This is a genomic window from Actinoplanes sp. NPDC051861 (assembly GCF_040681145.1).
In the GTDB taxonomy this organism is placed as follows: domain Bacteria; phylum Actinomycetota; class Actinomycetes; order Mycobacteriales; family Micromonosporaceae; genus Actinoplanes.
The window spans coordinates 1-57,671 of sequence record NZ_JBFAYE010000026.1 but is presented as its reverse complement, the minus strand read 5'-3'; the positions used below and the strand labels follow the sequence as shown (position 1 = coordinate 57,671).

Sequence of the window (57,671 nt, the reverse complement as noted above, 5' to 3'; positions counted from 1 at the left end):
CGCCGGTTCTGGTCGGGTCCTCGGCCTGGCGTCACGTCCCTCCCCCGATTCAGTGACGCCAGGCGTTGCCCAACTCTCAGCGCGCCTTCTTGGTGGCCCGCTTCCGAGGCGGAGTCAGCAAGTCGGCGATGGTGGCGATAGCCGTCGGCACCAGCCGGTAGTACGCCCACACTCCCCGCTTCTCCCGCTCGAGCAGCCCCGCCTCGGTCAGGATCCGCAGGTGGTGACTAACAGTCGGCTGCGAGAGGCCCAGAGGAGCCGTCAGGTCGCAGACACAAGCCTCACCGTCCGTAGCGGACTGAATAAGGCTCAGCAGCCGCAGCCGGGCCGGGTCGGCGAGCGCCTTCAGCACTCCCGCCAGGCGCTCGGCGTCAGCGCGTTCAATCGGCTCGCCGGCAAGCGGCGAGATCTGAGGCATCGTCATTTCCGCCAACGCAGTTCCCACGATCTCCATCCTTCCACCAACTGCATCGATTCTCCTGCATGTACGCAGGAACGAACCGGTTAACTTTCAGGCCGTAAGGCCGACATCGATCGCCGGGTCGGCCGATCGGGGCGGTGGGTCGGCAGCTGCCTCACCCTCGTCCGACCAACCTTTACCGCGACACCGACTTCGGTCTCTGCCTCCTGCAACGCCTCAGCCGCCATCTGGTCGCTACCCATCCGTGTCGAGCTCTCGATCCCCGTCTCCGGGGTGAGGCGGGCCACATTGTCAATTCGTCGATTGTTTCGGCTCACCGATCTCGGACGATGACCCGCCACAGAACGCATCGACTCCATCACGCCACACTGCGCGATCATTTGGACGCCCCACTCCGGCCCAACAGCTCACGACCCGATGAAAGCACGACGCCACGCTGCGCGACGGGCAATTCAGTGATGAATTTACGCAGGTCGTCTCGTGCTTCCATGACATCGAGCGTACTGGCTGGAAGGAAACCGGAATCTTTCGCCCCGCCGGGGCGGAACGGAACTATTGACCCACAGCTTTGCCCGCTTCTGTAAAGAAGGTTTACCGGATCTCGTCCTTTCGTCGGACCATAGATGCAGCTCAAAGCGGTTACCGCCGGTACGGTACCCGCGCAGCCTCCAGGATCACCTGGTGGTTGGGCTGTGAAGGTGCTGTGAACGCCAACAAACACGTTTGTCCGTTGAGGCGAAAACACCCACCGTCTGGCCGATCTAGATCTATCCGGACAGCCGATCGGGTGACGGCAACAGAAACGGACCGTACCCGTTCGAGTGACCCACAGTCGTCGATACGGGACCGACTTAGCGGGTTCTCAGTCGGACGGTCGCGACCAGAACTCGTCTTCTGATCCCGGCGCGGGCTTGCCGGAAGGCCGCAGAGATGAACTCTGATCGGGTTCGGCAGCTTCGGCCGCTTCGCCCGTCGATTGTTCTGGGCGAGTTCCAGAAGACTCGGATGAAGTCACCCTCTCGGTGACACCCGGTCCGGAACCGATCGCCGACCCCGCCGTGGAAAGAGCCGTTGTGATGCTCGACTCATTGGTGGCCGCGGACTCGGGGCGCCCGGAGTCGGTGGTGGCGGGCTCCACATTCGCCGGCGCGGTGGTGTCACTCGCCCCGGTGGCGTCGCCCGGCCGCACCGTGGGCGCTCCGAGCTGGGCGGATGCGTCATCCGGACGCGTTGCGGGCGCTGCTGGCCGGGCGGATGCGTCGTCCGGCCGGGGCGGCGCCTCGGGACCCGGTGTGAACGCCACCGGGGTCGTGGGGGGTGTCTGAGCGGCGGGCGGCGCATACGCAGAGTGATCCTGCTGTGCGTATGGAAGGTAGACCGGCGCGGGCGGAGCGTAGGGCGAGCCGGGCGGCGGAGGCCCCCACCCGGCGTCAGGTCCACCGGCGGGAGGTCCGTAGGACGGCGGGGCCGACTGGGGCGGAGGTCCGTAGGACGGCGGGGCCGACTGGGGCGGAGGTCCGTAGGACGGTGGGGCCGACTGGGGCGGGGGTCCGTAGGACGGGGGAGCCGGCTGAGCCGGAGGCCCGTAGAACGGCTGGCCCGGCTGAGGCGGAGGCCCGTCAAACGGCTGGCCGGGCTGAGGCGGAGGTCCGTAGGAGGGCGGTACCGGCGGGGCAGGCGATCCGGGCGGCGGGTAGGCGCCGGGACCGAGATAGGGCGGCGCTCCAGCTCCGGAGGAGGGGACGGGACCGGGCGGCGGCCCCCACCCGGGCGCTCCGGCGCCGGAAGACGGGAGTGAGCCGTGCTGGGGCCCCCAACCCGGGGCTCCGGCGGGCGGCGGGTAGCTGTGGGCGCCAGCGGCAGCCCCCGACCCGGGAGGAGCGAACTCCGGCCCGTAGCCCGGAATCGGTCCCGAACCGTAAACCGGCGGCGGGCCGCCGTGGCCGTAGTCCGGGGATCCCGCAACGGGGTACCCGGGAAAGCCCGCACCCGACGGGACCGGGCCCGGATAGCCCGCACCCGACGGCACCGGGCCCGGATAGCCCGCACCCGACGACGGCACGCCCGGCTGACCCGGGAAGCCCGCACCCGACGACGGCGCGGGGCCGGCGTAACCCGGCAGCGGCGGGAAGCCGGTGAACGGCTGCTGGGGGTAGGCCTCCGGTTCGAGGCCGAAGAACCGCTTCGGAGCCATCAGCAGCAGCGCGCCCACGAGCAGGTAGGCCAGCACCTGCGCACCCGCCACAGCGGCGTTGAGGCTGATCCAGCCGCTCGGGTACGCCGTGCCGAGCGCCGCGCCCATCGAACCCGCGAGTGCCTCGCCGGAGCGCTGGCCGGCGAGCGCGCCGAGGGAGCCGAGACCGCCCAGGATGCCGAGGGCGCAGACGGCGAAGGTGACGCCACGCGCCAGGCGACTGCCGCGGCGCAGGCCGAGACCGAGGACGACGAAGAGCGCGACGACGAGGATCGCCAGCACCGCGGCCACGGCGGCGTCGAGCCAGATCACCGCGATGAGCGACTCGGCCTCGTCGGAGCCGCCGGTCGCGTCACGGAACCGGCCGACGGTGGAGGGCGCGATCGACACCATGCCTATCGCGTAGATCAGACCGGCCGCCGCCATGGCCCAGAGCAGAGCGACGGCGGTTGTCACAGCGGCCGGCCGGGAGCCGGGCGGCGACGCGGTGACGGGTGGCTGAGCGGCGTAGGACATCGATGGCTCCCGCAGGTTCGGCTGGCCAAAACCTACCGCCTGCGCGGCCAAGACGTGGCCGGACCGGACCACCCGGGGGCGGTCCGGTCCGCGGAACGTCGATCAGGCCGGGTCAGTCGGCGGCCGCTGCTGCTGGTCACCGCCCGGAGCGGGCTGCTCGGGAGCCGCCCACGGGTCGCTCGCCGGCGAAGCGGTCGGATCCGACGGCACCGCCCCACCGCCGGGCGGAGGGGACACCCCCGGACCTCCCGGCGCCGGAGCGCCATAGGGGGCAGGGCTGCCCGGCGCGTGCGTGCCGGCCTGACCCGGGTAGGGCGGAAGGCCCGGAGCCGGCTGTCCAGGCTGCCCATACTGCTCGGGCGAGCCGAGATGACCACTCGCCGGCGACCCCGGAGGACCCGAGGGCGGGCTGTAGGGATCCTGCCCACCGGGATACGGCGGAACCGTCCCCGGATAGGAAGCCGGCGCTCCCGGGTAAGGCGGCACCGTGCCCGGATAGGGCGGCGGCACAGACCCCGGCGCTCCCGGATAGGGCGGCACAGATCCAGGCGCTCCCGGATAGGGCGGCACCGACCCCGGCGCAGGCGCACCCGAACTCGGCTGAGCAGAAGGACCACCGGGATAGGCACCCGGATAGGCACCCGGCTGCCCCGGGTACGGCTGCCCATAAGCGGCCGGATAACCCGCCGGCGGATACCCACCCTGCGGATACCCCTGCGGCGGATACCCCGGATACACCCCCGGGTTCCACACCGCCGGCTTCCGGAAGAAGGCGTTCGACTTCGGCAGCGCCAGCATGATGATCACCGCGATCAGCCCACCCGCCGTCAGCAGGCTCAACGCGCCGACCATCGGCTCGAACCACCCCGGCAGCGACGCCGCCAGGTCCGCCTCGAGCTGCTGGTCCGACGGCCCGCCCTCACCGGCGCTCGTCGACACCGCGCTCGGCACCGAGTCGACCACCGCGAGCAGGTTGCAGCACAACCCGATACCGGCGAAGACGAACGTCACGATCCGCGACGCGTTCTTGCCCAGGCCGTTGAAGACTGACAGCACGACGAGACCACCCGCGACCAGCAGGTAGACCACCGCGAAGATCGCCAGGGTCGCGGTGACCACACTGAGCAGTTGGTCGTCGAGCTGGCTGCCGGCGTAGGAGAGGCGATACCCATCCCGCACCGGGCCGATGATTGCGAAGATCGAGACGGCGACGAGCAACTGCGCGCCGGCGATCGCGTACAGCAGGATCGATGAGGCCGTCACGGTGACCGGTCGCGGCGGGGGCGCCGGATTTGGCGTGGAATATGTGGGAACGGTCACACTGCCCTCCTCTAGATCCATTTACGGTATCGGTAGGGCGCCATATCCCGCGACCGACCCTCACCGTCGGCGACCACGTGGCAACATCAGGCGACGAGAGTCCCAAATACCACAAAAGGTCGCTCGTTCGGGGGGCGACACGGCCGGTTTTCGCCACCTAAACTTCGAATCCGTGGCATCCGGCTGGCAGCAGAGACCTCCAGCGGACCACCCTGCTCGCAGCACGAGTCGCCCGCCCCGCGCACACCGATCCGGGGCCGAGGCAGACCGGCTGCTGGCACCTTTCCCAATAGGCAGGCCGCGTGACCACACCGCGGCCGCCCCAGACTCAAGGACCGGTGACACTCATGCCCCACGCCGACTCGCTGACCGTCGTTCACCATGACGACACACGGACACGGTTCAAAGACGTGAGATACCAACTGCACCGCGACGGGATCAGGATCTGGTCGGCGGACGGTGAGCACGCCATCACCGACATCCTCATGACTCACGCCTACCGGCACGAGAAAAAGCAGTGAGCGTACGGGCCCCGGAGAGCAACTCCGGGGCCCGTACGCATGAAGGGGTCAGCCTCGACGCACCGCAAGGCCGTCCTTGGCGGCACCCAGCTCGACCACCACGGTGTCGCCGTCCCTGATCTCACCGGACAGCAGCGCCTTGGCGAGCAGATCCCCGATGCTCGACTGCACCAGCCGCCGCAGGGGCCGAGCGCCGTAAATCGGGTCATAACCGTGCTCGCCCAGCCACTCCACGGCCTCCGGCGCCACCGCCAGCGCCAGCCGCCGCTCGGCCAGCCGGCCCCGCAGCCGGGCCAGCTGGATGTCGACGATGGCGGTCAGGTCGTCCTTGGTGAGGGCGTGGAAGACCACGATGTCGTCGAGCCGGTTCAGGAACTCGGGCTTGAAGTGCGCCCGGACCGCGGCCAGCACCTCGTCGTGCCGCTCCTCGTCGCTCATGGTGAAGTCGGCGGTCGACGAGCCCAGGTTCGACGTCAGCACCAGGATGGCGTTGCGGAAGTCGACAGTGCGGCCCTGGCCGTCGGTGAGCCGCCCGTCGTCGAGCACCTGCAGCAACAGGTCGAACACGTCGGGGTGAGCCTTCTCCACCTCGTCCAGGAGCACCACGCTGTACGGCCGGCGCCGCACCGCCTCGGTGAGCTGCCCGCCCTCCTCGTATCCCACGTAACCGGGGGGCGCACCGACGAGGCGGGCCACCGAGTGCTTCTCCCCGTACTCGCTCATGTCGATGCGGACCATCGCGCGCTCGTCGTCGAAGAGGAACCCGGCGAGCGCCTTGACCAGCTCGGTCTTGCCGACGCCGGTCGGGCCGAGGAACAGGAAGCTGCCGGTCGGCCGGTCCGGGTCCGCGATGCCCGCCCGGGCCCGGCGAACCGCGCCCGCGACCGCGGCGACCGCCTCGCGCTGCCCGATCACCTTGGCGGAGAGCGACTCCTCCATGCGCAGCAGCTTGGCGGTCTCGCCCTCCAGCATCCGGCCCGCCGGGATGCCGGTCCACGAGGAGACGACCTCGGCGATGTCGTCGGCGCCGACCTCCTCCTTGACCATGGGCGGCTCGGCGTTCTCCTCCTCGGACTCCGACGCCGCCTGGATCTCCTTCTCCAGGGCGGGGATCACCTCGTAGAGCAGGCGGGACGCCTCCAGCAGCTCGCCGTCGCGCTGTGCCCGCTCCTGGGCCGCCTTCGCCTCGTCGAGGCGCATCTTGAGCTCACCCACTCGGTTCAGCCCGCCGCGCTCGCGCTCCCAGCGGTCGTTGAGCGCGGTCAGCTCCTCCTCGCGGTCGGCGAGGTCGGCGACCAGGCGCTCCAGCCGGGCGGCCGAGGCCGGGTCGGTCTCCTTCTCCAGCGCGAGCCGCTCCACCCGCATCCGGTCGACGTGCCGCTGCAGCTGGTCCAGCTCGACCGGCCGGGAGTCGATCTCCATGCGGAGCCGCGAGGCGGCCTCGTCGATCAGGTCGATCGCCTTGTCCGGCAGGAACCGGTCGCTGATGTAGCGGTCGGAGAGGCTGGCCGCGGCGACCAGCGCGGCGTCGGTGATCTGCACCCGGTGATGCGCCTCGTAACGGCCCTTGAGCCCGCGCAGGATGCCGATGGTGTCCTCGACGGTGGGCTCGCCGACCACGACCGGCTGGAACCGCCGCTCCAGGGCCGGGTCCTTCTCGATGTGTTCCCGATACTCGTCCAGGGTGGTGGCGCCGACCATGCGCAGCTCACCGCGGGCGAGCATCGGCTTGAGCATGTTGCCGGCGTCCATCGAGCCCTCGCCCTTGCCTGCGCCGACAACCGTGTGCAGCTCGTCGAGGAACGTGACGACCTGGCCGTTGGAGTTGCGGATCTCCTCGAGGACGCTCTTGAGCCGCTCCTCGAACTGCCCTCGATACTGCGCGCCGGCGACCATCGCGCCGAGGTCGAGCGAGACCAGCTTCTTGTCGCGCAGCGTCTCGGGCACGTCGCCGGCCACGATCCGCTGGGCGAGCCCCTCGACGATCGCGGTCTTGCCGACGCCGGGCTCACCGATCAGGACGGGGTTGTTCTTGGTACGCCGGGAGAGCACCTGCACCACCCGGCGGATCTCGGCGTCCCGCCCGATGACCGGGTCGATCTTGCCGTCCCGAGCCAGCGCGGTCAGGTCGACGCTGTACTTCTCCAGCGCCTTGTAGGTCTGCTCGGGATCGGCGGTGGTGACCCGCCGATCGCCGCCGCGCACCTGCGGGAACGCCGCGACCAGGGCGTCCTCGGTGGCGCCGGCGTCCTTGAGCGCCTGGCTGACCGCGCCGCCGACCCGGGACAGGCCGGCGAGCAGGTGCTCGGTCGACACGTACTCATCGCCGAGCGGCTTGGCGATCAGATCGGCCGATCCGATGGCGTTGACGAATTCGCGAGAGAGACTGGGCTCGACGGTGCTCGCGCCGCGCGCGGAGGGCAACTGCTCGATCGCGCGGGCCGCGGCGCGGCGGATGTCCGCCGGGTTGGCTCCGACTGCCCGCAGCAGCGCCGTCGCGGTGGAACCTCCGGTATCCAGCAACGACAGCAGCATGTGCCACGGCTCGACCGTGGCATGCCCGCGACGGCCCGCGTCGGCGACCGCAGCGGTGATCACTTCGCGGCTCTTGGTGGTCAGACGTTCGGTGTTCATGAACTCCCCTGGATTTCTCCTGCCGGAGGAAAACTGGACGGAAGCAGACTTGAGCGGATGCCACTCAACTTTAGCGCGCCCGAGCCAGCGGTGACGGTCACCACCGAACAGGGGCGTCAATAGGAAAGAAGCCGTAACGTCCATGGTCGTGTCACTGTCCCGCCGGTTGCTCCCGCTCGGCCTCGTCTTCCTCAACACCGGCATCGCGACCGCTGTGGTCGGACCCTTTCTCGGCCTGTTTCTCAGCACCGCCGTCGAGGCCAGTCCGATTCAGGTCACCTTCTTCCTGGTGACCGCTTCCCTCTCGGGCGTGGCGGTGTCCTGGGCCATCGGCCGGATCTCGGACCGCCGACCGATGCGGCGCTTGCTGCTGATCATCGCCGCCCTCGCCGGCTGCGCCGGCAGCGGTCTGACCGCGGTGATCCGCGATTACTGGGTGCTCCTTGCGCTCACTGCTACGGCAACGGCCATCGCCGGGTCACTCTTCCCCCAATCTTTCGCGTACGCACGACAGGTGCTCCAACAGGACGATCCGAACCGGGCCGCCCTGGGCATCAGCGCGCTGCGCACCGTCTTCTCGATCGCCTGGGTCGGCGGCCCGTCGCTGGCCGCCTTCCTGCTCGAAGTCGGCGACTTCCAGTACGTCTACGGCACGGCCGCTCTGATGTACCTGATCGCGGCCCTGGTGGTGGTCCGCTGGCTGCCGGAGGTGGAGGCACCGGCCGCACCCCGGGAGGGCGAGGATGCGCCCCCGCGCACGCCGTGGGTCATCTACCCACTCCTGGCCGGCTTCGCCCTGCTGCAGACGTCGATGGTGCTCAGCGTCCAGGCCATGCCGTTGTTCGTCACCACCGAGCTCGGCGGGACCGTCGGCGCCACCGGCCTGATCCTGGGTCTCTGCGCCGCGCTGGAGATCCCGCTGATGCTCGGCTTCGGCCTGCTCTCCACCCGGATGCCGCTGCGTCGGATCATCCTGGCCGGAGCCGTTTGCGGTGTCGTGTACCAGGCTGTCGTCGCCTCGGCCGACTCGGTGTGGATGCTGGCGGTCGCACAGGTACCGAACGCCATCATGATCGCCGCCGTGTCCGGCCTCGGCATCTCGTTCTTCCAGGACATGATGCCCCGCTATCCGGGGCGGGCGACGACCATGTTCACCAACATGTTCCCGATCGGGCAGATCCTGGCCGCGCCGCTCTTCGGCCTGGCACAGGAGTTCGGCTTCCGCCTGGCGTACGGGCTCAACCTGGGACTGAGCGTGCTCGGTCTGGCCCTGCTCCTGATCTTCCGGCCGCCGCGCCCCTCACCGGAGATGACCGAAGTGGATCAGAAATCCACTGCTGAACAGGCGTAATACGACCTCGCGGCACGAAACGGGTGCACTGCGGGCTAACGTTGAGATCGTGCGCGTACGGGTGGAACAGACTCCGCTGCCGGGAATCGGCGTCCGCCATGACCTGGTGACGTCCTCGGGCCGGACGGTCGGGGTGGTCTCGCACCGCAACGGCCGCCGGGACCTCGTGCTCTACGACGTCGACGATCCCGACTCGAGTCTCGCCTCGATCCCGCTCACCGACGACGAGGCGGAGGCCCTGGCCGACGTCCTCGGCGCCTCCCTGATGCTCGGGCAGCTCGCCGGGTTGCGCCAGCAGGCCGCCGGCCTGCTCACCGAGCAGATCGCCCTGCCCGCCGGCTCGCCGTTCGTGGGCCGCAAGCTCGGCGACACCCGGGCCCGCAGCCGCACCAGCGCCTCCATCGTGGCCGTGCTGCGCGACCGGGAGGTGATCGCCTCGCCCGATCCCACGTTCAAGTTCGAGGCGAACGACGTGGTGGTGGCGGTCGGCACCCGCAAGGGCCTGGACGGCGTCACCGCCATCCTGGCCGGCGACGACGACGGCTGAGCGCTGTGGAACACCACACGACGATCCTGCTCATCGAGATCGGCGCACTGCTGTTCGGCCTCGGCATGCTCGGTCGCCTGGGACGGCGCTTCGGCCTCTCCCCGATTCCGCTCTATCTGCTGGCCGGTCTCGCGTTCGGCAGCGGCGGCATCGTCCCGCTCTCGGCCAGTCAGGAGTTCATCGGGATCGGCGCCCAGATCGGCGTCATCCTGCTGCTGGTCATGCTCGGCCTGGAATACTCCGCCGACGAACTCGTCGACAACCTGCGCTCGGCGGCCCCGGCCGGGCTGATCGACATGGTGCTCAACGCGCTGCCCGGCGCGGCGTTCGCGTTCCTGCTCGGCTGGGGCTGGCAGGCCGCCCTGGTGCTGGCCGGCATCACCTGGGTCTCCTCGTCCGGTGTCATCGCCAAGGTGCTCAGCGACCTGGGCCGGGTCGGTAACCGCGAGACGCCGGTGATCCTCTCGGTCCTGGTGATCGAGGACCTCGCGATGGCCTTCTACCTACCGATCGCCACCGCGGTGCTGGCCGGCGCCGGCGTGGTCAACGGGCTGAGCACGCTCGGCGTCGCTGTGGTCACGGTCATCGCGGTGCTCGTCGTCGCGATCCGGTACGGCCGGGAGATCAGCCGTTTCATGTCGGTGAAGGACCCGGAGGCGCTGCTGCTCAGCGTCCTCGGCCTGACTCTCTTCGTCGCCGGTGTGGCCGGCGAGCTGAAGGTCTCCGAGGCGGTCGGCGCGTTCCTTGTCGGCATCGCGCTCTCCGGGCCGGTCGCGCACCACGCCACCCAGATCCTGTCGCCGCTGCGTGACCTGTTCGCCGCGGTCTTCTTCGTCTTCTTCGGGCTCTCCACGGACCCGGCCGACATGCCGGCGGTGCTCCTGCCCGCGCTGGGCCTCGCCGTGCTGACCATGCTGACCAAGGTGCTGACCGGATACCTGGCGGCCCGGCGCGCGGGCATCGCGCTCCCCGGCCGGCTGCGCGCCGGTCTGGCACTGATGCCCCGGGGCGAGTTCTCGGTCGTCATCGCCGGGCTCGCGGTCGTCTACGGCGTCGATCCGCGGCTCGCCCCGCTCGCGACGGCCTATGTTCTGATCACCGTGGTGTCCGGTCCGATGCTTGCGCGGCTGCCCGATTACCGCTGGTTCAAGAACCTGGTGAGGCGGCGGATGTCGGCCATGCAACAGGCCGCCAAACCCCTGCCGTCCCCGGAGTGACCTGCGTCTCCATTGAGAAAGCCCAAAGTTACTGTCCAGTATCTGAATGTGAGCCCTTGACACTTCCGTAGACACACTCAGCGCGCTACCGTTGCGCGGCGACGACTCTGAGTATTGGGACGTTCGACACTGCCACCGACTCTTCCCGGCGGTGGCGCGCTGTGAACGGTTGAGTGAGGCGGCGGCGTGAGCGTGCGAGAAGCGACATTCCTCGGATTCGGCAACCCCGTGGATCCCCGCCCAGACGAACTTCAGTCCTGGGCCTACAACCCCGATTCGGTCCCCCTGCACTCCATGCCGAAGGACTGGGACCTTCTGATCGCGGGCGACGTGCTCGGCCCCACGCTGTTCGAACTGGCCATGGACCGGCAGTGCCCGGCCCGCCGGTTCGCACAGCACTGCATGTACATCTACGCCGCCGACGGCGTGCGGCAGAACGCCAGCGGGCAGCGCAAGCGCCGGCTGAAGAAGTTCGTGGAGCGCGCCGAGGAGGTCGGCGACGAGCCCATGCAGATCTGGGCCCACAACTGCCGGGTCCTGATGACCCGGCCGGAGCTGTATGACCACCACGACTGGATGGAGGGCGGCCTGGTCCGCCACCCGCGGCGGCTCGGTCTCTTCAACCGGCGCTGACACGCGGAGTATTCAGACGATAACTACGAGTAGTAACGGCGGCCCCCACCGGGGCCGCCGTTCTTCTATCTGTCCGGAGACCGGCGCGGGCGCCAGACCACGAGCGCCGTCGAGTGCCGCTCCTGACGCACCAGGTCGCGGCTCGCGTACGGGCTGGTCATCGCGTCCATCTGGGCGATCCGCGCGTGGGCCTCGTCCAGCTGATCCTCGAGCTCGGCCACTCGCTGCTGCAGATCACCGACCAGCTGCTCGAGGCCGATGATGCGCTTGATGCCGGCCAGGTTGACGCCGTCCTCCTGGCTGAGTCGCTGCACCTCGCGGAGCAGCGCGACATCGCGTTCGCTGTACCTCCGGCCGCCGCCGCCCGCCCGGCCGGGCTGCACAAGCCCCAGCCGGTCGTACTGCCGCAGCGTCTGCGGGTGCATCCCGGCCAGCCGTGCGGCCACCGAGATGATCAGAACCTTCGCGTCGGAGGCCTGTTCCACAGAGATGCTGATCTCTTCATACATGTGCCACCTCCCGGGAGGGCCCTAACCAGTGGCTCGTCGCAGGCGTGCGTCGAGCCGTTCCCGCGCCGGCGGCGGGGTGAGTTTCGCGAACTTCTCCAGCGCGTCCCGTGCCTCGCCGGTCACGCCGGCCGGGATCTGTACCTCGACGGTGACGATCAGGTCGCCCGACTGGCCCTCCTTGCGGACCACGCCCTTGCCGCGGGCCCGCAGTTTCCGGCCGCTGGGGGTGCCCGGCGGCACCCGCAGGGTGACCGGGCCGTCCAGCGTGGGCACCTTCAGGTCGGTGCCGAGCACGGCCTCGGCGACGGTGATCGGGACGGTCAGCGTCAGGTCGTCGCCGCTGCGCCCGAACAGGTCGTCCGGTCGCACCTTGACCTGCACGTACAGGTCGCCGGCCGCACCGCCGCGATCGCCCGGTTCGCCCCGGCCGCTGAGCCGGATCCGCTGGCCGTCGGCCACGCCGGCCGGGAACCGCACGTTGATCGTCCGGGTCTTGGTGACCCCGCCCGAACCCCGGCACTCCGGGCACTTCTCGTCCACGATGCTGCCCGAGCCCTGGCAGTCACGACACGGCTCGGAGAAGCTGAACGAACCCTGGTTGCTGGAGATCAGGCCGCTGCCGTGGCACTTCGGACACGACCTCGGCGTGGTGCCCGGTTTCGCCCCGGAGCCCCGGCACGTGTCACAGGCGCCGGGTGTCCGCAGGCTGAGCGGCAGCGTGGTTCCGCGAACCGCCTGGCCGAAGTCCAGCGTCACCTCGGTCTCGACGTCCCGGCCGCGCTGCGGGCCACGCCGCGCCGCCGGACCACCCGGACCGGCGCCACCGGAGAAGATCGAGCTGAAGATGTCCGAGAACCCGCTGCCGCCGAACCGGCGGTCGGCACCGGCACCGGCCCCGGAGAACCCGCCGAACAGGTCGGACGGGTCGAACTGGGCACCGCCCGCGCCGGAGCGCGCGCCGCGACGGAACGCGCCCGAGCCGAACAGCGAGCGCATCTCGTCGTACTCTTTGCGCTTCTTGTCGTCGGCCAGCACGTCGTACGCCTCGGACGCCGCCTTGAACTTCTCCTCCGCCTCCTTGTTGCCAGGGTTGCGGTCGGGGTGAAGGTCCCGGGCGAGCTTCCGGTACGCCTTCTTGATCTCGTCGGGTGAGGCGGACTTGGTTACGCCGAGGACAGCGTAGAAGTCCTTCTCGAGCCAGTCCTTCGAGCTCATTCAGTCCACCTCCTCGACGGTGCGGTTACGGCCCGCCCGCCGGCGGACCGGCGGGCGGGACACGATGTATTTCACTCCGGGTCGGCCACCGCGACCATAGCCGGGCGAAGCAGCCGCTCCCCCAGCGTGTAGCCGCGGCGCATCACCTCGACGCAGGTCGGCTCCCCGACGTCCGCGGACGTCTGGTGCGCGACGGCCTCGTGGCGATTCGGGTCGAACGGGTCGCCCTTCTCCCCGAACGCGACCAGCCCGAGCTTGCCGGTCACCGCGGTGAGTTGCTCCGCCACCGCGGCGAACGGCCCGACCAGGTCGCCGTGCTCCCGGGCCCGGTCGATGTCGTCCAGCACCGGGAGCAGGTCGGTGAGGACCTTGCCGGTCGTCTGCTCGGCGGCGGCACCCCGGTCGCGATCCACCCGCTTGCGGTAGTTCGCATACTCCGCGGTCACCCGCTGCAGGTCGTGCGTCCGCTCGTCGAGCTCGTTGCGCAGCGACGCCAGCTCGGCGCCGAGGCCCGACTTCTCCCCGGTCGCCGGCGCCTCGTCCTCCTCCTCGGGAGCACGGTGTGCACCAGGCACCTTCACCGGCTTCTCCTCGGCGGTGGTCTCCTCGGCCGTCACATCGATCTCGCCCTGGATGACTTCCCGCTCGGTCGCCGGACCGTCGTTCTCGTCGTCCCTGGCACTCACTTCTTGTCGTCCTCCACGATCTCGGCGTCGACGACGTCGTCGCCACCGGTGGCCGGGCCGGCACCGGGCGCGTCGCCCGGAGCACCAGCGCCACCGGGGGCGGCCTGCGGGGTCTCACCCTGCGAGTAGAGCAGCGAACCGGCCTCCTGGGAAACCTGCGACAGCCGCTCGTGCGCCGACTTGATCTTCTCGATGTCGGTACCGCCGAGAGCGCCGCGCAGCTCGCCCAGCGCCTCGTTGATCTTGCTCTTGCTCTCCTCGGGGAGCTTGTCGCCGCTCTCCGCGAGGAACTTCTCGGTCTGCCACTGCAGCTGCTCCGCCAGGTTGCGGGCCTCCGCGTCCTCGCGGCGCTTCTTGTCGTCGTCCGCGTGGTCCTGAGCGTCGCGCATCATGCGCTCGATGTCTTCCTTCGGCAGCGCGGAGCCGCCGGTGATCGTCATCTTCTGCTCCTTGCCCGTGCCCAGGTCCTTGGCGGACACGTGCACGATGCCGTTCGCGTCGATGTCGAAGGAGACCTCGATCTGCGGCACGCCGCGCGGCGCCGGCGCGATGCCGCTGAGCTCGAAGGTGCCGAGCTTCTTGTTGTACGCCGCCATCTCGCGCTCACCCTGGTAGACCTGGATCAGCACGGAGGGCTGGTTGTCGTCAGCCGTGGTGTAGACCTCGGAGCGGTGCGCCGGGATGGTGGTGTTGCGCTCCACCAGCTTGTGCATGATGCCGCCCTTGGTCTCGATGCCCAGCGACAGCGGGGTCACATCGAGCAGCAGGACGTCCTTGACCTCGCCCTTGAGCACACCGGCCTGCAGCGCGGCGCCGACGGCGACGACCTCGTCCGGGTTGACGCCCTTGTTCGGGTCGCGGCCGGTCAGGCTCTTCACCAGCTCGGTCACCGCGGGCATCCGCGTCGAGCCGCCGACCAGGATGATGTGGTCGATGTCGGAGAGCTTGACGTCGGCGTCCTTGATCGCGGACTCGAACGGGCCCTTGCAACGGTCCAGCAGGTCCTGCGTCATGCGCTGGAACTCGCTGCGGTTGAGCGTGGTGTCCAGGTGCAATGGGCCGTTGGCGCCGGCCGTGATGTACGGCAGGTTGATGCTGGTCGTGGTCGCGGCGGAGAGCTCGATCTTCGCCTTCTCCGCGGCCTCGCGCAGACGCTGCAGGGCCATCTTGTCCTGGGACAGGTCGATGCCGTGCTCGCCGCGGAAGGTCTTGACCAGGTGATCGATGATCCGCTGGTCCCAGTCGTCGCCGCCCAGGTGGTTGTCACCGGAGGTCGACTTCACCTCGATGACGCCGTCGCCCAGCTCCAGCAGGGAGACGTCGAACGTGCCGCCGCCGAGGTCGAATACCAGGACGGTCTGCTCCTTGGAGCCCTTGTCCAGCCCGTACGCCAGGGCGGCCGCGGTGGGCTCGTTGACGATGCGCAGGACGTTCAGACCCGCGATCTCACCGGCCTCCTTGGTGGCCTGCCGCTGCGCGTCGTTGAAATACGCCGGGACGGTGATTACCGCGTCGGTGATCTGCTCACCCAGGTACGCCTCGGCGTCGCGCTTGAGCTTCATCAGCACCCGGGCGGAGATCTCCTGGGGGGTGTACTTCTTGCCGTCGATGTCGATCGACCAGCTGGTCCCGATCTCCCGCTTCACCGAGCGAATGGTCCGGTCGGGGTTCGTCACCGCCTGACGCTTGGCGACCTCACCGACGAGCACCTCGCCGTTGCGGGCGAAGGCGACGATGGACGGGGTCGTCCGGGAGCCCTCCGCGTTGGCGATGACGGTGGGCTCGCCTCCTTCCAGAACGCTGACGCAGGAGTTCGTGGTGCCGAGGTCGATGCCGACCGCACGTGCCATGGTGTTCCTCGCTTCTTACCGATACAGGGTTGAGTGGAACCGACTCAATGATGCCACGCGGCCGCACACCGTCAAATCGAAGTTGAGTCTGCGAGGCGCAAGTCGGCGCGTGAGACAGGTGGTGAAGAATCACCTACATACCTGTCCGGTCACGGCATACCGGGACCCGTTGTCCTCGATGCATAGATCGTGCACGCTTTACCCGTGACGACGCACGGAGACGCGGTCGGTCCGTCGGCCCTTTCCGCCGTCCCCGCCGTACCGGATGAGAAAGATCAGGCAGCCAGTGGCCCATCAGAGCGTACGGGGACGGACCGGACCCGTCCGGTGAACCAGGGAACAAGCACCGACCTGGTGGCGGTGCCACCGGCTCTGGGACGCCTCGCGACGGCGCTGAGCCGATTACGAGCGGCGCTCGGCGCGGTCTCGTACCCCTTGGTGCTGCCCTCGGCCGATGAGGCCCGCAACGTCGGCAGCGCCTTGCTCGCGCAGGTCAACGACTACCTGCTGCCCCGGCTGGCACGTCTCGACGCACCCCTGCTCGTGGTCGTCGGCGGTTCCACCGGCGCCGGCAAGTCGACGCTGGTCAACAGCCTGGTCCAGGCGCCGGTGAGCACCGCCGGCGTGCTGCGCCCGACCACCCGGTCCCCGGTGCTGATCGCCCACCCGGGCGACCTGAGCTGGTTCGGCCGCGGCGGCCTGCTCCCCGGCCTGATCCGCACCAGCGAGCCGAGCACCGACCCGAACGCGTTGCAGGTCGTGCCGGCGCCGACCATCGGCCCCGGCCTGGCCCTGCTGGACGCGCCGGACGTCGACTCGGTGGTCGACCACAACCGCCAGCTCGCGGCCCAGTTGCTGGCCGCCGCCGACCTCTGGCTGTTCGTCACCACCGCCGCGCGGTACGCGGACGCCGTCCCGTGGGAGCTGCTGAAGACCGCCCGGCTGCGCGGCACCGTGATCGCGCTGGTGCTCGACCGCGCTCCGGTCGAGGGGGCAGCGGAGGTCGCCGCGCACCTCGGCGAGATGCTCACCGCGCACGACCTCGGCGCCGCGCCGCTGTTCGTGCTGCCGGAGACCGAGCTCGACGGCCGCGGCCTGCTGCCGGACTCGGCGGTCGGCCCGATGCGCCTCTGGTTCGCCAAGCTGGCCGCCGACGCGAACGCCCGCGACGCCGTCGTCCGGCAGACCCTGGACGGCGCGCTCGGTGCGCTCGCCCCGGCGCTCGTCGGCCTGGCCGAGGCCGCCGACGAGCAGCTGCAGACCGCCCGCGGCCTCGACGAACGCGTCGAGGCCGCGTATCGCAACGCGCGGCACACCACCGAGGAGGGCCTGCAGGACGGCCGGCTGCTCCGCGGCGAGGTGCTGGCCCGCTGGCAGGAGTTCATCGGCACCGGCGAGTTCCTGCGCAGCCTGGAGTCCCGGGTGGGCCACCTCCGGGACCGGCTCGTCGCGGCGGTCAGCGGCCGTCCGGCACCCGGCCGCAATCTCCAGGTCGCCATGGAGTCGCAGCTGGTCACGCTGCTGCGCGGGGTCTCGGCGGACGCCGCCGAGCAGGCGTATGCGGCCTGGCAGTCGCATCCGGCCGGCGCCGCCCTGCTCCTGCCCGAGCTGCAGAAGGCCTCCGACGATCTGACGGAGCGGGCTGACCGGCTGGTCCGGGACTGGCAGCAGTGGGTGCTCGAGATGGTCCGGCGCGAGGGCGCCGACAAGCGGTCGGTCGCCCGAGGCGCGGCGTACGCGGTGAACGGCGCCGGACTGGCCGTCATGATCGCGGTCTTCACCACGACCGCGTTCATCCCCACCGGCCTGGAGGTCGCCGCGGGTGCCGGCAGCGCGGTCGCCGCGCAGAAGGTGCTCGAGGCCGTCTTCGGCGACCAGGCCATCCGGACCCTCGCCACCCGGGCCCGGACCGAACTGCTGGCCAGGGTGGACGACCTGTTCGAGGCGGAGGCCGCCCGGTTCACCGAGCGGACCGCCGCCGTACGTCTCGAGGTGGAGCCCGGTGGCCTGTTGCGCCAGGCGGCCGCCGAGGTGGAAAGCGCCCGTAAGGAACTCGCGTTGACCGGATCGGGGTCATGAGTCTGGTGGAGAACGGCCTGTCCGAAGTCGGTACCCAGGAACAAGTCAACGCCGAGGAGCTGGCCCGGCGACTCGAAGCGCTGTCCCGGTTCCTGCGGGCCGTCGGTCCGTACCTGCCGGACGGCGAACTGGTGACCGCGCACACCCTGGTGGAGCGCGCCGGCAACCGGCTCTCGCTGTCGCTGGAGCACACCGTCGTGGCGCTGGCCGGCAGCACCGGCAGCGGCAAGTCGAGCCTGTTCAACGCGCTGGCCCGGTTCAAGCTCTCCCAGGTCGGGGTGCGCCGGCCGACCACCGGCACCGCGCACGCCTGCGTCTGGGGACCGCTCGAACCGGCGAACCGGCTGCTCGACTGGGTCGGTGTGCTGCCGCGGCAGCGGTTCGTCCGGGAGAGCGCGCTCGACGGCGACGACGAGGCCTCGCTGCGCGGCCTGGTCCTGCTGGACCTGCCCGACTTCGACTCGGTCGAGCGCACCCACCGCCTCGAGGTGGACCGGCTCCTCGGCCTGGTCGACCAGATCGTCTGGGTGGTCGACCCGCAGAAGTACGGCGACCGCATCCTGCACCGCGCGTACCTCTCCCAGTTCAGCGCGCACGCCGGCGTCACGATCGTGGTGCTCAACCAGGCCGACCGCCTCAGCCCGGGTGACACCGAGGTGGTCCTCGGCGATCTCACCCGGCTCCTGGAGGAGGACGGGCTCACCGGCACCCCGGTGCTGGCCACCTCGGCCAAGCAGCCGGGCATGCTGGCCGACCTGCGGGAGGCGCTGGAGAAGACGGTCGCCGACCGGCAGGCCGCGCTGCGCCGCCTCTCCGCCGACCTGGACTCGGTCAGCGAGGACATGTCCGCCATGATCGGGCCGCCGGCCGCCGAGGACGAGGTGGACCGGGCGACCGTACGCCAGCTCACCGAATCGCTCGCGGCCTCGGCCGGGGTGCCCGCGGTGGCTGACGCGACGGCGGGGGCCTATCGGCATCGCGCCGCGGCGGCGACCGGCTGGCCGCTGGTCCGCGGGCTGCGTCGGCTCCGGCCGGACCCGCTGCGGCGCCTGCACCTGGGCGAGAAGCCGAAGACCGACGCGGTGTCCACGGACATCGTTCCGCGGACGTCGGTGCCCGCGGCCGACGCCGCACAGCGCTCCGCGGTCGGCATCTCGGTGCGCGCGGTGGCCACCCGCGCCGCCGCGCCGCTGCCCGACATCTGGGCCCCGGCGATCAACACGGCCGCGCGGTCCCGGGCTGACGACCTGCCGGACGCGCTCGACCGTGCCGTCGCCAAGGCCGACCTGGGCATGGAACGCACGCCGATCTGGTGGAAGGCCGTCGGGATCCTGCAGTGGGCACTGCTCGCGGCGGCGGTCGCCGGCTTCGCCTGGCTGATCCTGGGGTACGCGTTGCGCGCCCTCGGCCTCCCCGCGATCGACTATCCGGAGGTGGGCGCCGTCCCGCTCCCGACCGTCCTGCTGCTCGGCGGACTGCTGGCCGGACTACTGCTCTGGCTCCTGCTGAAGCCGATCGTGTCGGCGGGTGCCCGGCGCGCGCGACGCCGCGCCGAGCAGCGTCTGCGAGCGGCGATCACCGAGGTCGGCCGTGGATACGTGGTCTCGCCGGTGCGCGAGGTCCTGAACGCCTACGCCCAGGCGAGGGAAGCGCTCGGAGTCGTTCGCTCGGAGTAGTTCGAGGGGGTGCCGCGAGCGTAGGCTCGCGGCATGCCGGCTTCCCCGACCGCGTACGACGCAGTGCTGCACGCGGCCCGCGACGTCACCAAGCTGGGTTGCGCGCTCGACGCTGAGATGCTCGGCGCCGCCCTGCTCGGCAGTGTCTACGCGATCGCGACCGACGACCGCGCCGAGGCGGTCCGGGAGTTCGTCGGGCGGTTCCTGAGCGCGACCGACCAGCAGCGCACTCCCGCCGCGACGACGATCCGGGAGGTCTTCGCCGCCCTGGTCCCGGACGCGGACGGTGCGGCCGAGGTGGGACACGGGACGCAGGCGCCGTCGTGGGCGACCCAGCTGGGGCGGGTGCGACCCACCGGCTGCTATGCGTACGGGGACGTGTACGGCGATCAGACGTCCTATGTGGTCTCGTTTGCGTACGAGGACAGCGCCGACGGCGGACCGGAACACGCGGTCGTGGCCCTGGTCGACCACAACATCGGCATCACGAAGGACGTGTTCGTCGCGACCTCGGCCGACGAGCTGCTCACCCGGATCCGGGCGATCTGCGCCGGCGACGAGCTGATCTGGTTCCGCACCGAGGACCCGGGCCGGCTGCGCGACGAGGTCGGCCGGCATCTGCAGATCACGGACGAGCTCGGCGAACTGCCCGCGGACGGCTCACTGGCCACCGACCGCGCGCTCGCCGCCGTCCGGCTGGCCCTGCTCCCGGTGCTCACCACTCCGCCCCTCACCGAGCCCGCCGATCCCGATCCGGGCGACGTGGTCCGGGACTTCCTGGCGTCACCCGAGGCGGTTCGCTTCGGGCTGCCCACGAACGCGTCCGCCCCGGAGGACAGCGCCTCGCTGGACTTCTGCCTGAGCCTGCTCGCCGACCACGCGGCCACCCTGCCCGGCGGAGAGCTGCTGCGCTGGAGCCCGACGGTCGCGGGCCTGTTCCTGCTGGACTGGGTGCACCGGCGCGCGGTGCTGGACATGGACGACGCCGCGATGCTGCCGCGAGTCGTCCGAGCCTGGTCGGCGTATTCGGTACGGCGCCGTGACCTGCCGGAACAGGCTGCTGAGGAGACCGAGGCCGCCGTCGAGGAACTGATTCCCGAGTTCGCACGGCTCTACACCACCGGCGAACGGCGCAGCCCGGCGACCGCGGCGGTGGCGCAGCTGATCGCCGAGGGCGTCGACCCGAGCGACACCGCCGCGATCGACGCCTGGCTGGACGCCAACCGCGACGAGTGAGTCAGCCCTGGTCGGGGTGATGCTCGTCGGCCGGATCAGCATGGTGGCGTCCCACTCTGCTGCTGCGCAGGTCGCTGGCCCGGTGCTGCCCTCGGTACGGCCGGTTGCCGGTGCGCTGGTCCTCCGGCCTCGGCTGGGTCAGCGAGTGGCGGACGTTGCCGCCGGCGCCGGTGTAACTCTGCTCGAGTATTCGAGCGGGACGGATGTTCTGCGGGCGTTCGGTCACCTCTGACCTCCGGCTGGGTGCTGGACGAACGGATTCACGGCGCCGTGACCAGGTCTCCTGGACGGTGGCGCTCTCACATGGGCGATGCCGCGGCTCGCCCGGTTCCTGGGGTGCCGCCTGCCGTGCGGCGACGTGGTCCTGATCCGACGGCACCTCGGGCAGGTCGGGCACCGATGGAAAGCCCTCCGGCGGATCCGGCCGGGACAGGTCGTCCTCCTCCGGCACCACCGGAAGACCCGGCACCACCGGAAGACCCCGCACCACCGGAGGATCGGTCACGGTTCGCGCCGGCGCGGGCTCGCGAACAACCCCGGGCCGCCGAACCACCCCATTTCGATCACCCCGATCGCGATTCTTTGCCCGATTTGCTCTTTTCGGTGATCTGCCCGGCTTTTTACCCGCCTGATCGACAGCATCCGCCCCAGGATGATCATTATCGGACGAATGGGTGGGTAACGGCGACGGCTTCACCGGCCCGGTCACCGGCGGCGGCAGGAACGGCGCATCCATCGCCCCCGGCCGCTCCCGCCCGACGATCTCGTTCGACCCCGCGGTGATCACCGCGAGCGTCGGCACCGAAGCGAGCCCGACCAGCAACGCCACCATCAGCACGTAGCGCCGGGTAGGACCGGAGAAGCCAAGATCCTCCCGATAGACACCGTTGAGACGCTTCCGGAGCACCTTGAGTGGCGGCACGAGGCCGTCGTCGTCGTGCGGGTGCGGCACCGCGTGACTCCCCCCAGCGAAAACGTCAACCCGGATCCGTCTCGGTCGAAGGGGTGAACGAAGCATGCGGCAATTCGGCAGCGGCGCCGAAGGGTCATTCGTGCGGTAGTGAGCTCCCAAAAACTCCTAAACCGGACAAATACCACCGACGATGGGTCATTAGAAACTCTTTTCGTGATCCACGCGATCTGTAACGGCGCTCACTCCCTCTGTCAGGATGGGAGCGACGGCACCGCCGCCGTCGCCCTCCGCCAAACCAGCGGGGCACGGCGGGCCGTCCCGGTGAATGCACGGCATTGCCGGAGCAAGCCGCGCGGCAACCCCACCCGGGTCAGGCGCGGCAGACCCCCGCGGTTCAGCCGCGCGGCCGGGAGACACCCGCCGCGGGGCGCAGAGATGAAACAGGAGACACGGATGGCGAAAGGCGGAAGCGACGCCGGGACCGATGTTCCGGCCGGCGGCTTCGTCCAACTGCTGACCCCCGACGGGAAACGCATCGACTCCGTCACCACAGCTGACGGAACGACGTACTCCGTCGACTTCACCGACGAGGAGTACCGGGACCTCTATCGGGACCTGGTCACCGTGCGCCGCCTCGACGCCGAAGCGGTCGCCCTGCAGCGGCAGGGCGAGCTGGGCATCTGGGCCAGCCTGCTCGGGCAGGAGGCCGCACAGGTCGGTTCCGGGCGCGCGCTGCGCCCGCAGGACATGGCGTTCCCGACGTATCGCGAGCACGGCGTCCTCTACTGCCGCGGCATCGACCCGATCATGCCGTTCGGCCTGTTCCGCGGTGTCGACCAGGGCGGCTGGGATCCGAACGAGTTCAAGTTCAACACCTACACGATCGTCATCGGCGCGCAGACGCTGCACGCGACCGGCTACGCCATGGGCGTCACCATGGACGGCAAGACCGGCAGCCCCGACGGCGAGGCCGTGATCGCGTATTTCGGTGACGGCGCCACCAGCCAGGGCGAGGTCAACGAGTCGTTCGTCTGGTCCGGTGTCTTCAACGCCCCGATCGTCTTCTTCTGCCAGAACAACCAGTACGCGATCTCCGAGCCCCTGGAGCGCCAGACCCGCGTCCCGCTCTACCAGCGCGCGGGTGGCTACGGCTTCCCCGGCATCCGGGTCGACGGCAACGACGTGCTCGCCACGTACGCGGTCACCCGCGCCGCGCTGGACAACGCCCGCAACGGACAGGGCCCGACGCTCATCGAGGCGTACACGTACCGGATGGGCGCGCACACCAGCTCGGACGACCCGACGCGCTACCGGATCGCCAGCGAGGTCGAGTCCTGGAAGGCGAAGGACCCGATCAGCCGGCTCAAGGCCTTCCTGACCAAGGAGAAGATCGCGAAGGACGACTTCTTCACCGAGGTCGACGACACCGCCAAGAAGCAGGCACTCGACCTGCGGGAGCGGGTGCTGGCGATGCCCGATCCACAACCGGTCACGCTCTTCGACAACGTCTATCCGAACGGCTCCGGCGAGCTGGACGACCAGCGCCGGGCGTTCACCGACTACCAGGCGTCGTTCGAGGGGAGTGGGCACTGATGGCCGAGACGATCACCCTGGGCAAGGCCCTCAACCACGGCCTGCGCCGCGCGCTGGAGAACGACTCCAAGGTCGTCATCATGGGCGAGGACGTCGGCAAGCTGGGCGGCGTCTTCCGGATCACCGACGGTCTGCAGAAGGACTTCGGCGAGGACCGCGTCATCGACACCCCGCTGGCCGAGGCCGGCATCATCGGCACCGCGGTCGGCCTGGCCATCCGTGGGTACCGGCCGGTGTGCGAGATCCAGTTCGACGGGTTCGTCTTCCCGGCGTACAACCAGATCGTCGCCCAGGTGGCGAAGATGCACTACCGGTCCAAGGGCAAGCTGCGGCTGCCGATCGTCATCCGTATTCCGTACGGCGGTGGCATCGGCGCGGTCGAGCACCACTCCGAGTCGCCCGAGGCGTACTTCGCGCACACTCCCGGCCTCAAGGTCGTGACCTGTTCGAACCCCGCCGACGCGTACTGGATGATCCAGCAGTCGATCCTCTCCGACGACCCGATCATCTTCTTCGAGCCGAAGCGGCGGTACTGGGAGAAGGGCGAGGTCGACCTGAGCGCGCCCCTCTCCGAGGCGTTCCCGCTGCACGCGGCGCGGGTGGCCCGGCCCGGCACGGACGCGACGGTTCTCGCGTACGGCCCGATGGTTCGGGTGGCGCTGGACGCCGCGAGCGCCGCGGCCGAGGACGGCCGCAACCTCGAGGTCATCGACCTGCGCACGCTCTCGCCGGTGGACTACCCGGTGATCTTCGAGTCGGTCCGGCGGACCGGTCGCGCGGTCGTCGTGCACGAGGCGCCGGGCAACCTGGGCATGGGCGCCGAGCTCGCGGCCCGGATCACCGAGGAGTGCTTCTACTCCCTGGAGGCGCCGGTGCTGCGCGTGGCCGGTTACGACACGCCCTACCCGGCGGCGCGGCTCGAGGAGGAGTACCTCCCCGATCTGGACCGGGTGCTGGACGCCGTCGACCGCTCGTTCGGCTGGTGACGCCGATGTCGCGGATCAAGGAGTTCAACCTGCCCGACCTCGGTGAGGGCCTCACCGAGGGCGAGATCCTGGCCTGGCTGGTAAAGGTCGGTGACACCATCGAGCTGAACCAGCCGATCGTCGAGGTGGAGACCGCGAAGGCGGCGGTCGAGATCCCGGCGAAGTGGGGCGGCGTCGTCACGCGGATCTTCCACGAGGCCGGCACGGTGGTCGAGGTCGGCAAGCCGATCATCTCGATCGACACGGAGCCGGGTGCCGGGCCGGCGCCTTCCGCTCCGGAGACCCCGGCGGAGACCCAGGAGACCGAGGCGGGCCTCATCGGTGGTCCGGCTCCGGGCGGGCGCACGGCTGTGCTTGTCGGTTACGGCCCGAGGACCACAAGCGCCAAAAGAAGACCCCGCAACGGTACGCCGGTGAGCACCCCGATTCCGGCCACGCCTCCCCCGCCTGCGGCGGCTGCCGCGGCACCACCGGCGGCCCCGCCGGCACCGGTCACTCCCGCCGCCCCCGCGTCCGTGTCCGCCCGGCCTCCCGCCACGGCCGGTCCCGTTCTCGCCAAACCTCCTGTCCGCAAGCTCGCCCGTGACCTGGGCGTCGACCTCGCCACGGTCAACGGGACCGGTCCTCTCGGTTCGGTGACTCGCGACGACCTGCAGAAGGCCGTCGCGCGGACCACCGAGGTCGTGTCGGCGGCACCCGCGGCAGCGGTCTTCGACGCCTCCCGCGAGCAGCGCGTCCCGGTCAAGGGTGTGCGGAAACTGACCGCGGAGAACATGGTCGCCTCCGCGTTCACCGCGCCGCACGTCACGGAGTTCCTGACCGTGGACGTGACCCGCTCGATGAAGGCCCTCGACAAGCTGAAGGCCCGGCCCGAGTTCGCCGAACTGCGGGTCTCCCCGCTGCTGCTGGTGGCGAAGGCCGTCCTGCTCGCGGTCAAGCGGCACCCGATGGTCAACTCGACGTGGTCCGCGGCGACGAACGAGATCGTCGTCAAGGAGTACGTGAACCTCGGCATCGCCGCGGCGACCGAGCGCGGCCTGATCGTCCCGAACGTCAAGGACGCCGGCCGGCTCTCCCTGAGGGAACTGGCCGAGGCGCTGAACGGACTGGTCCGTACGGCGAAGTCGGGCAAGACCTCGCCGGCCGACATGTCCGGCGGCACCCTGTCGATCACCAACGTCGGCGTCTTCGGCGTCGACACCGGTACACCGATCCTGCCTCCGGGCGAGTCGGCGATCCTGGCCTTCGGCGCGATCCGGCCCACCCCGTGGGTTCACAAGGGCAAGATCAAAATCCGACAGGTGACCACGCTGGGACTCTCCTTCGACCACCGGATCGTCGACGGCGAACTGGGGTCGCGGTTCCTGCGCGACATCGGCACGTTCCTGGAGGACCCGGAGTCGGCACTTCTCTCCTGGACCTAAGGACTTTCGGCCTGGCGGCGATGTGACCTTCGATTGTTAGGCGAATGACCGAGCTCACCCTCGGAAAAGTTGGTTCTGGCTTCACCGTCGGCGCATACTTGGATCATCACCGGGACGTGCGCCGACGGTGACCGCCACAAGCGGCCGGCGACGCACGTGGAGAAAGCTGGACCGGCAACAAGCCGGGGGAAAGAGCACTGCCATGAGCATGATCGACCGCATTCGCCGCCGTCGGATGATCAGCCGCGAGACCCGAGCCATCAACCGCGCCTGGGCCTCAGCGCCCACGCAGGCCATGCGCGACGAGATCGCGATCTTCGCCCAGCGTCGATCGCAGTTCTGATCGGCCGTCTCGCCGATTGCGAGACCGGCCCTACCGGGGCATACACGCTACAGACGGCCCACCCGGATCACCCGGGTGGGCCGTTTCGTGTCAAATACCACTTCTGAAGATCGGTCAACCGTCCCTCAGGGGCGTACACCGGGATTCCGACTGCCGCGCCCGCCCGGTACGGTTGGGCACGGTTCCCCGTCCGGCGCGGCCGGTCGGAGCGGGTGACCGAGGGGTCCGGGTGATTTCCGGGTCACCCCGGCACGGCCTGGCCGGAAAGCTGGCACGGCCCTTCGGCGGAAGCTCGCCGGTGGGGTCGCGTCCGTGCAAAGCTGGCACGGCCGCATCGATGAGGAGGCGCGTATGACGTCCGAGGGGCACCACGCCGGTCAGCCGGCCGAGGCCACGTCGGGCGGACCCACGTCGGGCAACTTCCCGCCCGACCCCGACGGTCAGCGAGCTGCGGGCCGGGCATCGGCTCCCGCGCCCACCGAGGGTTTCCCCAACTCGTACGGGCCGCCTCCGCAGAGCACCCCCAACGGCGGCTCACCGTTCGTCGTCCCCGCCGTCTCCACATTCGGATCCGGACCCACTCCCGGCGGCACCTCCTACGGCGCGGCCCGCGTGCCCGAGCCCGACCCCACGTTCGGCTCGCCCACCCCCGGTTCCGCCTCCCCCTACGGCACGGTCGCACCCGCCTCACCAGGGGGAACCCCCTCGCCGTACCCCACCTCGGCCTCCACCTACGGCGCCGCCCCCGCCTCAGGCGCCGCCTCGGTCGGCTCCGCCTCCGTGGGCTCCGGTTCCGTCGGCTCCGGTTCTGTCGGCTCCGGTTCTGTCGGCGCAGCCTCGCCCTACGGCACCGCACCCGGCACACCGCCGTCCGGCTCTTTCCGCCCGGCCTCGCCGTTCGACGCCGACCCGGGCACCGGCCAGCCGCAGGCACCGCAGTCCGCGTGGGCGCCGCAGCAGCCCGGCGACCCCGCCACCCCTGCCGCCCCCGGCCACGCCCGCCCCGCACAGGCCTCAGCCGCGGTCCCGCCACCCCCGCCCTCGGACAACCCGTTCGGCCGCCCCGCCCCCGACGCGGACCCGTTCGGGCGCCCGGCTCCCGACGCGGACCCGTTCGGGCGCCCGGCTCCCGACGCCGACAACCAGTTCGGCCGCCCCGCGCCCGACGCCGACAACCAGTTCGGCCGTCCCGGCGGCGACGCGGATCCCTTCGGCCGCCCCGGCGCGGACAACCCGTTCGCGCGCCCCGCGCCGGACAACTCCCTCGGCCGCCCCGCGCCCGACCTGGGTGCGAGCGCCGGTGGTCTGCCCACCCGGACGCCCGGCGCCACCAATCCGGCCGACGAGTTCGGTGGGCGCAGCACGCCGTTCTCCGCCTTCGGTGACCAGCCGGTCCGCGTGCCCGGCGCCTCACTCTCTGATCTTCCGGACGCACCGAGCCGTCCCGCCGAGGGCGGCTTCACCGCCGGTCCCGCGCAGAACAGCTGGCTCCAGCAGGAGGGCGGCCGCCAGCCCGCCCCGGCAGCTCCCGAGAGCCCGCGGGCGACCGAGTCGTTCCCGACCCGGCGCGGCGACAGCGGCGGGTTCCCGCTGCGCGCCCCCGCCGGCTCGCCCGACGCCGACCCGGTCGGTGCCGCACCCGGGCTGGACCTGCCGATCCGCAGCCAGCAGCCGTTCAACGCCACCGCGCGCCCGACCGAGCCCGAGGCTCCGGCAGCGGAGCTCGAGTCGCCGACCGGCGGTTCCGGCTTCCCGCAGCGAGTGCCCGGCGCCGCCCTGGGCACCGGCGGCAGTGTGCCTCCGCCGCCCGCACCGGCACCCACTTCCGGCGGCTCGGTGCCACAGCCGCGCGACCCCAACGAGCGCCCGCCCGCGGTCGGCTCGGCCCGCCCGGTCACAGCCAGCGCGTCGGTACCCAACATCCGCGTGACCCCGGCCGACGCCGCCGAACTACCGCCCCCGGCCGCCGCACCGCAGGCCCGCGTCTACGGCCGCGCCGCACCCTCCGAGGCCGAGACGCCCGAGCCGGCCCGCGCCGACGAGGGCCACGGCAACCTGACCGGCATCCCGTTCCCGCAGTCCACCACCGGCAGCCCGGCCACCCCGCCCGCCACCGACCCGCCGGCACCCCAGAGCGGCAGCCCGTTCAGCCCGCAGAACGACAACCCGTTCGGCCCGCAGAACGACAACCCCTTCGGCGCCCAGGGCAGCAACAGCTTCGGCCCACCGAGCGACAACCGGTTCGCCCCGCAGAGCGACAACAGCCCGTTCGCCCCGCAGAGCGACAACAGCCCGTTCGCCGCGCAGGGTGACAGCGGTAACCGGTTCGGGCCGCAGGGCGGGGACAACCAGAACCCGTTCGGCCAGCGTCCGGAGAGCGGCTTCCCGCAGCCCGGCGACGACTCCGCGAGCCCCTTCTCGCAGGCCGGCGCCCCGGGCGGCGCGTTCAGCGGTTCCGCCTCACCGCAGCAGGCCGACGAGCCGAGCGGCGCCCACGCCCGCGCGGCCGGGACCTACGGCGCACCCGCCACCCCGCAGCGCGACGAGACGAACCCCTACGCGCGCCCGGAACCGAGCAACCCGCTCGCCGCACGTCCCGAAGACGCCAACCCGTTCGGCGCGCGCCCCGAGGGCGCCAACCCGTTCGGACCGCGTCCCGAAGACGCCAACCCGTTCGGACCGCGTCCCGAGGACGGCAACCCGTTCGGCGCGCCTCCCGAGGGTGCCAACCCGTTCGGACCGCGTCCGGAGGGTGCCAACCCGTTCGGACCGCGCGGCGACGACGAGCCCAGCGGCGGCATAGCCGCGGCCCTCTCCGGCGAGGCACCCGGCGTCGCACCGCAGTCACCGGCCCGAGCCAGCGCCCGCGCCTCGGCCAGCGCCCGGGTGAGCCCACCGGACGCTCCGGGCAGCGCCGCTCCCGGCAGCGGCGCCCCGTTCGCCCCGCCGGCCGGCAACCCGCCCTTCTCCATGCCCGGCTCCCCGCAGTTCCCCGGCGCAACCGGCTCCCCGGCCCAGCCCGGCACTCCCGGTTCCCCGGCCCAGCCCGGCACGCCTGGCTTCCCGGCACAGCCCGGCACACCCGGCTCCCCGCAGCCCGGCACCCCATACGGCAGCCCCGCGCAGCCCGGTACCCAATACGGCACACCCGGATCTCCGGCGCAGCCCGGGACCCCATACGGCGCACCCGGCTCCCCGGCGCAGCCCGGCAACCCGTTCGCGCCGCCCGGGGCACCGACCCAGCCCGGCGTCCAGTACGGCACGGCTGCCCCCACGACTCAGCCCGGTGTCCAATACGGCACAGCCGCGCCCACGACCCAACCGGGCACTCAATACGGCTCGTCCGGCAACCCGTTCGCGCCGCCGACGGGCAACCCGTTCGGACCGCCCAACGCCCCGGACCAGTACAACGAGCACACCACCGACGTCGCCGGCCGCGCCAACTCGCCGTACGTCCCGGCGCCCGCCCTGCCGCCGATGCCCGGTGAGCCGGACCCGCGGATGGGCACCGCCGGTGTCTACCCGAGCAGCCCGGCAGCGCACGCCACGGTGACGCCGCCCAGCCCGGAGGACACCACGAGCTGGCCCGGACCGGGCGACGACCAGAACCGGTTCGACCAGTTCAAGTCGCCCGAGACACCCACTCCGGCGAAGGTGCGGACCGTTCCGGTCACCGCCGCCGTGGTGGCCGGTGCCGCGCTGCTGCTCGCCCTGGTCTTCGGCCTGGTCTATTTGATCTCGGGGGACGAGGAGTTCAAGGTCTCCCAGGGACAGTGCGTCAAGCGGGACGGTGACACCCCCGTGGTGGCCGACTGCGCCGAGGCCGGCACCTACCAGGTGGTCTCGATCGTCCCGGCCAAGGAGCAGTGCGCCGACGCCACCCAGCCGTACATCGTCGTGCCCAAGGGCGACGGCAACGAGGTCCTGTGCCTCAAGCCGAACGCCTGAGGTGAGAGCCCGAACACCTGAGGTGAGCGAAGTAATGACCTGCGGTCCCGCGATGGTGGGACCGCAGGGCTGAGGGACGATGGGCGCATGAACTCACGCGTGCGTGCGCCCGAACTCAAGGGTCGCGGCTGGCTCAACACCGGCGGAAAAGCCCTCACCCTGGCCGATCTGCGCGGCAAGATCCTCGTCCTGGACTTCTGGACCTTCTGCTGCATCAACTGCCTGCACGTGCTGGACGAGTTGCGCCCGCTGGAGGAGAAGTACGGCGACGCGCTCGTGGTGATCGGTGTGCACTCACCCAAGTTCGAGCACGAGCGCGACCCGGAGGCTCTCAAAGCCGCCGTCGAGCGGTACGGCGTGCACCACCCGGTCGTCGACGACGGCGACATGCACATCTGGCAGCAGTACGCCGCGAAGGCCTGGCCCACCCTCGCCGTGGTGGACCCGACCGGATACCTGGTCGCCTCGATGGCCGGCGAGGGTCACGCCGAGGGCCTGTCCCGCCTGATCGACGAGTTGATCGTCAAGCACGCGGCGGACGGCACCCTGCACCGCGGCGACGGCCCGTACGTTCCGCCGCCCGCACCCGACGGCCTGCTCCGCTTCCCCGGCAAGGCCGTCGAGCTGCCCAACGGCAACCTGCTCGTCTCCGACTCGGCCCGGCACTCGGTGGCCGAGCTGACCGCCGACGGCGAGACCCTGGTCCGCCGTTTCGGCGCCGACAGGGGTGAGCCGTTCAGCGAGCCGCAGGGCCTGGTTCTGCTGCCGGAGGAGGTCGCCGGGATCGTCGGCTACGACGTCGTGATCGCCGACACCGTCAACCACCAGCTCCGCGCGCTGAACACCGGCACCGGAGAGATCACCCTGGTGGCCGGTTCCGGACGGCCGTGGCGTTCCACCGTGGACGACCACCCGCACGACGCGCTCGCCGCCGACCTCTCCTCCCCCTGGGACCTGGCCTGGTACGACGAGAAGGTCATCATCGCGATGGCCGGCATCCACCAGCTCTGGTGGTTCGACCCGATCAAGCGCACCGTCGGCGTCTACGCCGGCACCACCGTCGAGGCGCTGCGCGACGGGCCGCTCCCCGATGTCTGGATGGCCCAGCCGTCCGGCCTCTCGGTGAGCGCCGACGGCACCCGGCTGTGGATCGCCGACAGCGAGACCTCCGCGCTGCGCTACGTCGAGGACGGCGCGCTGCACACCGCGGTCGGGCAGGGCCTGTTCGACTTCGGTCACGTGGACGGCCCGGCCGCCGAGGCACTCTTCCAGCACCCGCTCGGTGTCGCCGCCCTGCCCGACGGCTCGGTCCTGGTCGCCGACACCTACAACGGTGCCGTACGCCGTTTCGACCCGCAGTCGAACGAGGTCTCCACCGTGGACTCCGGTCTGGCCGAACCGAGCGACGTGCTTGTGACCAGCAAGAATGAGGTCATCGTGGTGGAGTCGGCCGCGCACCGGCTGACCCGGCTCGCGCCCGGCGTGGTCAAGACGGTCACCGGCGAGCGGCACAAGACCGAGCGCCCACCGTCGCACCTGGCACCCGGCGAGGTCACCCTCGACGTGATCTTCACACCCGCGCCGGGGCAGAAGCTGGACAGCCAGTTCGGCTCGCCGCTGCGGCTCACCGTCTCGGCCTCGCCGGCGGAGTTGCTGCTGGAGGGCGACGGCGTGACCACCGACCTGTCCCGGCGGCTGGTTCTCAACCCGGACGTGCCGAAGGGTGTGCTGCAGGTGGTGGCGCAGGCCGCGACCTGTGACGTGGACGCCGAGTTCGGCGCCTGCCACCTGACCCGGCAGGACTGGGGTGTGCCGATCGTGGTCGACCCGTCCGGCCCGGACCGGCTGCCCCTGATCCTGCGGGGCATGGACGAGAACGCGTGAACCACTTCTCCCCGAGTGACGGATAACAGGTGTCACTCGGGGAGAGGAAAGGACGGTTCATGCGAAGCAGCGAACCGGACGACGCCGCGTTGATCCGCACGGACTTCGCGGCGTTGTTCGACCGCCACGCACCACACATACATCGGTATCTCGCCCGCCGGCTCGGCGCTCAGGTGGCCGACGATCTGGTCGCCGAGACATTTCTGACCGCGTTTCGGCGGCGCGGCACGTTCCGCCCGGAACAGTCCGACGCCCGGCCGTGGCTCTACGGCATCGCCACTCACCTGGTCGCTCAGCACCGGCGGGACGAGGTCCGCCGGCTGCGGCTGCACCAGGCCGTGCCGCCGATGCCGGACGCGATCTGTCACGCGGATCAGGTGGCCTCGGACGTCACGGCGGCCGCGCTGCGCGGCCTGCTCACCACCGCCCTGGCCGCGCTCGCCGACGGCGACCGCGACGTCCTCCTGTTGATCGTGCAGGAGGAACTGACCTACGAGCAGGTCGCCATCGCGCTGGACATCCCGGTGGGAACGGTTCGCTCCCGCCTGCACCGCGCCCGGGGCGCGCTGCGTGCCGCACTCGGCGGCAGCAATCCACTGACCGGTGTCGAGGAGGAGATTCGCCATGGATGAGATCACGCTGACCCGCGAGCTCGGCGAGGAGACGGACCTTCCCTCACCGAAGCGCCTGACCGCAGCCCGGAATCGGCTTTTGTCCGAAATGTCAACGACCACCACCAGGACGCCTCGCAAGTGGACGATCATCGGCACGGCAGCAGCAGCCGCTGCCGCCATCGCCGCGGTCACGGTACCGGGCGCACTCTCCCCCACAGCATCACCAATACCGACAAATCCGGCAGGTCCGGTGGAGACGACACCCGAACTCGTCCCGGTCGCCGCCTTCCTCAACCAGGCCGCCACCGTCGCCGAACAGGCCCCCGACACCGTCCCGCGCGGCGACCAGTTCGTCTACGTCGACTCCGAGGGCATGATGGGCGACGCCTGGTACTCGATCGACGGCGAGCACGACGGCCTGGTCACCAGCGACGGCTTCCCCGAGCAGGTGATACCGGGCTGCAAGAACGGGATCATGGCGGTGCCGAACGAGACCGGCGACGTGAAGTGCAAGCCCGAGCCGCACTACCTGCCCGACCTGCCCGCCGATCCGAAGAAACTGGCCGCCTGGCTGCGCGAACAGCATCCGGGCGAGGGCAACGAGAAGTTCAGCCTCAACGGCGTCGGCAAGCACCTCTGGGCGCTCTCCAGCAACTACTGGCTGCGCCCGGCCCAGCGTGCCGCGCTCTATCGGTCGATCGCCGAGGTCGAGGGGCTTGAGCTGGTCGAGAACGTCGCGGACGCCTCCGGCCGCCGGGGCACCGGTGTGGCCTGGGCCAGCGGTCCCGGCGAGAAGGCGCAGGTCATCTGGATCTTCGATCCGGAGACCCACGTCCTGCTCGGCAACAAGGACTACACGGTCAAGGCGGTCAAGCTCGTCGACCGGGTCGGGGCTACCGGGTAAACGGGCGCACCTCCAGCGCGGCCGCCAGACCCTGCCGCACCGCACGCGCCAGCTCGACCGCTCCGGGCGTGTCACCGTGCACGCAGATCGAGCGGACCAGGCAGGCGATCACCGAGCCGTCGGCGGCGACCACCTCGCCGCCGACGGCCATGCGCACGGCCCGCTCCACCACCGCTCGCGGCTCGTGGACCAGGGCATCGGGGGACGACCGCGGCACCAGCCTTCCATCCGGCTGGTAGCCGCGGTCGGCGAAACCCTCACCGACTGCGGTCAGCCCGGCCTCGGCGGCGCGCCTGGCCAGGACCGATCCGGGCTGGCAGAGCACGGGCAGCGAGGCGTCGTAGGCGAGCACCGCGTCGACCACGGCGGCGGCCTGCCCCTCGTCGACGGCCGCGGTGTTGTAGAGAGCGCCGTGCGGCTTCACGTACCGCACCCGGTCGCCGGCGGCCCGGCAGAACGCCTCGAGCGCGCCGATCTGGTAGAGGATGTCGTCGCGCAGCTCGTCGCGGACGTAGTCGATCCGTCGCCGGCCGAATCCGGCGAGGTCCCGATAGCCGACCTGCGCGCCGACGGCAACACCCTTCTCGGCGGCGGTCCGGCACACCCGGTGCATCGTGGACGGATCGCCCGCGTGGAAGCCGCACGCGACGTTCGCCGAGGTCACGACGTCGAGCAGCGCGTCGTCGTCGCCGAGCCGCCAGGCGCCGAAGCCCTCGCCCAGGTCGGCGTTGAGGTCAATCGAGGTCACGGAAAAGTACCGTAGTCCCCGGCCTGGCCTGCGCGAGCGGCGTCACGTCGTCCACCACGCCGATCACCGGGTAACCGCCGGTGGTGGGATGGTCCGCCAGGAAGATGATCGGCTGTCCGTCGGCCGGCACCTGCACGGCGCCGAGCACCACTCCCTCGGAGGGAAGTTCGCCGGCCCGGGTGCGGGTCAGGGCGGTGCCGGCCAGCCGGGCACCGACGCGGTTGCTCCTAGGACTTATTTCGTACGCGGAACCGAACAGCCCTCCGGTCTCGAACCAGTCCTCGCGCGGCCCGAGCCGGACACCGAGCACGATTCCCCCGTCGGCGATGTCGTGTCCTCCGGGGTCCGTACCGGCCGATGCCGACCCGGCCCCGACCGGCAGCGTCATGCCGTCGGCGAGCCGTTCCGGGCCCAGCCCGGCCAGCGTGTCCGTGGATCGGCTGCCCAGCACCGGCTCGACCGCGATCCCGCCCGCGACCGCCACGTAGGACCGCACCCCCCGGACCGCACGCCCGACCTCCAGCACCCCACCGGCCGGAACCTCGATCAACGGCGGGTCCACCGGCACACCGTCCACCTTGATCACCGTCGTCGCGCCGGTGACCGCCACCCTCGCCGCCTCCTCGAACCGCAGCCTGCAGCCCATCAAGGTGGTCTCCAAGCCGGCCGCCTCGGGGGTGTTCCCGACGAGCTGGTTGGCCCGCCGCAGCGCCGGAGCGTCGAGCGCACCCGAACGAGGGACACCCAGATGGGCGAAGCCCGGACGGCCGAGATCCTGCACGGTGGTGAGCGGCCCGGCCCGCAACACAGTGATCATGCGGTCACCAGCCGGACGCGAGTCCCGGGCGAGAGGAGAGCGGGGTGCTTTCGCCGTACGTCAAAAAGCTCTAAGCCGGTGTGCCCGACCAGCCGCCAGCCGCCCGGTGAGGCCGTGGGATAAATGCCCGCGTAGGCGTCGGCCAACGCGACCGCACCGGCCGGCACCCGGGTCCGGGGCGCAGCCAGCCGGGGCACCGCCCACTCCTCGGGGAACCCTCGCAGATAGGCGAAACCGGGAGCAAAGCCGCAGAATGCCACGGTCAGCGTGGTGTCCGTCAAACGTCGCACCGCGTCGTCGACGGAAACCCGCCAGAGGTCGGCCACCGACTCCAGGTCCTCGCCGTCGAAATCGGTCGGGACATGCACGAGATCACCCTCGGCGCGCGCCTCGCCCGGCGCCGGGTCCCAGTCCGCCAGCAGCGTCGCGACCTGCGGATCCACGCCGTCGAGCAGGACCGTGCGAGCGCCCGGAACGATCTCCGCGGCGTGCAGCTCACCGGTCTCGCGGCGCCGCCACAGCTCGGCGCGCCAGTCCTCCATCCGGTCCGGATCGGAACATTCGATCAACAACGCCGAAGCGCCCACCCGTCGTACCTTCATGGGAAAATCATCCGGTACAGCCAACCGTATTCGGCATCACTACCTGCCAGTAACCTACGGTGCCGTAACCTGGAGATCGTGACGACCTCAGCCCCGTTCCGGATGACGCCGGCCGACCTCGGCAAGCCGCGACTGCGCGGCCGGTTGCATCAGTACGCGTTCTTCGTCGCCCTCGTCTGCGGCATCGTGCTGTGCTCGATAGCACTCAGCAGGCCCGGCATCTCGCCGTTCGTGAGCTGTCTGATCTACAGCGTCACGGTGTGCGGGCTGTTCGGGACGAGCGCCCTCTACCACCGGCGGGTCTGGAGCGAACGCGGCTATCAGATCATGCGCCGGATGGATCACTCGATGATCTTCATCTTCATCGCCGGCACCTACACGCCGTTCTGCGTGCTGCTGCTCGACACCGGAAAGGCCACGCTGATGCTCGGCCTGGTCTGGGGCGGCGCCCTGGGGGGCGTCGCGCTGAAGGTGATCTGGCCGCATCTGCCCCGTTGGGTGGGTGCGCCGCTCTATGTGGCACTCGGATGGGTCGCGGTCGCCATTCTCCCCGACGTGCTGCGCGGCGGCGTCACCTGCCTGGTGCTGCTCATCGTGGGCGGCGTGATCTACACGGTCGGCGCGGTCTTCTACGCCCTGCGACGGCCCAACCCGTGGCCGACCGTCTTCGGACACCACGAGTTCTTCCACGCCTGCACGCTGGTGGCCGCGATCTGTCACCACATCGCGGTCTACTTCGCTCTGTACGCCTGACCGGTCGTTGCAAAAGGCCCGGGCCGCCAAGAAGATGGCCCGGGCCTTTCGTCGATCAGGAGTAAGCCGGCGGGGGCGGCGGCGGCGGAGCGTCGTCGCGACGGACCTCGCGGTACTCGGACGTGTAACCGGGGCTGGCCACGGGGTGGCTCGTGCGGGTGACCACCGTGCGACGGCGGCTGTTCCAGAACCACAACGTGATGATCAGCCCGGCGAACCCGGCGATCATCAGAATCCAGCCGATCACGCCGATGTCGAGACCACTGATGTCCGCCTCCACGGCGAACGCCAGGATCGCCCCTAGAGCCAGCAGGAAGATGCTTGCGCCGATGCCCATCGGACCCTCCTCGATTGGTGTCCGCTCGGCCGGGCGCCAGCGCTCGACCGTGGTGAATGCGTCGATCGACCGTTTACCCGCACGTGCCGAGTTCCAATCAGGCAAGCTGAACCAATGACCTCGCGGACTCTCATCCTGCTGCGCCACGCCAAAGCCGAGACGCCGGGCGACATTCCCGACTACGACCGCGCGCTCACCGAACGGGGTGAATCCGATGCCGACGCTGCCGGTTCCTGGCTCGCGGACGAGAAGCTCCACCCCGACCTGGTGATCTGTTCACCGGCCAAGCGCACCCGGCAGACCTGGCAGGCGGCGTCGGTCGCGCTGGCACAGGGCGAGCCGTCCCGTCCGGCTCCCGAGGTCCACTACGAGGAGGGCCTCTACTTCGGTGGGCGTACCGAGGTGTTCGACCTGGTGCGGGCCGTCCCGTCCGAGGTGCGGACCATCCTGATCATCGGACACAACCCCACGATGTCCGAAGTGTCCGCTCTGCTGATGCCGGACGACCAGTATCAGGGCGTCGCTCTCGAACTGAAGACGTCGGGCATCGCCGTGCACGTGACCGAGAAGCCGTGGTCCGAGTCCCAGCCGGGGACGATGCGCTTGACCAGGCAGCACACCGCCCGCGGCTGAGCTCCGCTACCTCCGGTACCAGGTCCGGGTGGTCGTGTACCTCACGTTGCCGACCCTGTCGTACGCCCGGATCTGGACCTTCATCGTCTTCTTCTGCTTCTTCGTGTTCACGCTGAGCACGTAACCGGCCCGGTAGTCCCTGCTCACCACTTTGCCGTTCACGATCAGCTCGACCCGCGAGATCCCACTCGCGTCCGACGCCTTCACATAAACCTTGACCGTGCCCCTGACCTTGGCCTTGTTCTTCGGCGCCTTCGAGATCGACACCGTCGGAACCCGGTTGTCCGCGACCACCAACCGGTTCGGCACGTTGCGCCACAGACCGAACCGGTCCGTGACCCGCCAGGTCAGCATCACGTTGCCCGAGTAGGTTCCCGGCCGGACCGTCAGCGCGTAGGGCGCCGTCGTGTCCGCACCCATGTACCTACCGTTGGCCCACAGCTCGGCCTTGGCCACCCCACCCAGATCGGTGACACCACTCAGCGTGCTGGTGAAGTTGCCCCGGAACCGCTGACCGTAGGACGGCGAAATCGTCCCACCCGCCGGCGGCTCGTCGTCGAACCGCACCCGGCCCTGCAGGAGCGTGACGTTGCCGGCCCTGTCGAGAACGACCGAGGTGAAACCGCCGTGGTCCATCGGCTTGATGGTCTTCTGCCACAGGTTCGTGCCCGGCACCCGGGTGAACGCGTCCTCCTCGTGGATCGAGTGTCCGACCCGCAGCGTGTCCGCGTCCGGCGCCTCGATCGTGACCTCGACGCTGTCGCCGTGCACGACCTGGTCGTAGGCCGGCGACACGATCCGGCCGGGCGGCGCGATCGTGTCGGCCGTGAGGATCACCGGAGCGGACTCCACGACGTTGCCGCCGAAGTCCTCGATCCGGACGACCACCGAGATCGGCCCGTTGGCGCCCTCCGGCGCGAGGAGGTGATAGTCGTCCGGGTTGTCGTTCCCGTCCTGCGTGAGCCGGCCCGGCTGCCCGTCGACCAGCACGCTGAGCGACTTGATCCCGTGGTCGTCGCTCTTCACCGGTACGAAGGTCAGGCCGTAATCACGGGGAACGAGCTGACCCTCGGTCAGCCCGGTCGAGGTCAGCACCGGCGGAACGGTGTCCGTCGCACCGAACCCGAAGAGCAGCGCGGTCGTCTTGAGCACGGGAGGGCTGGGCAGCGTACGAGGGGCCGCGGTGCTCGCGATCTTCTCGCGCAGCTGGGCGGCGGTGGCGTCCGGTTTCAGCGCCAGCGCCAGTGCGGCCGAACCGGAGACGACCGCCGTGGAGACCGAGCTCCCGCTCGTGTAGGTCAGCTTCCCGTCCGGACCGAGCACCTGGGCCGAGTCGTAGGCCGCGACGTCGACCCACATGTCGTCCTGCACGTACTGGTTCCGGTTGAAGCTCGGTGCGACCGCGAGGACCGTCTCGAACGCCGCCGGGTACATCCTGACCACCGAGGTGGCCGGCGGGCGCGCCTCGGTCTGCGCCTCCCCGAACGACGCGACGACCAGCGAACCCTTCTCGTCCGCATGCCGCACCGCGTCCTCGAGCAGCCGGCTCGCCGCCGGGGTGCTCGCGGAGACGTTGATGATCCGGGCGCCGTGGTCGGCGGCCCACACGATGCCCGCGGCAACGTTCGCGGTGGTGCCCTGCGGCTTCGCGTACGAGATGGGGCTCTCGCTCAGCACCCGCACCGGCATGATCCGGCAGTCCGGGCAGGCACCGGCGCCGCCGAGGTCGTTGTCGTGGTCGGCCGCGATGACGTTGGCGACCCGGGTGCCGTGCGAACCGCCGTCGGCCGTGTTCTCGTCGCGGTCGACGAAGTCGTAGCCCGGCACCAGGCGATCCGTGCCGAGGTCCGCCGTGGCGGTGACACCGGTGTCGATCACCGCGATCGTGATGTCCGGGCTGCCGGTCGTCCAGGTCCAGGCCGGCGGGATGTCCGAGAACGACAGCGCGCTGCCGATGGCGTCGGAACTGTTCGCCGTGACCATGGCGCCGCGCTCCGCGTAGCGCACGCCGGTGGTGCCCTGAAGTTTGGCGATCGCCGCGTCGGCCGCGGCAGCCGCCACCTCGATCGTGATGGCCGGCAGTCCGGTCACCTTCTCCGCGCCGGACACGGTCGCCGGGTCCAGCACGGCGATGATCGCGTCGGCATCGGCGCCGGCCTCCAGGCCGACATCCAGTCGAACGGCATCCACGGCGGCAGCGGCAGCCGGCGATGCGAGACCAGCGGCCACCAGGGCCGCAATGACAGAAACCGATAATGTACGCAAAATTCGCTCCCCGCAGCGAAGATCTAGCGGAACCAGGTACGGATCGTGGTGTATCGGAGGTTGCCGACCCTGTCGTACGCCCGGACCTGGACGTGCATCGTCCTCTTCTGTTTCTTGGTGTTGACGCTCAGCACGTAACCGGCCTTGTAGTCCCGGCTCACGACCTTGCCGTTGACGATCAGCTCGACCCGCGAGATCCCACTCGCGTCCGACGCCTTCACATAGACCTTGACGGTGCCCTTGACCTTCGCCCGGTTCTTCGGCGCCTTGGCGATCGACACCGACGGCATCGTGTTGTCGGCGATCACCTGGCGGTAGTAGTTCCGGTAGTTGCCGAGCCGGTCGGTGACCCGCCACGTCAGCATCACGTAACCGGACGAGGTGCTGCCGATCCGCATCGAGTACGGCGCGGTCCGGTCCTCACCCTTGTACTCACCGTTCGCCCACAACTCGGCATAGAGGACACCGTTGGCGTCCTGCACGCCGCTCAGCGTGGTGGTGATGTCGCTGCGGATACGCTGGTGGTATCCCGGGGTGATCGAGGCGACGGTCGGTGCGGTGTTGTCGAACACGACCTTGCGGACGAACCGGCTGACGTGGCCGACCTGGTCGGTGGCGACCACCTCGAGCACACCGCTCGCCGGTGGGGTGACGACGGCCTGCCAGGAGCTAAGTCCGACCGACGACATCGGCGCGCCGTTGACGGTGATCGACTGCAGTTTCTCGTCCCGCGCCACGGTGAAGCCGACCTCCACCGGGCCGCGGACGTACGCGCCCTCGGCCGGCCAGTCGAAGTCACCGGTCGGCGCCGCGTCGTCGACCACGACCGTCCGGCTCAGGTCGGTCATGTTGCCCGCGACGTCGAACACGTTGAGGTAGATCCGGCCCAGCGGGTCCGGCGTAACCCGGCCCGTCCACTGCCGGGTGCTGACCTGCGTCAACGGGATCTCGTTGGCCCGTACGCTGGTCAGCCGCTCGTCATTGCTCGACGTGAACACCACGTCGACCATGCCGCCCGGCACGATCGCGCCCTCCGCCGGCGAGTCGATCGTCCCGGTCGGCGGCGTGCCGTCGACCAGCACCGTCCGGCTCGCCTCGTCCACGTTCCCGGCGTAGTCGTAGGCGCGGACCGTGTAGGTCACCTCGCTGTCCCGGCCCTCGGGCGGGGTGATCCGGAACGGGCTGTCGAGGCGGTTCCGGCGCTTCACGTCGCCGTCCACCTCCAACTCGTAACGCGCTACCGCCCGGTCGTCGGTGCCGGTGACCGGCACCGTGAACGCCCCGGCGCGCAGCAGCTGCCGGTTCGCGAAGCCAGGGTTGACCTTGGGCGCGACGTCGTCGCGGGCCCCGAAGGCGGTCAGCACCCCGGCCGCGTCCAGCACCGGCGGGTCGGCCGGGTCCTGGACGTCGCTGCGGGTCGCCGTCTCGACGATCGCGGACCGCAGGTCGGCCGCCGAGGTACCCGGCTTCACGCTGAGCCCGAGGGCGGCGACACCGGAGACGAGCGCCGCGGAGACGGAGGTGCCGCTCGCCACCTGCATCGCCGAGCTCGCGTTCAGCGCGGTGTACGTCGAGTAGGCACCCACGTCGATCCACCGGTCGCCGTCCGGGTTCACGTTCGTGGTGTTCGCGGGTGTGCCCCGCAGGGTCGCGCCGACCGCCAGGACCGGCTCGATCGCCGCCGGGTAACGCCGGGCGCTGCTCAGGTCGTTGCCCGCCGCCGCGACCAGGAGGGCACCGGCCCCGCTCGCCGACTGAACGGCATCCTCCAGCACGCGGCTGCGGGTGGCGGTGACCGTGCTGAGCGAGAGGTTGATGATCTGCGCGTCGTGCTCGGCCGCCCAGACGATGCCCGCGGCGACATTCGAGGCGAACCCCTCGGCGGGACCGCTCGCCCGGTCGCTCAGCACACGAACCGGCATGATCCGGCACTGACCGCACACGCCGAGACCACCCGCGCCGTTGCCGTGAGCGGCACCGATCGTGTTGGCGATCAGCGTGCCGTGGTTGTCGTCGTCGGCGGGATTGTCATCGCCGTCGACGAAGTCGTACCCCGGCGCCAGGCGGTCCTGTGCCAGGTCGGCGTTCGCGGTGACACCACTGTCGACCACGGCCACGGTGACCGACGGGCTGCCGGTGGTCCAGGTCCAGGCGGCCGGAAGCTGGTTCCAGAAGCCGGCCTGCCGGTTCGTTCCCTCGAAGGGGTCGATGTTGGCGCGGACCACAGCGTCCTGTTCCACGTAACGAACCGCCGGATCAGCGCCGAGCGTGGCCAGCACGGCCTCACGGTCGGTGATGTCGACGGTGAAGGCGTCCAGACCCGGGATCTTATGAGGCTCGGACGCCCGGTCGCCCAGCGGCGCCACGACGGCCGCCGGATCGGTGTCGGCCACCACACCGACAACCAGGCGGAACGTAGTCGTGTCGGCCGCGGCGGCCGGTGCACCGCCCAGGCCGATCAGGAGAAGGGACGAGAGACAGAAGGCAGCGATGCGCTTCACTTGCGATACCAGGTCCTGATCGTCGTGTAGGTGACGTTGCCGAGCTTGTCGTACGCGCGGACCCGTACCTTCATGGTCTTTTTCTGCTTCTTGGTGTTGACGCTGAGCACATAGCCGGCGGTGGCGTCACGCGAGACGACCTTGCCGTTCACGATCAGCTCGACCCGCGCGACGCCGCTCGCGTCGGAGGCCTTCACATAGACCTTGACCGTGCCCTTGACCTTGGCCTTGTTCTTCGGCGCCTTCGAGATCGACACACTCGGCGCCCTGTTGTCCGCGATCACGAGACGGTCCGGCACGTGGCGCCACTGACCGAATCTGTCGGTCACCCGCCAGGTCAAAATCACATTCCCGGAGTACGTTCCAGGCCGAACCGTGAGCTCGTAGGGCTCCGCGAAATCCGCGCCGACGTACTTGCCGTTCGCCCACAGCTCAGCCTTCGGCATACCGCTCAGGTCGTCGAGGCCGCTCAGCGTGGCGACGAACGCACCCCGGAATCGCCGGCCGTGAGCGGGCGTGACCCAGCCACCGGCCGGCGGTTCGTTGTCCACCCTCACCTGCCGGTGCAGCGAGCTGAAGTTTCCGGCCCGGTCATGAATGTGGATATCGATGCTTCCGAACTGATCGCCGTCGGTGCGGACCCCGGCCCGGCCCCGCCATACCTTGGCGACGGCGTCCCAGGCGAACCCCGTGCCGTTCGGGTGGACCGACTCGATCCGCGCGATGTCCGTGTCCGAAGTCCTGAGGACGACGTCGACCGAGTGATGGGTCAGCGCGAGCGGGGCCGGTTCGACGAAGGTCGCGTTCGGCACCTTGGTGTCCATCTCGACCACGGTGGTCACGTCGCCCGCGTTGCCGGCGTAGTCGTAGGCGCGAACCGTCACAGGCGTGGGCCCGTTCGCACTGAACGGCGGCATCAGGGTGACCCACCAGGGTTCCTGATATGCCGTGGCCAACACCTCGTCACCGATCCGGTATTCGACGCGCTCGACGCCGTGATCGTCGCTGACGGTCGGGCGAGTGAGCTTGCCGCTGGGACCCATCAGTTCGTTCTCGGTGAGCCCGGTCGTGGTTACCACCGGCGGGACGGAGTCGGTGCCGCCTAGGTGATGGATGACCTGAGCGGCGTTCACCAGCGGCGGATCGGCGGCGGGCCGGACAGTGGACGGCAGAGCGTCACGCTGGATCTGGTCACGCACCTCTTCGGCGGTCGCGCTCGGTTTGATCGCGAACGCCAGAGCGGCGACACCGGACACGATCGCCGTCGAGGCGGAGGTACCTCCGAGAGCCCGGCGCTGCCCGTCGGTGTCCAGGACCGTCATGCTGCTGCTCGCGGCGACGTCGACCCAGCGGTCGGTGGCGGTGTTGCGCGGGCTGCCGTTACGTCCCACGGAGAGCGTGGACTCGTAGGCAGCCGGGTACCGGTGGGCGGTCGTGAACTCGTTCCCGGCCGAAGCGACGACCAGGGCACCCTTGTCGGCGGCGTACTCCACGGCGTCCTCGAGCAGCCGGCTCTCGGCCGCTGTACTGAGCGAAAGGTTGATGATCCGTGCCCCGTGGTCGGCGGCCCACGTGATACCGGCCGCCACATCGGCGGTCGTTCCTTCAGCGGCCGCGGTGCCACGATCGCTGAGGACCCGGACCGGCATGATCCTGCACGAGTCGCACACTCCGCTGATGCCGGCGTCGTTGTCGTGGTCGGCACCGATGGCATTCGCCACCAGAGTGCCGTGACTGGAGCGGTCGGTGGCGTCGGTGTCACCGTCGACGAAGTCGTACCCCTCGGTCAGCCGGTCCGCGGTCACGTCCGCAGTGGGTGAGACACCGGTATCGACCACTGCCACCGTGACGTCGGCACTTCCCTTGGTCCAGGTCCAAGCCTGTGTGACCTCGGACGTCCGGAATGCCGAGTTCAAAAACTCGCTGTCCGCCTGGACCAGACCGCCGCGCTGGGCATACCGGACGCCAGCCGTGCCAACGAGCACGGCGAGGGTCGCCTCGACCCGGTCGGCGGGCACATCGACAGCGATCGCGTCGAGGCCCTGAACCGGTTTGAAGCGCACGTTCTCGCCCAGCCCGGCGACCACAGCGGCCGGATCGGTGCCCGCGGCGAGGCCGACGTCCAGTCGGACCGGATCGGCCTCGGCCGCGCGAGCCGGGGATGCCACACCCACCGCCAGCATGGCCATGATCAGGCCAGAAGAAACCGCACGCATGTGCGCGCCCCCGTCAACATTCGAAGTGGTTTCTCAGCGACGCCAGGTCCGGGTGGTCGTGTACTTCACGTTGCCGACCCTGTCGTACGCCCGGACCTGGACCTTCATCGTCGTCTTCTGCTTCTTCGTGTTCACGCTCAGCACGTAACCGGCCTTGTAATCCCGGCTCACCACTTTGCCGTTCACGACCAGCTCGACCCGCGAGATCCCACTCGCGTCCGACGCCTTCACATAAACCTTGACCGTGCCCCTGACCTTCGCCTTGTTCTTCGGCGCCTTAGTGATCGACACCGTCGGAACCCGGTTGTCCGCGACCACCAGCCGGTTCGGCACGTTGCGCCACAGACCGAATCTGTCGGTCACCCGCCAGGTCAACATCACGTTCCCGGAGTACGTCGCCGGCCGCACCGTCAGCGCGTAGGGCGCCGTGGTGTCCACACCCATGTACTTGCCGTTGGCCCACAGCTCCGCCTTCGCGACACCACCGACGTCGGTGACACCGCTCAGCGTGCTGGTGAAGTTGCCCCGGAACCGCTGACCGTAGGACGGCGTGATCGTGCCACCCGCCGGTGGGTCGCTGTCGACCCGCACCTGCTGGAACAATTGGGAGAGATTGCCGGCCTTGTCCTGGATGTGGACGCCGATCTGGCGGTAGTCATCGAACCCACCATCCGTGTATCCCGCCTTACCTCGCCACACCTTCGCGGCGGCGTCCCAGCTGAAGGTGGTGCCGTTGAGGTACGGCGAGTAGATGATCTCGATGTCGGAGTCCGGTGACGAGAGAACGACGTCGACCGCGCCGGGCCCGCCGGGGACGACCCCGTTGGAGACCGGGCTGACGAAGGTCGCGGTCGGGGGTGCCGTGTCCGCCTGGACGACGGTGGTCAGCTCACCGAAGTTGCCGGCGTAGTCGTAGGCACGGACCGTGATCGGCATCGGGCCGTTGTGGCCGGCCGGCGGCTTCAGGTTCGTCCACCAGTTGTCCCAGTTCGCGGTGGCGAGCACCCGGTCGCCGAACCGGTACTCCACCCGCTCGATGCCGTGGTCGTCGCTGACGGTCGGGGTGGCCTGCTCGCCGGTGGCCGCGACCGGCTCGTTCTCGGTGAACCCGGTCGCGCTGACCACGGGCTTGACCGTGTCGGTGCCGCCGAAGCCGTAGATGACCTTCGCGGCGTTGACCACCGGCGGGTCGTAACGCGTCTGGGTGCCACGGAGTTCGGCGTCGCGCTGGATCGCGTCGCGCACCTCGCCCGCGGAGGCGGACGGCTTCATCGCGAGCGCCAGCGCCGCAACACCGGAGACGACCGCGGTCGAGGCGGAGGCGCCGGGGAGCGGCCGGAGCTGCCCGGTCCTGTCGAGGACCGTCATGCCGCCGACGCCGGAGACGTCGACCCACCGGTCGGACTCGGTGTTGCGCGGGCCGACCGCGTACCGGCCCACCGCGAACGCCGGCTCGTACGCGGCCGGGAAGCGGTGTTCCGTCGTGTACGCGTTGCCCGCCGACGCGACGACCAGCGCGCCCTTGCCGGCCGCGTGCTCGACGGCCTCCTTGAGCAGCAGACTCGCGTCCGCGGTGCTGAGCGACACGTTGATGATCTGCGCGCCGTGGTCGGCGGCCCAGACGATGCCGGCGGCGGTGTCGGCGGTCGTGCCCGTCGCCGAGGAGGCAAGGGGCCCGGTCAGCACCCGGACCGGCATGATCCGGCACTGGTCGCAGACGCCGCTGGCTCCCGCGTTGTTGTCGCGGTCGGCACCGACGACGTTCGCGACCAGGGTGCCGTGGCCGCTGTCGTCGGTGGTGTCGGTGTCGCCGTCGATGAAGTCGTAACCCGCGGTCAGCCTGTCCGCGGGGAGGTCCGCGTTCGGAGTGACACCGCTGTCGACGACCGCCACGGTGATGTCCGGGCTGCCGGTCGTCCACGTCCAGGCCTGGGGAACCTCGGACAGGTTGAGAGCGGAGTTGGTGATCTCTGCGTCGCCCTGGACGACACCGCCGCGCTGCGCGTACCGCACACCGGCGTCGCCACCGAGAGTGGCCAGAGCCGCCTCGACCCGATCGGCCGGCACGTCGACCGCGATCGCGTCCAGGCCCTCGACCGGCTCGAAGCGCACGCCGTCGCCGAGACCGGCGACCACAGTGGCCGGATCGGCGCCCGCGGCGAGGCCGACGTCCAGGCGGACTGGATCAGCCTCGGCCGCGAGCGCCGGCGTCGCCACACCGACCACCAGCATTGCCATGACCAGGGAAGAAGAAACCGCACGCACCTTGGTGCCCCCGTCGATAATCGAAGTGGTTTCTCAGCGACGCCAGGTCCGGGTGGTCGTGTACTTCACGTTGCCGACCCTGTCGTACGCCCGGATCTGGACCTTCATCGTCTTCTTCTGCTTCTTGGTGTTCACGCTCAGCACGTAACCGGCCTTGTAATCGCGCGAGACGACCTTGCCGTTGACGATCAGCTCGACCCGCGAGATCCCGCTGGCATCGGAGGCCTTCACATAGACCTTGACGGTGCCCTTGACCTTGGCCTTGTTCCTCGGCGCCTTGGTGATCGACACCGTCGGGACCTTGTTGTCCGCGACCACCAACCGGTTCGGCACGTTGCGCCACTGACCGAATCTGTCGGTCACCCGCCAGGTCAGCATCACGTTGCCCGAGTAGGTTCCCGGCCGGACCGTCAGCGCGTAGGGCGCGGTGGTGTCCGCACCCATGTACCTGCCGTTGGCCCACAGCTCGGCCTTGGCCACCCCACCCAGATCGGTGACACCACTCAGCGTGCTGGTGAAGTTCCCCCGGAACCGCTGACCGTAGGACGGCGTGATCGTCCCACCCGCCGGCGGCTGGCCGTCGTAACGGATCTTGCGGTACAGATACGTGAGGTTGCCGGTCTCGTCCCTCAGGTAGAGGTCGACGACGCCGCTGCTGTACCACTGCGAGCCGAGCGTGCCCTTCCACTTGTTGGTGCCCGGCACCCGGGAGAGCGACCCGGGGTAGAACCGCGCGGGCCCGAAGATCGCGGTTCCGGCGTCGCTGTCCGGCCAGTCGAGCACGACCTCGAGGCCGCCGGGACCGACGATCGCGTTCTCGGCGGGCGAGACGATCGTCGCGACCGGGGCCGTCGTGTCGACAACCACGTTGATCGTCTTCTCGGCGGAGTTGCCACCGAAGTCGTAGACCTTGACGGTCAGCTGCGCCGGGCCGTTGAGCCCCTTCGGCGGGTAGATCGTGTCGCTGTAGGACGCGTCGTAGCCCGTGACCAGCAGTTGGCCGGCGAGGTACACCTCGACGCGCTCGATCCCGCGGTCATCGGCGCCCTTGCCGCTGAACCACTCGACCGCGCCACCGATGCGCGCGCCCTCGGTCACGTAGCCGATGTCCGCGGTCGGCGCGGTCTCGTCCTTGGCACCGAACGCGACAGCGACCTTTGCCGCGTTGGCCCACACCGGCTCGAAGTCGGCACCCGCCGTCCGCCGCTCACCGGTTCGCTTCAGGGCGTCGCGCACCTCGGCCGAGGAGGCGTCCCCGTCCAGGGCGAGAGCCAGCCCCGCGATGCCGGAGACGTAGGCGGCACCGGCCGACGAGCCCAGCAGTGACGTCTGCTTTCCGTCCAGGCCGTACCACTGCCCACCGGTGTCGGTCTTCAGGTCGACCCACGGGTCGGCGGCGGTGTTCGTCGCGCCGAGGTAGCCGGCGGAGACGGCGAGGGCCGGCTCGAACGCGCCCGGGTAGTGGCGGACGTTCGAGCGGTCGTTACCGGACGAGGCGACGACGAGCGCACCCTTGCCGTCCGCGTGCTTGACAGCGTCCTCGAGCAGGCGGCTGGCAGCGGTGGTGCTCGCCGACACGTTGATGATCGGAGCGCCCTGGTCGGCGGCCCACGCGATGCCGGCGGCGACGTCCGCGGTCGTTCCCTCGGCGGGAGCGGTCCCGCGATCGCTCAGGACCCGCACCGGCATGACGCGGCACGCCGGGCACACACCGGCGGAGTAGAGGTTGTTGTCGTTGTCCGCCGCGACCGCACCGGCCACCAGCGTTCCGTGGCCGTCGGCGTCCGCGGCGTCCGCGTCGCCGTCCACGAAGTCATAGCCGGCCACGATGCGCTCGGCGGCGAGATGGGTGGTGGCCGAGACGCCCGTGTCGACCACCGCGATCGTGACCGCCGAGTCGCCGGTCGTCCAGGTCCAGGCCGCCGGCACATCGGCGTTGTTGAACTGCGTGCTGAAGTAGTCGGCGGCGTCCGCCTTGACCACCGCGCCGCGCTCCGCGTAACGGACGCCCGCGGTGCCGTTCAGCACCGACAGAGCGGCGTCAGCCTGGTCCGCGACCACGTCGATGGTGACGGCCGGCAGGCCGCGCACCGGCTCGCTGCCGACGACGACCGATTTGTCCAATGCGGCAACGATCGCCGCCGCATCCGCGCCGGCCTCCAGGCCGACGTCCAGCTGAACCGGCTCCGCGGCGGCCGCTGCCGCCGGTGACGCCAATCCGGCGGCCACCAAGGCCGCGATAAGAGCAGAAGATACCGTACGCACTATTCGCCCCCCGTAGCGATAGTCCTCGATCGACATGATCATACGGGGGAGGTCCAAATCAGATCACTGTCCGAAAAGACGAGGGGCCGGTGGACTCCGTTGTCCGCCGGCCCCTCGTCTTTTTCAGGAGAGTGGGAAAAGCTCGTGGATCAGAACGCGTCCTCGTCGAGGTCCATCGCGTCCAGGGTGGTGTTCTCGATGATGCGGCGGTCGGAACCGATGCGCGGCAGGATCTCGCGTACGAAGAAGCGAGCCGCCGCCACCTTGCCGGTGTAGAAGGACTTGTCCGCTTCGGACACCTCGGTGTTCAGCGCGTTGAGCGCGACCTCGGCCTGGCGCAGCAGCAGCCACGCGAGCACGACGTCGCCGAGCGCCAGCAGGATCCGGCGGGAGCTCAGGCCGATCCGGTAGAGCTCGCGGGCCTCGCCACCCTGGACGGCCTGGAGCCAGCCGAGCGTGGTGCCGAGGATCTGCTGCATCTCGCCGAGCGCCTTGCCGAGCGCCAGCCGCTCCTCCTTGAGCTGGCCGTTGCCGGCCTCGCTCTCGACGAAGCCCTGGATCTCGCCGGCCACCGCGGCGAGCGAACGGCCGTTGTCCTTGACGATCTTGCGGAAGATCAGGTCGAGGCTCTGGATCGCGGTCGTGCCCTCGTACAGGGTGTCGATCTTCGCGTCCCGGACGTACTGCTCGAGCGGGTAGTCCTGCAGGAAGCCGGAACCGCCGAAGGTCTGCAGCGACTCGTGGCCGAGCAGTTCGTACGCCCGCTCCGAGCCGACGCCCTTGACCAGCGGAAGCAGGAAGTCGTTGACCCGGCTCGCGGCCTTCGCCGCCTTCTCGTCACCGGCGGCGGTGGCGATCGCGACCCTGTCCTGCCAGCTCGCCGTGTAGATCACCAGCGCGCGCAGCGCCTCCGAGTACGCCTTCTGCATGAGCAGCGAGCGGCGTACGTCCGGGTGGTGGGTGATGGTCACCCGCGGCGCGGCCTTGTCGGTGTTCTGCACCAGGTCGGCACCCTGTACGCGGTTCTTCGCGTACTCCAGCGCGTTGAGGTAGCCGGTGGAGAGGGTGGCGATCGCCTTCGTGCCGACCATCATCCGGGCGTACTCAATGATCATGAACATCTGGCGGATGCCGTCGTGCTTGTCGCCCAGCAGCCAGCCCTTGGCCGGGGTGCCGTGCTCGCCGAAGGTCATCTCGCAGGTGTTGGAGACCTTGATGCCCATCTTGTGCTCGACGTTGGTGGCGTAGACGCCGTTGCGCTCGCCGAGCTCGCCGGTCTCCGCGTCGAAGTGGTACTTCGGCACGATGAACAGCGACAGGCCCTTGGTGCCCGGGCCGCCCTCGCCCTCGACGCCGACCGGACGGGCCAGCACGTAGTGGATGATGTTGTCGGTCAGGTCGTGCTCACCCGAGGTGATGAAGCGCTTGACGCCCTCGATGTGCCACGAGCCGTCCGGCTGCGGGATGGCGCGGGCGCGGCCGGCGCCGACGTCCGAGCCGGCGTCCGGCTCGGTGAGCACCATGGTCGAGCCCCACTGCTTCTCGACGAAGAGCTTGGCCCACTTCTTCTGCTCCTCGTTGCCCTCGGTGTGCGCCACGTGGGCGAAGGAGGGGCCGGACGAATACATCCAGATGGGGGCGTTGGCGCCGAGGATCTGCTCGGCGATGGCCCACCACAGGGTGCGGGGTGCCATCGTGCCGCCGAGCTCGCTCGGCAGGTCGAGCCGCCAGAACTCGGAGGCCATGAAGGTCGCGTAGGACTTCTTGAACGACTCGGGCAGCGGCGCGGTGTGCGTCGCCGGATCGAACACCGGGGGGTTGCGGTCGCTGTCGGTGTAGCTGGCCGCGAGATCCTCGCGGGCCAGCCGGTTCACCTCGGCGAGCACGTCGCGGGCGGTGTCCGCGTCGATCTCGTCGAACGGCGCCTGGCCGAACGCCTTGTCGGCTCCGAAGACCTCGAAGAGGTTGAACTGGAGGTCACGAAGGTTGCTCTTGTAGTGCGTCATGGTGCTTGGCCCCGCTCTCCGGACGCGAGTTACCCGTCAGTAACCCCACTGTATTACTGATCGGTAGGAAGCGACAACCCGGCAAGGGTTTCCGGCGCAGCTGACCGGTAAGGGTCGGTTGTCCGTCGGTTCGTGGCCCAACGGACTCCGATCAGGTGGCGAGCAGGACAGCCGTTCGGCCATTTGCCGACTTCGACACTCCGGCGACGTATCGCGGGCGGGTGTGTTTCGTTTCACCGGATAGACAGCTACGAACAGGGGGACGCCATGTTCGCCACGATCAAAAGCCTGATTCCGGAGCCGCGCCAGGCCACCCAGCCACGCAACTACGTCGGGCGGCATCGCCAGCCCGAGCCCGCTCCACCGGCACCGGCTCCGATCTCCCCGGCGCCCGCCGAACCAGACGACACCGCCGCGGCCTAGCTGCCGGCCGCACCGACCTCCCAGCTCGGGACCGAGACGGCAGCGCCGCCGTCCGGACCGGCGTACTCCAGCAGAACCAGGGCGATGTCGTCCTCGAGCCGGCCGTACACCCAGTCGTGCAGCGCGGTCTCGAGCGACGCCAGGCCGTCACCGACCGTGCCGTGGCCGAGCAGCCGCCAAGCGCGATCGGCGGTCGGGAAGAACTCGCCGTCCCGGCGGGCCTCACCGAGCCCGTCCGTGAAGAGCAACAACCGGTCCCCCGGCTCCAGCCGCTCGACCCGGGCCTTCACCTCGGGCATGAAACCGAGCGGCGGGGCCGGGGCAGGCGGCTCCAACGGGATGACCTGCCCGCGTCGCAGCAGCAGCGGGGCCGGATGTCCACAGTTGACGATGGTCAGGGTGCCGCCGCGCTCCTCGACCAGTGCCGCGGTCACGAAATCCTCGTCGCCGACGCTGCGGGCCACCGCCCGGTCCAGGTCCGCCACGATCGATTTGATGTCGGCCCGCTCGTAAGCCACGTGCCTGTACGACCCCAGGACGATGCTGGCCAGGCGGACCGCGTCCAGGCCCTTCCCGCGCACGTCACCGATGATGATGCGCACCCCGTACGGCGTGTTGAGCGCCTCGTAGAGGTCACCGCCGATGTCGGCCGCGGCGGTCGCCGAGATGTAGCGGCCGGCCACCGCGAGAGCGCCCACCTGCGGGCCGATCGGCCGCAGCACCGCCTGCTGGGCGACCGCGGCCAGCCGCAACAGCTCGCTGATCCGGTCGGACTGCCGCTGCCGGAACGTGGCACCGGCGGCGGCCACGCCGGTCGCGAGCACGATGCCGATCAGGTTGACCAGGTTCGCCATGTGGTTCTGACCGGAAACGCCCACGAAGATCGCACCGGTGATCGTCGCCATCACACCGACGCTGAGGACGACCTGCCAGACCGCGAAGACCGCGGCGACGAACGGCACGGTCGCCAGCAACCCGACATACGTCGCCGGGCGCCCGTCGGCGAGTTCCACGGCGGACACGACAGCGAGCAGCACGACGGCCGCGCCGAGGCCGGCGCGGTTCCCTGGACTCATCGGGCGGCGGCCCGGCGGAAAGGTAGCCATGGTTCCGCCGAACAGCATGCCCGATCGGCGAGATGTCGGGCATCAACTTGACCCCTAGGCTGACCCGAGTCTGACCGCTCGGTCCACGAAGGGCGGCGGCACGGTGACACGATGTTCACGTGCCCGATGATCTCCGTGACCTTCTGCGTGCCGAGTTCCGCTGGACCAACCCCGGCCCGAACAGCGAATATCTCGTCAGCGACCGCTCCGGGTGGTGGCGCGAGCCGAGGATTCTGGACGGTCTCGGCCCCGCACTGGGCGATTTCTTCCGCGCGGACCGGCCGACCGTGGTTGTCGCGCCCGAAGTCACCGGTTTCATGCTCGGCCCGCTGGTGGCGCGGGCGCTCGGTGTCGGCTTCGTGGAGGCGTACCGGGCGGGCGCGCGCCGGCCCATCGCCGAGCCGATGATCTGGGCGGAGGTGCCGGCCGACCATCGGGGTGAGATTCAACACCTTGGGGTACGGAGCCGGCTCATCGCCGAGGACGACCGGGTGCTCGTGGTCGACGACTGGGCCGCGACCGGCGCACAGGCTCGTGGCCTGCGTGACCTGTTCGGCAGCCGTTACCTGGGCGCGGCGGTGATCGTGGACGAGTGCCCGCCCGCGGTCACCGCCGAGCTGCGGATCAGGAGCCTGCTGAGTGGCGCCGACCTCGATCCGTAGTTCCGACGTGGACGCGGGCGTGCTCTACGCGTACCCAAGCATGGTTTTGATCTTTCAGCTGGGACGGATGCGCTCGTGGCCGGCGAGAGCACCGCGCGTGATGTTCCAGCCGGTCGCGACATAGGCGGCCAGGCCACGCTGCACGTAAGGGTCGTCGGCGATCAGCGCGTGCGCCTCCGCCTCGGTGTCGACGTCCAGCAGGAGAATGCCGCCGTTCGGGGGATCCTGGCGGCCCGCGGAGACGCAGAAACCACGCTTCTCCAGGTCGGCGACGAAGGCCAGGTGATCGTCGCGAGCGGCGTCGACCTCGGCGAGAGGCTTCTGGTAGGTCGAAATCATCAGATACACGCGGTCATCGTAGAGCCGGACCGCCCGATCGGGGGATGGAGTGCTGGTCCTCGCCGCCCGTTGACCATCCGTCCGGCTGGTGACGATTTGCCCCGGGCAAAAGCTACCTTTCAGACGTGCAGATCCAGATCACCGCGGCCCCCGACCCGGTTCTGATCGCGGCCGCCACCCGCCATGGCCTCCGCCGGCCCATCCTGCTCGCCCGGATGGCCGGCTGGCTGATCATCGCCTTGGCGTTCGTCGTGCAACTCGTGACCGGTGAGCTCAACGTGCCGCTGCTGGCCCTGGGCGCTGTCACGGCGGTGCTCGGGCCGCTGGCGCTGCGGATCCTCTGGTTGAACACGGCTCAGCTATCCGGCCCGATGACCACCTACGAGATCAGTTCGGGAGGCCTGGCGTCGTCCAGCGCGGAGAGCCGGCACTCGTATGCGTGGCAGGCGTTCCGCTATGTCGAGGAACTTCCCGGGCAGTTGCTGTTTCGCCAGGGTAGGGCGCGATTTCTGCCGGTGCCGACTCGTGGGTTGAGTCAGGCGGAGGTGGAGCGGGTGCTCGGGTTCGCAGAAGCTGGTGGGCTGCCCGTTCGGCGTCGCCTTTTTTCGTCTTGATTGACTATTTGGTGGGCCAGGTGCGGAAGTTCAGGGCCGAGCGGCTCGCGGTCGGGCCGCGCTGGCCCTGGTAACGGGAGCCGTAGACGGCCGAGCCGTACGGATGCTCGGCCGGGCTCGACAGGCGGAAGATGCACAGCTGGCCGATCTTCATTCCCGGCCAGAGCTTGATCGGCAGATTTGCCACATTGGAGAGCTCCAGCGTCACGTGGCCGGAGAACCCCGGGTCGATGAAGCCGGCGGTCGAGTGCGTGAGCAGGCCGAGCCGGCCCAGGCTGCTCTTGCCCTCCAGCCGGGCAGCGAGCCCGTGACCGAGGGTGATCACCTCTAAGGTGGACGCGAGCACGAACTCACCCGGATGCAACACGAACGGCTGACCGTCCTCCACCTCGACCGAGGCGGTCAGCTCATCCTGCTGCTCGGCCGGGTCGATGTGCGTGTACAGGTGGTTGTTGAACACCCGGAAGAAGCGGTCCAGCCGCACGTCGATGCTGGACGGCTGCATGAGCGTCGGCTCGAACGGCTCCAGCGAGAGGTCCCCGGATTTGATCTCGGAGACCAGGTCACGGTCGGAGAGCAGCATCGCAACACCATACCGACCTGCCCGAATCGGCGTGTTCGGTGGATGACTCGAACGTATGTTCGATAGAATGCCTCCATGGCTTCCTGGTCCGATTTCGCCGCAGCCGAGCCCATGCTCGCCGCCGGCATCCGTGCGCTCCTCCAGCAGTACGGTCCCGGCATGGGCTACCTGGCGACCATCCGCCCCGACGGCGGCCCCCGCGTGCACCCGGTCTCCCCGGTCTTCGCCGACGACAGCGTCTACTGCTTCATCGTCGACTCCCCGAAACGCCACGACCTCGACCGCGACGGCCGCTACGCCCTGCACGCCTACCCACCCGAGGACAACGACGACGAGGCCTGCATCACCGGCCACGCCCACCCCGTCCACGACCCCCTCACCATCACCCGGCTGGCCGGCGCCCTGCACGCCTCCCCCGACGTGGACTGGCGGCTCTACGAACTGACCGTCGAGACCGCGATGCTCCGCCACCACGGGCCGGCGGGCGCCCTGCCGTTGGCGGCGACGCCGTTCACTCCCGCTTTCGCCCAGACGTGGCACGAGCGCCGCAAGTTACGGCGCCCCCTCGCGGTCGCGAGCTGACAGCGGGGCGGTCCCGCCACCGAGCCGGATAATCAGGTACAGTGGGGCCGCTCGCGGGTGTAGTTCAATGGCAGAACATCAGCTTCCCAAGCTGACAGTGCGGGTTCGATTCCCGTCACCCGCTCCACACGAGGAAGTCCTGGTCAGGACCGATGGTCCGCCAGGGCTGCCGTCGTTCTAGGCGATGCTGAAACAGAGATGGGCCATTAGCGGGCCGTTAGACATGCTCGCGCACCATGAGATGAGCGACCTTCAGGAACGGCGCGCCGCATCCTCCTTACCACCGTTCGATGAGTTGATGTTGGGCTGTCCGCTTTGTGGACGGCGAGCGCCGACCCGGCGGCGGCGAAATCGGACCGGAACACCCCATGTAGGAATTCTTTCAAACATACGTTCGAGTCATCCACCGAACACGCCGGTTCGGGCAGGTCGGTATGGTGTTCTCGCACTGCTCTTCGACCGTGACCCGGTCTCCGAGATCAAATCCGGGGGCCTGCTCTAGCCGGGACCTCTAGCTAGGGTCCCGACGTGTCCGACGATGCCCATCCCGGCGCGTTGCAGGCCGATGGACAGGCCACCAATTCCAGCGAACCGTTCGAGGACGTTAATCGGTGCGCCTCCGACCGTGGAAGGCGTGACGCAGAGCTTTGCCGCGCCCTCACACAGTGATTCACTGTCGTCGAAGGGTGGCGAAGGGGGATGCGCTTGATACCGGCCGTCGAGATCCGGTTGTCGACCGAGCTTCCGTCGGACGCCGAGTACTGGATGCCGAGCGAGGAGGAGGTCGAATACGCCGATGAAGGCTTCGGCTTCTTTCGCGACGTGTGGACGTTGGTGGAAGTCCTCCCGGACGAGGCTACGGCAATCATGGCCCGTGAGCGGAGCCTGGTCGAGATCCTGGACGGCCTGTCGTCGGACGCCGATACCTTCGATCGCTTTGCCCGGGCGGCCGAGCGGCACGATCCCGAGTGCCTGTCCGACGACGCCGAGGTGCGAGAGGTTGAGGAACTACTGATCGCCCGGATGGGCCGCTCCTGGGACCTCGACGGACTGGAGATCGGTGTCGCTGGCTTGTCGCACGCGTTGGCCTCAGTAGGGTGCGTGCCGACCGCGAGCTGTCGGGGGCATACCGGCGACAGGGCCTGGTCGGAACATCCGGTGGTGTACGTGGCCTTGGACCGTGCGCACGCCGAGTGGCTGGCACCACTCGTCCATAGGATCCCGTGCGGCTTCGGCATCGACCCAGCCCGTTCGGAAATGCTGACCATCAACGCCCGCTGTATCGCCGACTCGATGGCGCTGGCAGCGGCGATCTGCGAAGAGGCCGAACGCAATCCGCCTCCGCCTCTGGCATACCGCCGGTCCGGCGAAGCGGAACCGGTGGAGCAGCGCATCGAGGTGGACGGACAACAGACCCTCTTCTGACAACTGTCTTTCGTCCTCATGCCGCCACCGTCCGAGGGCGGCGGGCACCGGCGGCCAGACCGGATCGGACCGGACCGTGCGGCTGCTCTCAAAGCGGGTGAGGCCGATCGACAGTGCGGCCTCGTCAGCAGCGCCTCGGCATGGTCGACGCTCAGCGCTCCCCCGGCGGCGAGCTGGCCGAGGGCAACCGCAGAGACATAGAGCGTGTGATTGCCGCTCGAGGTCGGCCGAAGCGACCCTGGCGCTGTCCTGTCCGCCGAGGCGTTCGGCGCATACGAAATCCTTACCGAGCTCGCACGCACTGTCGGAATGGACGCCGTTTATGAAGTCGTTCCGCCGCCCGGACACGTTCACCCCATTCTTGAGTCAGGTTTTGGAGGCCGATCCGCATCTGCGTTACGTCGAGGACGACAGAGGTTGATTCATCCGGGAGCCGGGCACCGGAAAGGAATATCGGTCGCCGCGCGACGAGGGCGAATGTGCCGACTATGGCTATATCGGCCGCTTGCCGAGGCCAGATGGCAAGGGATCCCTCCTGTACATTACAGGCACACACACGCAAGGAACCTTGGGCACAGCCCGTTACGTCGCCGACAATCTTCCCGAGCCGTATCGGGAACTAAAGGCACGCCGCTTTCGACGGTTATCCTGTATCGGTTCGACTCAAAGAATCACCGAAAGATTGCCTCTACTGAGCGAGTAAAGGCGCCCACTTATCTTACAGATATGCTGAGGATAAGCGCCGCGATAATGAGGTGTTCGACTATATGTACGATGTCGCAAAGCTTCCCGCATTCAAACCTGGCTGGAGGCAGAGCTGAAGGAAACGACGACTCGGATTTCACCAACGCTCGCGAAACTGCCGAACTTCTCGAGCCCTCGGAGCACACGGGAGATTAATGCGGTTTGGGTTCTTTCTGTGACTATCAAATCGGCTCTTACTGGCGCGGCCCTGAAGGAGAGTTGGTTGGTTCCTAGGTGCGCTTTGATTACACGCAACGCCCCGTCATGTCAGACCAGGGAAGGGCACGGGCCGTTAGCGGCCATTACCGAATGCTCCTTGAGGCCAATCCAGGCCACTCGATCACTCGCTGAGCTGCCTGCAACCGTGATCAGCAGGCTTCACTTGCACGGTTCCCAGGTTGAGAGTGCGGGTTCGATTCTTCATAGCCAGAAGCCCTGGTGAGGGCCGTCGTCTCGCCAGGGCTTCCATCGTCTAGGCTAGCGGTAGTTTGTCGCCTTTATGGGGGTAGATAGAGGTTGAGGGCGTGGCCGTTTCCGACGGCGTTGAGTAGTTGCTGGAGTTCGCGGGGTG

Annotated in this window: 46 protein-coding genes, 1 tRNA gene and 1 pseudogene; 24 read left to right on the top strand and 24 right to left on the bottom strand. The window is 69.7% G+C overall.

Features of this window, described 5'->3' with window-relative positions:
- Positions 1-76: 76 nt before the first annotated feature.
- The 4 genes from AB0M02_RS40780 to clpB all read right to left on the bottom strand — a co-directional run bounded on the left by AB0M02_RS40780 (position 77) and on the right by clpB (position 7,606).
- Positions 77-454 (bottom strand): metalloregulator ArsR/SmtB family transcription factor, encoded by a 378-nt coding sequence (locus AB0M02_RS40780; protein WP_014440216.1) that lies wholly within the window; start codon positions 452-454, stop codon positions 77-79.
- 829 nt (positions 455-1,283) lie between these two features.
- Positions 1,284-3,131 (bottom strand): hypothetical protein, encoded by a 1,848-nt coding sequence (locus tag AB0M02_RS40775; protein ID WP_364237468.1) that lies wholly within the window; start codon positions 3,129-3,131, stop codon positions 1,284-1,286.
- Positions 3,132-3,233: 102 nt separating this feature from the next.
- Complete coding sequence (locus tag AB0M02_RS40770) at positions 3,234-4,451, bottom strand: hypothetical protein (protein WP_364237466.1); 1,218 nt, start codon at positions 4,449-4,451, stop codon at positions 3,234-3,236.
- Positions 4,452-5,020: 569 nt separating this feature from the next.
- Entirely contained in the window at positions 5,021-7,606 is a 2,586-nt protein-coding gene (gene clpB / locus AB0M02_RS40765) for an ATP-dependent chaperone ClpB (RefSeq protein ID WP_364237463.1), read from the bottom strand.
- A gap of 142 nt (positions 7,607-7,748) precedes the next feature.
- On the opposite strand from clpB, the gene AB0M02_RS40760 reads away from it, so the two are divergent.
- The 4 genes from AB0M02_RS40760 (at position 7,749) to AB0M02_RS40745 (ending at position 11,354) form a co-directional block, all read left to right on the top strand.
- Complete coding sequence (locus AB0M02_RS40760; RefSeq protein WP_364237461.1) at positions 7,749-8,957, top strand: sugar efflux transporter; 1,209 nt, start codon at positions 7,749-7,751, stop codon at positions 8,955-8,957.
- Positions 8,958-9,006: 49 nt separating this feature from the next.
- Positions 9,007-9,504 (top strand): cation:proton antiporter regulatory subunit, encoded by a 498-nt coding sequence (locus AB0M02_RS40755; protein WP_364237458.1) that lies wholly within the window; start codon positions 9,007-9,009, stop codon positions 9,502-9,504.
- Positions 9,505-9,509: 5 nt separating this feature from the next.
- Positions 9,510-10,721, top strand: a complete 1,212-nt coding sequence (locus tag AB0M02_RS40750) for a cation:proton antiporter (protein WP_364237456.1) — start codon at positions 9,510-9,512, stop codon at positions 10,719-10,721.
- Between the two features lie 186 nt (positions 10,722-10,907).
- Positions 10,908-11,354, top strand: a complete 447-nt coding sequence (locus tag AB0M02_RS40745; protein WP_364237453.1) for a hypothetical protein — start codon at positions 10,908-10,910, stop codon at positions 11,352-11,354.
- A 65-nt stretch (positions 11,355-11,419) separates the two neighbouring features.
- On the opposite strand, the gene AB0M02_RS40740 is transcribed toward AB0M02_RS40745, so the two are convergent.
- The 4 genes from AB0M02_RS40740 to dnaK all read right to left on the bottom strand — a co-directional run bounded on the left by AB0M02_RS40740 (position 11,420) and on the right by dnaK (position 15,614).
- Entirely contained in the window at positions 11,420-11,863 is a 444-nt protein-coding gene (locus AB0M02_RS40740; RefSeq protein WP_364237452.1) for a MerR family transcriptional regulator, read from the bottom strand.
- Positions 11,864-11,884: 21 nt separating this feature from the next.
- Complete coding sequence (gene dnaJ, locus AB0M02_RS40735; RefSeq protein ID WP_364237450.1) at positions 11,885-13,078, bottom strand: molecular chaperone DnaJ; 1,194 nt, start codon at positions 13,076-13,078, stop codon at positions 11,885-11,887.
- Positions 13,079-13,149: 71 nt separating this feature from the next.
- Positions 13,150-13,764: a nucleotide exchange factor GrpE gene (gene grpE, locus AB0M02_RS40730; RefSeq protein ID WP_364237449.1), complete on the bottom strand. Its 615-nt coding sequence runs from the start codon at positions 13,762-13,764 to the stop codon at positions 13,150-13,152.
- Positions 13,761-15,614 carry a molecular chaperone DnaK gene (gene dnaK / locus AB0M02_RS40725; protein ID WP_364237446.1) on the bottom strand — a complete coding sequence of 618 codons (1,854 nt, stop codon included), beginning with the start codon at positions 15,612-15,614 and terminating at the stop codon, positions 13,761-13,763. Before dnaK ends, grpE begins: the two co-directional genes overlap by 4 nt.
- A gap of 372 nt (positions 15,615-15,986) precedes the next feature.
- Between dnaK and AB0M02_RS40720 the strand changes: the two genes are divergently transcribed.
- The 3 genes from AB0M02_RS40720 to AB0M02_RS40710 are packed head-to-tail and all read left to right on the top strand — an operon-like array spanning position 15,987 to position 20,605.
- Positions 15,987-17,693, top strand: a complete 1,707-nt coding sequence (locus AB0M02_RS40720) for an ABC transporter (RefSeq protein WP_364237659.1) — start codon at positions 15,987-15,989, stop codon at positions 17,691-17,693.
- A complete protein-coding gene (locus tag AB0M02_RS40715) occupies positions 17,690-19,369 on the top strand; it encodes a GTPase (protein ID WP_364237444.1) in 1,680 nt (559 codons plus the stop codon). Before AB0M02_RS40720 ends, AB0M02_RS40715 begins: the two co-directional genes overlap by 4 nt.
- Positions 19,370-19,402: 33 nt before the next feature.
- Positions 19,403-20,605, top strand: coding sequence for a hypothetical protein (locus AB0M02_RS40710; RefSeq protein ID WP_364237442.1), 1,203 nt, complete (start codon positions 19,403-19,405; stop codon positions 20,603-20,605).
- A 1-nt stretch (position 20,606) separates the two neighbouring features.
- On the opposite strand, the gene AB0M02_RS40705 is transcribed toward AB0M02_RS40710, so the two are convergent.
- The gene (locus AB0M02_RS40705) at positions 20,607-21,092 is read right to left on the bottom strand and encodes a hypothetical protein (RefSeq protein WP_364237441.1); all 486 of its coding nucleotides are present in this window, start codon (positions 21,090-21,092) and stop codon (positions 20,607-20,609) included.
- Positions 21,093-21,106: 14 nt separating this feature from the next.
- The gene (locus tag AB0M02_RS40700; RefSeq protein WP_364237440.1) at positions 21,107-21,265 is read right to left on the bottom strand and encodes a hypothetical protein; all 159 of its coding nucleotides are present in this window, start codon (positions 21,263-21,265) and stop codon (positions 21,107-21,109) included.
- Between the two features lie 14 nt (positions 21,266-21,279).
- On the opposite strand from AB0M02_RS40700, the gene AB0M02_RS40695 reads away from it, so the two are divergent.
- From AB0M02_RS40695 to AB0M02_RS40655, 9 genes are all read left to right on the top strand, one after another.
- The gene (locus tag AB0M02_RS40695) at positions 21,280-21,447 is read left to right on the top strand and encodes a hypothetical protein (RefSeq protein ID WP_364237438.1); all 168 of its coding nucleotides are present in this window, start codon (positions 21,280-21,282) and stop codon (positions 21,445-21,447) included.
- A 524-nt stretch (positions 21,448-21,971) separates the two neighbouring features.
- Positions 21,972-23,111, top strand: a complete 1,140-nt coding sequence (gene pdhA, locus AB0M02_RS40690; protein ID WP_364237435.1) for a pyruvate dehydrogenase (acetyl-transferring) E1 component subunit alpha — start codon at positions 21,972-21,974, stop codon at positions 23,109-23,111.
- Positions 23,108-24,097: an alpha-ketoacid dehydrogenase subunit beta gene (locus AB0M02_RS40685; RefSeq protein ID WP_364237657.1), complete on the top strand. Its 990-nt coding sequence runs from the start codon at positions 23,108-23,110 to the stop codon at positions 24,095-24,097. The genes pdhA and AB0M02_RS40685 overlap by 4 nt, the downstream gene beginning before the upstream one ends.
- 5 nt (positions 24,098-24,102) lie before the next feature.
- Positions 24,103-25,521: a dihydrolipoamide acetyltransferase family protein gene (locus tag AB0M02_RS40680; RefSeq protein WP_364237434.1), complete on the top strand. Its 1,419-nt coding sequence runs from the start codon at positions 24,103-24,105 to the stop codon at positions 25,519-25,521.
- A 202-nt stretch (positions 25,522-25,723) separates the two neighbouring features.
- Positions 25,724-25,864, top strand: a complete 141-nt coding sequence (locus tag AB0M02_RS40675) for a hypothetical protein (protein WP_364237432.1) — start codon at positions 25,724-25,726, stop codon at positions 25,862-25,864.
- 351 nt (positions 25,865-26,215) lie between these two features.
- Positions 26,216-29,812 carry a hypothetical protein gene (locus AB0M02_RS40670; RefSeq protein WP_364237430.1) on the top strand — a complete coding sequence of 1,199 codons (3,597 nt, stop codon included), beginning with the start codon at positions 26,216-26,218 and terminating at the stop codon, positions 29,810-29,812.
- Positions 29,813-29,899: 87 nt separating this feature from the next.
- Entirely contained in the window at positions 29,900-31,696 is a 1,797-nt protein-coding gene (locus AB0M02_RS40665) for an NHL domain-containing thioredoxin family protein (RefSeq protein WP_364237427.1), read from the top strand.
- A gap of 59 nt (positions 31,697-31,755) precedes the next feature.
- Positions 31,756-32,328, top strand: a complete 573-nt coding sequence (locus AB0M02_RS40660) for an RNA polymerase sigma factor (protein ID WP_364237425.1) — start codon at positions 31,756-31,758, stop codon at positions 32,326-32,328.
- Positions 32,321-33,214 carry a CU044_5270 family protein gene (locus tag AB0M02_RS40655; protein WP_364237423.1) on the top strand — a complete coding sequence of 298 codons (894 nt, stop codon included), beginning with the start codon at positions 32,321-32,323 and terminating at the stop codon, positions 33,212-33,214. Before AB0M02_RS40660 ends, AB0M02_RS40655 begins: the two co-directional genes overlap by 8 nt.
- Here AB0M02_RS40655 and AB0M02_RS40650 read toward each other — a convergent pair.
- From AB0M02_RS40650 to AB0M02_RS40640, 3 genes are read right to left on the bottom strand one after another with little or no spacing between them, the layout of a single operon-like run.
- Entirely contained in the window at positions 33,204-33,953 is a 750-nt protein-coding gene (locus AB0M02_RS40650; RefSeq protein WP_364237655.1) for a 5-oxoprolinase subunit PxpA, read from the bottom strand. The genes AB0M02_RS40655 and AB0M02_RS40650 overlap by 11 nt on opposite strands.
- Positions 33,949-34,779, bottom strand: a complete 831-nt coding sequence (locus AB0M02_RS40645) for a biotin-dependent carboxyltransferase family protein (RefSeq protein WP_364237421.1) — start codon at positions 34,777-34,779, stop codon at positions 33,949-33,951. The genes AB0M02_RS40650 and AB0M02_RS40645 overlap by 5 nt, the downstream gene beginning before the upstream one ends.
- Complete coding sequence (locus tag AB0M02_RS40640; RefSeq protein ID WP_364237418.1) at positions 34,776-35,381, bottom strand: allophanate hydrolase subunit 1; 606 nt, start codon at positions 35,379-35,381, stop codon at positions 34,776-34,778. The genes AB0M02_RS40645 and AB0M02_RS40640 overlap by 4 nt, the downstream gene beginning before the upstream one ends.
- A 78-nt stretch (positions 35,382-35,459) precedes the next feature.
- On the opposite strand from AB0M02_RS40640, the gene AB0M02_RS40635 reads away from it, so the two are divergent.
- Positions 35,460-36,134 carry a hemolysin III family protein gene (locus AB0M02_RS40635; RefSeq protein ID WP_364237417.1) on the top strand — a complete coding sequence of 225 codons (675 nt, stop codon included), beginning with the start codon at positions 35,460-35,462 and terminating at the stop codon, positions 36,132-36,134.
- Between the two features lie 55 nt (positions 36,135-36,189).
- Here the strand turns inward: AB0M02_RS40635 and AB0M02_RS40630 are convergent, their stop codons facing one another.
- Positions 36,190-36,471 carry a DUF6458 family protein gene (locus tag AB0M02_RS40630; RefSeq protein WP_364237414.1) on the bottom strand — a complete coding sequence of 94 codons (282 nt, stop codon included), beginning with the start codon at positions 36,469-36,471 and terminating at the stop codon, positions 36,190-36,192.
- A 114-nt stretch (positions 36,472-36,585) separates the two neighbouring features.
- Between AB0M02_RS40630 and AB0M02_RS40625 the strand changes: the two genes are divergently transcribed.
- Positions 36,586-37,104: a histidine phosphatase family protein gene (locus AB0M02_RS40625; protein ID WP_364237412.1), complete on the top strand. Its 519-nt coding sequence runs from the start codon at positions 36,586-36,588 to the stop codon at positions 37,102-37,104.
- A 6-nt stretch (positions 37,105-37,110) separates the two neighbouring features.
- Here the strand turns inward: AB0M02_RS40625 and AB0M02_RS40620 are convergent, their stop codons facing one another.
- The 6 genes from AB0M02_RS40620 to AB0M02_RS40595 form a co-directional block, all read right to left on the bottom strand.
- The gene (locus AB0M02_RS40620) at positions 37,111-39,294 is read right to left on the bottom strand and encodes a S8 family serine peptidase (RefSeq protein ID WP_364237409.1); all 2,184 of its coding nucleotides are present in this window, start codon (positions 39,292-39,294) and stop codon (positions 37,111-37,113) included.
- Between the two features lie 98 nt (positions 39,295-39,392).
- Positions 39,393-41,870, bottom strand: a complete 2,478-nt coding sequence (locus tag AB0M02_RS40615; protein ID WP_364237406.1) for a S8 family serine peptidase — start codon at positions 41,868-41,870, stop codon at positions 39,393-39,395.
- Positions 41,867-44,086 (bottom strand): S8 family serine peptidase, encoded by a 2,220-nt coding sequence (locus AB0M02_RS40610; RefSeq protein ID WP_364237403.1) that lies wholly within the window; start codon positions 44,084-44,086, stop codon positions 41,867-41,869. Before AB0M02_RS40610 ends, AB0M02_RS40615 begins: the two co-directional genes overlap by 4 nt.
- Before the next feature lie 33 nt (positions 44,087-44,119).
- Complete coding sequence (locus AB0M02_RS40605; RefSeq protein WP_364237400.1) at positions 44,120-46,324, bottom strand: S8 family serine peptidase; 2,205 nt, start codon at positions 46,322-46,324, stop codon at positions 44,120-44,122.
- A gap of 60 nt (positions 46,325-46,384) precedes the next feature.
- A complete protein-coding gene (locus AB0M02_RS40600; RefSeq protein WP_364237397.1) occupies positions 46,385-48,580 on the bottom strand; it encodes a S8 family serine peptidase in 2,196 nt (731 codons plus the stop codon).
- 185 nt (positions 48,581-48,765) lie between these two features.
- Positions 48,766-50,622, bottom strand: a complete 1,857-nt coding sequence (locus AB0M02_RS40595) for an acyl-CoA dehydrogenase (protein WP_364237396.1) — start codon at positions 50,620-50,622, stop codon at positions 48,766-48,768.
- 267 nt (positions 50,623-50,889) lie between these two features.
- Between AB0M02_RS40595 and AB0M02_RS40590 the strand changes: the two genes are divergently transcribed.
- Positions 50,890-51,045 (top strand): hypothetical protein, encoded by a 156-nt coding sequence (locus AB0M02_RS40590; RefSeq protein WP_364237394.1) that lies wholly within the window; start codon positions 50,890-50,892, stop codon positions 51,043-51,045.
- Here the strand turns inward: AB0M02_RS40590 and AB0M02_RS40585 are convergent.
- Complete coding sequence (locus tag AB0M02_RS40585) at positions 51,042-52,169, bottom strand: PP2C family protein-serine/threonine phosphatase (RefSeq protein WP_364237392.1); 1,128 nt, start codon at positions 52,167-52,169, stop codon at positions 51,042-51,044. The genes AB0M02_RS40590 and AB0M02_RS40585 overlap by 4 nt on opposite strands.
- Positions 52,170-52,270: 101 nt before the next feature.
- Here AB0M02_RS40585 and AB0M02_RS40580 point away from each other — a divergent pair, with 101 nt between their 5' ends.
- Positions 52,271-52,813 (top strand): phosphoribosyltransferase, encoded by a 543-nt coding sequence (locus tag AB0M02_RS40580; protein ID WP_364237390.1) that lies wholly within the window; start codon positions 52,271-52,273, stop codon positions 52,811-52,813.
- Between the two features lie 54 nt (positions 52,814-52,867).
- Here AB0M02_RS40580 and AB0M02_RS40575 read toward each other — a convergent pair whose 3' ends face one another.
- Positions 52,868-53,152: a YciI family protein gene (locus AB0M02_RS40575; RefSeq protein ID WP_364237652.1), complete on the bottom strand. Its 285-nt coding sequence runs from the start codon at positions 53,150-53,152 to the stop codon at positions 52,868-52,870.
- A gap of 125 nt (positions 53,153-53,277) precedes the next feature.
- Here AB0M02_RS40575 and AB0M02_RS40570 point away from each other — a divergent pair, with 125 nt between their 5' ends.
- Entirely contained in the window at positions 53,278-53,766 is a 489-nt protein-coding gene (locus AB0M02_RS40570; protein ID WP_364237389.1) for a YcxB family protein, read from the top strand.
- A 4-nt stretch (positions 53,767-53,770) separates the two neighbouring features.
- On the opposite strand, the gene dcd is transcribed toward AB0M02_RS40570, so the two are convergent.
- Positions 53,771-54,349, bottom strand: coding sequence for a dCTP deaminase (dcd, locus tag AB0M02_RS40565; RefSeq protein ID WP_364237387.1), 579 nt, complete (start codon positions 54,347-54,349; stop codon positions 53,771-53,773).
- A 75-nt stretch (positions 54,350-54,424) separates the two neighbouring features.
- On the opposite strand from dcd, the gene AB0M02_RS40560 reads away from it, so the two are divergent.
- From AB0M02_RS40560 to AB0M02_RS40550, 3 genes are all read left to right on the top strand, one after another.
- Positions 54,425-54,931 carry a pyridoxamine 5'-phosphate oxidase family protein gene (locus AB0M02_RS40560; RefSeq protein ID WP_364237384.1) on the top strand — a complete coding sequence of 169 codons (507 nt, stop codon included), beginning with the start codon at positions 54,425-54,427 and terminating at the stop codon, positions 54,929-54,931.
- Positions 54,932-54,984: 53 nt separating this feature from the next.
- Positions 54,985-55,058, top strand: a tRNA-Gly gene (locus AB0M02_RS40555).
- 572 nt (positions 55,059-55,630) lie between these two features.
- Positions 55,631-56,356, top strand: a complete 726-nt coding sequence (locus tag AB0M02_RS40550; RefSeq protein WP_364237381.1) for a hypothetical protein — start codon at positions 55,631-55,633, stop codon at positions 56,354-56,356.
- Positions 56,357-56,372: 16 nt separating this feature from the next.
- On the opposite strand, the pseudogene AB0M02_RS40545 reads toward AB0M02_RS40550, so the two are convergent.
- A pseudogene (locus AB0M02_RS40545) lies at positions 56,373-56,568 on the bottom strand (DNA primase); the annotation flags it as partial.
- Between the last annotated feature and the right edge of the window lie 1,103 nt (positions 56,569-57,671).

Bases quoted from the DNA above. Each gene is read 5' to 3' on its own strand.
- AB0M02_RS40780 (WP_014440216.1), bottom strand. From the start codon at position 454: ATGGAGATCGTGGGAACTGCGTTGGCGGAAATGACGATGCCTCAGATC.
- AB0M02_RS40775 (WP_364237468.1), bottom strand. From the start codon at position 3,131: ATGTCCTACGCCGCTCAGCCACCCGTCACCGCGTCGCCGCCCGGCTCC.
- clpB (WP_364237463.1), bottom strand. From the start codon at position 7,606: ATGAACACCGAACGTCTGACCACCAAGAGCCGCGAAGTGATCACCGCT.
- AB0M02_RS40760 (WP_364237461.1), top strand. From the start codon at position 7,749: ATGGTCGTGTCACTGTCCCGCCGGTTGCTCCCGCTCGGCCTCGTCTTC.
- AB0M02_RS40740 (WP_364237452.1), bottom strand. From the start codon at position 11,863: ATGTATGAAGAGATCAGCATCTCTGTGGAACAGGCCTCCGACGCGAAG.
- dnaJ (WP_364237450.1), bottom strand. From the start codon at position 13,078: ATGAGCTCGAAGGACTGGCTCGAGAAGGACTTCTACGCTGTCCTCGGC.
- dnaK (WP_364237446.1), bottom strand. From the start codon at position 15,614: ATGGCACGTGCGGTCGGCATCGACCTCGGCACCACGAACTCCTGCGTC.
- AB0M02_RS40715 (WP_364237444.1), top strand. From the start codon at position 17,690: ATGAGTCTGGTGGAGAACGGCCTGTCCGAAGTCGGTACCCAGGAACAA.
- AB0M02_RS40710 (WP_364237442.1), top strand. From the start codon at position 19,403: ATGCCGGCTTCCCCGACCGCGTACGACGCAGTGCTGCACGCGGCCCGC.
- AB0M02_RS40700 (WP_364237440.1), bottom strand. From the start codon at position 21,265: ATGATCATCCTGGGGCGGATGCTGTCGATCAGGCGGGTAAAAAGCCGG.
- pdhA (WP_364237435.1), top strand. From the start codon at position 21,972: ATGGCGAAAGGCGGAAGCGACGCCGGGACCGATGTTCCGGCCGGCGGC.
- AB0M02_RS40680 (WP_364237434.1), top strand. From the start codon at position 24,103: ATGTCGCGGATCAAGGAGTTCAACCTGCCCGACCTCGGTGAGGGCCTC.
- AB0M02_RS40675 (WP_364237432.1), top strand. From the start codon at position 25,724: ATGAGCATGATCGACCGCATTCGCCGCCGTCGGATGATCAGCCGCGAG.
- AB0M02_RS40670 (WP_364237430.1), top strand. From the start codon at position 26,216: ATGACGTCCGAGGGGCACCACGCCGGTCAGCCGGCCGAGGCCACGTCG.
- AB0M02_RS40665 (WP_364237427.1), top strand. From the start codon at position 29,900: ATGAACTCACGCGTGCGTGCGCCCGAACTCAAGGGTCGCGGCTGGCTC.
- AB0M02_RS40660 (WP_364237425.1), top strand. From the start codon at position 31,756: ATGCGAAGCAGCGAACCGGACGACGCCGCGTTGATCCGCACGGACTTC.
- AB0M02_RS40655 (WP_364237423.1), top strand. From the start codon at position 32,321: ATGGATGAGATCACGCTGACCCGCGAGCTCGGCGAGGAGACGGACCTT.
- AB0M02_RS40645 (WP_364237421.1), bottom strand. From the start codon at position 34,779: ATGATCACTGTGTTGCGGGCCGGGCCGCTCACCACCGTGCAGGATCTC.
- AB0M02_RS40640 (WP_364237418.1), bottom strand. From the start codon at position 35,381: ATGAAGGTACGACGGGTGGGCGCTTCGGCGTTGTTGATCGAATGTTCC.
- AB0M02_RS40630 (WP_364237414.1), bottom strand. From the start codon at position 36,471: ATGGGCATCGGCGCAAGCATCTTCCTGCTGGCTCTAGGGGCGATCCTG.
- AB0M02_RS40625 (WP_364237412.1), top strand. From the start codon at position 36,586: ATGACCTCGCGGACTCTCATCCTGCTGCGCCACGCCAAAGCCGAGACG.
- AB0M02_RS40610 (WP_364237403.1), bottom strand. From the start codon at position 44,086: ATGCGTGCGGTTTCTTCTGGCCTGATCATGGCCATGCTGGCGGTGGGT.
- AB0M02_RS40605 (WP_364237400.1), bottom strand. From the start codon at position 46,324: ATGGCAATGCTGGTGGTCGGTGTGGCGACGCCGGCGCTCGCGGCCGAG.
- AB0M02_RS40595 (WP_364237396.1), bottom strand. From the start codon at position 50,622: ATGACGCACTACAAGAGCAACCTTCGTGACCTCCAGTTCAACCTCTTC.
- AB0M02_RS40590 (WP_364237394.1), top strand. From the start codon at position 50,890: ATGTTCGCCACGATCAAAAGCCTGATTCCGGAGCCGCGCCAGGCCACC.
- AB0M02_RS40585 (WP_364237392.1), bottom strand. From the start codon at position 52,169: ATGCTGTTCGGCGGAACCATGGCTACCTTTCCGCCGGGCCGCCGCCCG.
- AB0M02_RS40575 (WP_364237652.1), bottom strand. From the start codon at position 53,152: ATGATTTCGACCTACCAGAAGCCTCTCGCCGAGGTCGACGCCGCTCGC.
- dcd (WP_364237387.1), bottom strand. From the start codon at position 54,349: ATGCTGCTCTCCGACCGTGACCTGGTCTCCGAGATCAAATCCGGGGAC.
- AB0M02_RS40560 (WP_364237384.1), top strand. From the start codon at position 54,425: ATGGCTTCCTGGTCCGATTTCGCCGCAGCCGAGCCCATGCTCGCCGCC.
- AB0M02_RS40550 (WP_364237381.1), top strand. From the start codon at position 55,631: ATGCGCTTGATACCGGCCGTCGAGATCCGGTTGTCGACCGAGCTTCCG.